This is a genomic window from Enterococcus sp. CWB-B31 (genome assembly GCF_020567645.1).
In the GTDB taxonomy this organism is placed as follows: domain Bacteria; phylum Bacillota; class Bacilli; order Lactobacillales; family Enterococcaceae; genus Enterococcus_L.
In genome coordinates, this window is the sequence record NZ_JAJDJW010000002.1 from 200434 (window position 1) to 258104 (window position 57671).

The 57671-nt window shown below is 38.3% G+C and carries 55 protein-coding genes and 1 other RNA gene (1 of these 56 running past the window's edge); 16 read left to right on the plus strand and 40 right to left on the minus strand.

Annotation, left to right across the window (positions count from 1 at the left end; genetic code table 11):
- Window positions 1-136: 136 nt before the first annotated feature.
- The 9 genes from LI954_RS03630 to LI954_RS03670 all read right to left on the minus strand — a co-directional run bounded on the left by LI954_RS03630 (window position 137) and on the right by LI954_RS03670 (window position 12869).
- Complete coding sequence (locus tag LI954_RS03630) at window positions 137-1621, minus strand: response regulator transcription factor (RefSeq protein WP_229441807.1); 1485 nt, start codon at window positions 1619-1621, stop codon at window positions 137-139.
- Window positions 1622-1639: 18 nt separating this feature from the next.
- A complete protein-coding gene (locus tag LI954_RS03635; RefSeq protein ID WP_229443657.1) occupies window positions 1640-3358 on the minus strand; it encodes a sensor histidine kinase in 1719 nt (572 codons plus the stop codon).
- Complete coding sequence (locus LI954_RS03640; protein ID WP_229441749.1) at window positions 3348-3962, minus strand: YesL family protein; 615 nt, start codon at window positions 3960-3962, stop codon at window positions 3348-3350. Before LI954_RS03640 ends, LI954_RS03635 begins: the two co-directional genes overlap by 11 nt.
- Before the next feature lie 152 nt (window positions 3963-4114).
- The gene (locus LI954_RS03645; RefSeq protein ID WP_229443659.1) at window positions 4115-5575 is read right to left on the minus strand and encodes an ABC transporter substrate-binding protein; all 1461 of its coding nucleotides are present in this window, start codon (window positions 5573-5575) and stop codon (window positions 4115-4117) included.
- Window positions 5576-5596: 21 nt separating this feature from the next.
- Window positions 5597-6520, minus strand: coding sequence for a carbohydrate ABC transporter permease (locus LI954_RS03650; protein ID WP_202064753.1), 924 nt, complete (start codon window positions 6518-6520; stop codon window positions 5597-5599).
- Window positions 6521-6533: 13 nt separating this feature from the next.
- Entirely contained in the window at window positions 6534-7493 is a 960-nt protein-coding gene (locus LI954_RS03655) for an ABC transporter permease (protein WP_229443661.1), read from the minus strand.
- Between the two features lie 519 nt (window positions 7494-8012).
- On the minus strand, window positions 8013-8870 hold the full coding sequence (locus LI954_RS03660; protein WP_229441752.1) for an ROK family protein: 858 nt from the start codon (window positions 8868-8870) through the stop codon (window positions 8013-8015).
- Complete coding sequence (locus tag LI954_RS03665; RefSeq protein ID WP_229441753.1) at window positions 8870-11551, minus strand: alpha-mannosidase; 2682 nt, start codon at window positions 11549-11551, stop codon at window positions 8870-8872. The genes LI954_RS03660 and LI954_RS03665 overlap by 1 nt, the downstream gene beginning before the upstream one ends.
- Before the next feature lie 28 nt (window positions 11552-11579).
- Window positions 11580-12869, minus strand: a complete 1290-nt coding sequence (locus LI954_RS03670; protein WP_229443662.1) for a glycoside hydrolase family 125 protein — start codon at window positions 12867-12869, stop codon at window positions 11580-11582.
- 162 nt (window positions 12870-13031) lie between these two features.
- On the opposite strand from LI954_RS03670, the gene LI954_RS03675 reads away from it, so the two are divergent.
- The 4 genes from LI954_RS03675 to LI954_RS03690 all read left to right on the plus strand — a co-directional run bounded on the left by LI954_RS03675 (window position 13032) and on the right by LI954_RS03690 (window position 17225).
- A complete protein-coding gene (locus LI954_RS03675) occupies window positions 13032-14060 on the plus strand; it encodes a LacI family DNA-binding transcriptional regulator (RefSeq protein WP_202064766.1) in 1029 nt (342 codons plus the stop codon).
- Window positions 14061-14075: 15 nt separating this feature from the next.
- The gene (locus tag LI954_RS03680) at window positions 14076-16214 is read left to right on the plus strand and encodes a GH92 family glycosyl hydrolase (protein WP_229443664.1); all 2139 of its coding nucleotides are present in this window, start codon (window positions 14076-14078) and stop codon (window positions 16212-16214) included.
- Window positions 16215-16592: 378 nt separating this feature from the next.
- On the plus strand, window positions 16593-16766 hold the full coding sequence (locus LI954_RS03685) for a type II toxin-antitoxin system HicA family toxin (RefSeq protein WP_202064777.1): 174 nt from the start codon (window positions 16593-16595) through the stop codon (window positions 16764-16766).
- Window positions 16767-16823: 57 nt separating this feature from the next.
- On the plus strand, window positions 16824-17225 hold the full coding sequence (locus LI954_RS03690; protein WP_202064778.1) for a type II toxin-antitoxin system HicB family antitoxin: 402 nt from the start codon (window positions 16824-16826) through the stop codon (window positions 17223-17225).
- A gap of 471 nt (window positions 17226-17696) precedes the next feature.
- Here LI954_RS03690 and LI954_RS03695 read toward each other — a convergent pair whose 3' ends face one another.
- From LI954_RS03695 to groES, 3 genes are all read right to left on the minus strand, one after another.
- A complete protein-coding gene (locus LI954_RS03695; RefSeq protein ID WP_229443666.1) occupies window positions 17697-18557 on the minus strand; it encodes a hypothetical protein in 861 nt (286 codons plus the stop codon).
- A 370-nt stretch (window positions 18558-18927) separates the two neighbouring features.
- Complete coding sequence (gene groL, locus LI954_RS03700) at window positions 18928-20556, minus strand: chaperonin GroEL (RefSeq protein ID WP_202064780.1); 1629 nt, start codon at window positions 20554-20556, stop codon at window positions 18928-18930.
- Between the two features lie 50 nt (window positions 20557-20606).
- Window positions 20607-20891, minus strand: coding sequence for a co-chaperone GroES (gene groES, locus LI954_RS03705; protein ID WP_202064781.1), 285 nt, complete (start codon window positions 20889-20891; stop codon window positions 20607-20609).
- 240 nt (window positions 20892-21131) lie between these two features.
- On the opposite strand from groES, the gene LI954_RS03710 reads away from it, so the two are divergent.
- Window positions 21132-21308: a hypothetical protein gene (locus tag LI954_RS03710; protein ID WP_202064783.1), complete on the plus strand. Its 177-nt coding sequence runs from the start codon at window positions 21132-21134 to the stop codon at window positions 21306-21308.
- A 71-nt stretch (window positions 21309-21379) separates the two neighbouring features.
- Window positions 21380-22045 (plus strand): CPBP family intramembrane glutamic endopeptidase, encoded by a 666-nt coding sequence (locus LI954_RS03715; RefSeq protein ID WP_202064785.1) that lies wholly within the window; start codon window positions 21380-21382, stop codon window positions 22043-22045.
- Between the two features lie 126 nt (window positions 22046-22171).
- On the opposite strand, the gene LI954_RS03720 is transcribed toward LI954_RS03715, so the two are convergent.
- Window positions 22172-22828: a redox-sensing transcriptional repressor Rex gene (locus LI954_RS03720; RefSeq protein WP_202064787.1), complete on the minus strand. Its 657-nt coding sequence runs from the start codon at window positions 22826-22828 to the stop codon at window positions 22172-22174.
- 199 nt (window positions 22829-23027) lie between these two features.
- Between LI954_RS03720 and LI954_RS03725 the strand changes: the two genes are divergently transcribed.
- Window positions 23028-24962, plus strand: a complete 1935-nt coding sequence (locus LI954_RS03725) for an ABC-F family ATP-binding cassette domain-containing protein (RefSeq protein ID WP_229443668.1) — start codon at window positions 23028-23030, stop codon at window positions 24960-24962.
- A gap of 106 nt (window positions 24963-25068) precedes the next feature.
- Here LI954_RS03725 and LI954_RS03730 read toward each other — a convergent pair whose 3' ends face one another.
- The 8 genes from LI954_RS03730 to LI954_RS03765 form a co-directional block, all read right to left on the minus strand.
- A complete protein-coding gene (locus tag LI954_RS03730) occupies window positions 25069-26868 on the minus strand; it encodes a choline/carnitine O-acyltransferase (RefSeq protein ID WP_229443670.1) in 1800 nt (599 codons plus the stop codon).
- A 416-nt stretch (window positions 26869-27284) separates the two neighbouring features.
- Window positions 27285-27731: a D-aminoacyl-tRNA deacylase gene (gene dtd, locus LI954_RS03735; protein WP_202064793.1), complete on the minus strand. Its 447-nt coding sequence runs from the start codon at window positions 27729-27731 to the stop codon at window positions 27285-27287.
- A gap of 11 nt (window positions 27732-27742) precedes the next feature.
- Window positions 27743-29956 (minus strand): RelA/SpoT family protein, encoded by a 2214-nt coding sequence (locus LI954_RS03740; RefSeq protein WP_229443672.1) that lies wholly within the window; start codon window positions 29954-29956, stop codon window positions 27743-27745.
- A 488-nt stretch (window positions 29957-30444) separates the two neighbouring features.
- The gene (locus tag LI954_RS03745; RefSeq protein ID WP_202064796.1) at window positions 30445-31086 is read right to left on the minus strand and encodes a deoxyribose-phosphate aldolase; all 642 of its coding nucleotides are present in this window, start codon (window positions 31084-31086) and stop codon (window positions 30445-30447) included.
- A 10-nt stretch (window positions 31087-31096) separates the two neighbouring features.
- Window positions 31097-31849 (minus strand): 16S rRNA (uracil(1498)-N(3))-methyltransferase, encoded by a 753-nt coding sequence (locus LI954_RS03750; protein ID WP_202064797.1) that lies wholly within the window; start codon window positions 31847-31849, stop codon window positions 31097-31099.
- 1 nt (window position 31850) lies between these two features.
- Window positions 31851-32798: a 50S ribosomal protein L11 methyltransferase gene (gene prmA, locus LI954_RS03755; protein WP_229443674.1), complete on the minus strand. Its 948-nt coding sequence runs from the start codon at window positions 32796-32798 to the stop codon at window positions 31851-31853.
- Window positions 32799-32810: 12 nt separating this feature from the next.
- Window positions 32811-33299 (minus strand): DUF3013 family protein, encoded by a 489-nt coding sequence (locus LI954_RS03760; RefSeq protein ID WP_229443676.1) that lies wholly within the window; start codon window positions 33297-33299, stop codon window positions 32811-32813.
- Between the two features lie 4 nt (window positions 33300-33303).
- Window positions 33304-33936: a DNA-3-methyladenine glycosylase gene (locus LI954_RS03765; protein WP_420705923.1), complete on the minus strand. Its 633-nt coding sequence runs from the start codon at window positions 33934-33936 to the stop codon at window positions 33304-33306.
- 864 nt (window positions 33937-34800) lie between these two features.
- On the opposite strand from LI954_RS03765, the gene LI954_RS03770 reads away from it, so the two are divergent.
- From LI954_RS03770 to LI954_RS03785, 4 genes are all read left to right on the plus strand, one after another.
- Complete coding sequence (locus LI954_RS03770) at window positions 34801-36078, plus strand: replication-associated recombination protein A (protein WP_229441759.1); 1278 nt, start codon at window positions 34801-34803, stop codon at window positions 36076-36078.
- Between the two features lie 54 nt (window positions 36079-36132).
- Window positions 36133-36325: non-coding RNA, 6S RNA (gene ssrS / locus LI954_RS03775), on the plus strand.
- A gap of 74 nt (window positions 36326-36399) precedes the next feature.
- Window positions 36400-36669, plus strand: coding sequence for a hypothetical protein (locus tag LI954_RS03780; protein ID WP_202064802.1), 270 nt, complete (start codon window positions 36400-36402; stop codon window positions 36667-36669).
- Window positions 36670-36764: 95 nt separating this feature from the next.
- A complete protein-coding gene (locus LI954_RS03785; RefSeq protein WP_202064803.1) occupies window positions 36765-37241 on the plus strand; it encodes a universal stress protein in 477 nt (158 codons plus the stop codon).
- A gap of 124 nt (window positions 37242-37365) precedes the next feature.
- On the opposite strand, the gene LI954_RS03790 is transcribed toward LI954_RS03785, so the two are convergent.
- The 17 genes from LI954_RS03790 to ulaG all read right to left on the minus strand — a co-directional run bounded on the left by LI954_RS03790 (window position 37366) and on the right by ulaG (window position 50167).
- Window positions 37366-38553 carry an acetate/propionate family kinase gene (locus tag LI954_RS03790; RefSeq protein WP_202064805.1) on the minus strand — a complete coding sequence of 396 codons (1188 nt, stop codon included), beginning with the start codon at window positions 38551-38553 and terminating at the stop codon, window positions 37366-37368.
- Window positions 38554-38586: 33 nt separating this feature from the next.
- On the minus strand, window positions 38587-39597 hold the full coding sequence (locus LI954_RS03795; RefSeq protein WP_229443677.1) for a class I SAM-dependent methyltransferase: 1011 nt from the start codon (window positions 39595-39597) through the stop codon (window positions 38587-38589).
- A gap of 209 nt (window positions 39598-39806) precedes the next feature.
- Entirely contained in the window at window positions 39807-40148 is a 342-nt protein-coding gene (gene comGG, locus LI954_RS03800; RefSeq protein WP_229443679.1) for a competence type IV pilus minor pilin ComGG, read from the minus strand.
- A 10-nt stretch (window positions 40149-40158) separates the two neighbouring features.
- A complete protein-coding gene (gene comGF, locus LI954_RS03805) occupies window positions 40159-40590 on the minus strand; it encodes a competence type IV pilus minor pilin ComGF (protein WP_202064808.1) in 432 nt (143 codons plus the stop codon).
- A complete protein-coding gene (locus tag LI954_RS03810) occupies window positions 40577-40900 on the minus strand; it encodes a hypothetical protein (RefSeq protein WP_229443681.1) in 324 nt (107 codons plus the stop codon). The genes comGF and LI954_RS03810 overlap by 14 nt, the downstream gene beginning before the upstream one ends.
- Window positions 40875-41327: a competence type IV pilus minor pilin ComGD gene (comGD, locus tag LI954_RS03815; protein ID WP_229443683.1), complete on the minus strand. Its 453-nt coding sequence runs from the start codon at window positions 41325-41327 to the stop codon at window positions 40875-40877. Before comGD ends, LI954_RS03810 begins: the two co-directional genes overlap by 26 nt.
- Window positions 41302-41628, minus strand: coding sequence for a competence type IV pilus major pilin ComGC (gene comGC / locus LI954_RS03820; RefSeq protein WP_229441763.1), 327 nt, complete (start codon window positions 41626-41628; stop codon window positions 41302-41304). Before comGC ends, comGD begins: the two co-directional genes overlap by 26 nt.
- Window positions 41625-42656 (minus strand): competence type IV pilus assembly protein ComGB, encoded by a 1032-nt coding sequence (comGB, locus tag LI954_RS03825; protein ID WP_229443736.1) that lies wholly within the window; start codon window positions 42654-42656, stop codon window positions 41625-41627. Before comGB ends, comGC begins: the two co-directional genes overlap by 4 nt.
- The gene (gene comGA / locus LI954_RS03830; RefSeq protein ID WP_202064977.1) at window positions 42622-43581 is read right to left on the minus strand and encodes a competence type IV pilus ATPase ComGA; all 960 of its coding nucleotides are present in this window, start codon (window positions 43579-43581) and stop codon (window positions 42622-42624) included. The genes comGB and comGA overlap by 35 nt, the downstream gene beginning before the upstream one ends.
- Before the next feature lie 638 nt (window positions 43582-44219).
- Window positions 44220-44927: an L-ribulose-5-phosphate 4-epimerase gene (locus LI954_RS03835; RefSeq protein WP_324254745.1), complete on the minus strand. Its 708-nt coding sequence runs from the start codon at window positions 44925-44927 to the stop codon at window positions 44220-44222.
- The gene (locus LI954_RS03840; RefSeq protein ID WP_202064979.1) at window positions 44917-45774 is read right to left on the minus strand and encodes an L-ribulose-5-phosphate 3-epimerase; all 858 of its coding nucleotides are present in this window, start codon (window positions 45772-45774) and stop codon (window positions 44917-44919) included. Before LI954_RS03840 ends, LI954_RS03835 begins: the two co-directional genes overlap by 11 nt.
- 4 nt (window positions 45775-45778) lie before the next feature.
- Window positions 45779-46417: a 3-keto-L-gulonate-6-phosphate decarboxylase UlaD gene (locus tag LI954_RS03845; protein ID WP_229443685.1), complete on the minus strand. Its 639-nt coding sequence runs from the start codon at window positions 46415-46417 to the stop codon at window positions 45779-45781.
- A gap of 94 nt (window positions 46418-46511) precedes the next feature.
- A complete protein-coding gene (locus LI954_RS03850) occupies window positions 46512-46667 on the minus strand; it encodes a hypothetical protein (RefSeq protein WP_202064985.1) in 156 nt (51 codons plus the stop codon).
- Between the two features lie 15 nt (window positions 46668-46682).
- The gene (locus LI954_RS03855; protein WP_202064987.1) at window positions 46683-46982 is read right to left on the minus strand and encodes a PTS sugar transporter subunit IIB; all 300 of its coding nucleotides are present in this window, start codon (window positions 46980-46982) and stop codon (window positions 46683-46685) included.
- 40 nt (window positions 46983-47022) lie between these two features.
- Window positions 47023-48492 (minus strand): PTS ascorbate transporter subunit IIC, encoded by a 1470-nt coding sequence (locus tag LI954_RS03860; protein WP_202064989.1) that lies wholly within the window; start codon window positions 48490-48492, stop codon window positions 47023-47025.
- A gap of 16 nt (window positions 48493-48508) precedes the next feature.
- Entirely contained in the window at window positions 48509-48967 is a 459-nt protein-coding gene (locus LI954_RS03865; protein ID WP_202064992.1) for a PTS sugar transporter subunit IIA, read from the minus strand.
- Window positions 48968-49102: 135 nt separating this feature from the next.
- Window positions 49103-50167: an L-ascorbate 6-phosphate lactonase gene (gene ulaG, locus LI954_RS03870; protein ID WP_229443687.1), complete on the minus strand. Its 1065-nt coding sequence runs from the start codon at window positions 50165-50167 to the stop codon at window positions 49103-49105.
- Window positions 50168-50365: 198 nt separating this feature from the next.
- On the opposite strand from ulaG, the gene LI954_RS03875 reads away from it, so the two are divergent.
- The 3 genes from LI954_RS03875 (at window position 50366) to LI954_RS03885 (ending at window position 53091) form a co-directional block, all read left to right on the plus strand.
- Entirely contained in the window at window positions 50366-51127 is a 762-nt protein-coding gene (locus LI954_RS03875) for a hypothetical protein (protein ID WP_229443689.1), read from the plus strand.
- Window positions 51128-51145: 18 nt separating this feature from the next.
- Window positions 51146-51913 (plus strand): DeoR/GlpR family DNA-binding transcription regulator, encoded by a 768-nt coding sequence (locus LI954_RS03880; protein ID WP_229443691.1) that lies wholly within the window; start codon window positions 51146-51148, stop codon window positions 51911-51913.
- Window positions 51914-52503: 590 nt separating this feature from the next.
- A complete protein-coding gene (locus LI954_RS03885) occupies window positions 52504-53091 on the plus strand; it encodes a DJ-1/PfpI family protein (protein WP_202065001.1) in 588 nt (195 codons plus the stop codon).
- Window positions 53092-53199: 108 nt separating this feature from the next.
- Here the strand turns inward: LI954_RS03885 and rlmN are convergent, their stop codons facing one another.
- Window positions 53200-54276 (minus strand): 23S rRNA (adenine(2503)-C(2))-methyltransferase RlmN, encoded by a 1077-nt coding sequence (rlmN, locus tag LI954_RS03890; RefSeq protein ID WP_202065003.1) that lies wholly within the window; start codon window positions 54274-54276, stop codon window positions 53200-53202.
- 553 nt (window positions 54277-54829) lie between these two features.
- Here rlmN and LI954_RS03895 point away from each other — a divergent pair.
- Window positions 54830-55507: a CHAP domain-containing protein gene (locus LI954_RS03895; protein WP_229441767.1), complete on the plus strand. Its 678-nt coding sequence runs from the start codon at window positions 54830-54832 to the stop codon at window positions 55505-55507.
- 52 nt (window positions 55508-55559) lie between these two features.
- Complete coding sequence (locus LI954_RS03900; RefSeq protein ID WP_202065007.1) at window positions 55560-56237, plus strand: lysozyme; 678 nt, start codon at window positions 55560-55562, stop codon at window positions 56235-56237.
- A 498-nt stretch (window positions 56238-56735) separates the two neighbouring features.
- Here the strand turns inward: LI954_RS03900 and LI954_RS03905 are convergent, their stop codons facing one another.
- Window positions 56736-57671: the 3' portion of an FtsX-like permease family protein gene (locus tag LI954_RS03905; RefSeq protein ID WP_229443693.1), read on the minus strand. It continues 894 nt past the right edge of the window; 936 of the gene's 1830 nt are visible here — the last part of the coding sequence; its start codon lies off the right edge, out of view; the stop codon is at window positions 56736-56738.

Here is a 57671-nt window from a genome sequence, read left to right on the forward strand (position 1 = left end):
GTAATCGCAGGAGCAAATAAGTAGCACGATCTAGTTTTGTCCCTCAAGGTTAACTTGGAGAAGAACCTCAATAAGCGATCGACCTACAAGCTCTTCTGTCCTCTTTAATTTGACAAATCAGATAATCAAAATAAACTTATAAAGAATCATACTCTTCTCTGTACTTATCCCGAAATTCTTTGGGCGTAAGTCCATTCAGTTTTTTGAACAATTTTGAAAAATAATTCGTATTATTGTAGCCGATGGATTCAGAAATTTCATTAATCGTCTGCTGCGTGTGGAGCAACAAGTGTTGAGCTCTTTTAATACGAACCAAATTCAAATACTGGTTAAAGCTCAGCTCCGTTTCCTTTTTGAACAGCTGACCTAAATAAACTACACTTAGATGGAGGGTCTCTGCAGCAGATTTCAATGAGAGCTCCTTTGTATACAACTCATTAATGATCTCAATCGCGTGTTGAACTGTTTCTGAGTAGCGTTTACGGCTTTTTTGATCTCTTGTTTTAATTAAAATCGTATCAAAAAGCTGGCGCAGATCCATTATCGTATTACCTGCTCTAATTTCAGCAATTACCTGTTCGTAGTCATCGGATGAGAGAGCCGGCGATTGTCGATAAATATCTGTAAACAGCAGAAAAGAAATGTACTTTACCTGCTCCGGATCTGCTTGAGCCGACAACAGCTGCTCAAAAATCTTATCCAGCTCCTGGTGTATCGTTTTACGATCTCCAATCGTCAATGCTTCATTAAATGAAAGAAAAGGCAGCTCTGCTTCTTTATTTAATGTATCCGCTTTTAAAACTTTTTTATGTGGAAGAAGGTCAGGATAAAATGCCTGCAGAGATTGAATCTGTTTAATTTTTTCAAAGCTTTTATACAGGTTTTCCCAAGCTTCGATTGTTTCACTGATAATCATCTGCCAATTTGCTCCAGTAAATTGCTGTTCAATCATTCGAACACTCAACAGCAGCTTTTGACGACTTCCATTGTAGATTACAATTAGCTGATCCTCGTTAAATCTGCCATAAATGGTCATTGGCTGCCCAATATCCATAAAGTAGTCAGCCACTGCTTTGAGTACATCTGCCGGACCATTAAACAAGAGTATTGTATAAGGCGGTTCAACAGTACTTGGGAACTGCCTAAGCAATCCTTGAAATTCCCCCTCATTTAATTCATCATTCAGCCAAAGAATTAACCCTGTTTCCCGGTACAGCTCCTTTTGTTCCTTCTGCAGTTGTCGGTTCTCCAATTCTGAACGAATCTCAAGAACACTCTTCTTCAACTCTTCTTTATTTACAGGTTTCACCAGATAATTCTTTACCCCAAGCTGCATCCCTTTTTTAACAAAATCAAATTCCTCATATCCGGATAAAATAATTGTAAAAAAATCCTTTGTTTTTAGCTGTGTTTGTTTGACAAGTTCAATGCCGCTCATATCCGGCATATTGATATCTGTAATCAGCAGATCAATTTCGTGATCTTTTAAATAATTCAATGCTTCATCAGAGCTTTTAGCGGTCTTAACTACTTCAAATCCAAGTTCCGACCAATTGAGAATCATCTTTAGCCCTTCAAGAATCATATATTCATCATCCACAAACATCAGCTTATACTTCATCACGTTTCCAATACCTCCCTATTCTAACACAATACTTATTTTAACCCCTTCCCAAGGTACGGAATCAATCTGTATCTGATACTTTTCACCATAGAAACCTCTCAATCGCTCATGAACATTCTTCAACCCAATAGAATTTTGAAGATCTACTTCCTGATCTGTCATTCTTTCTAAAATCATGCTCAATTCTTCATTGTCAATTCCTTTTCCATTATCAGCTATCTGTATATAAATTTTCCCCTTCATAGAAAATGCTTTAATACTGATTGCATTATCATTTCTGCTGTAATCGATGCCATGGACAAAATAATTTTCAACAAGCGGCTGAATAACAAACTTAGGAATTTTCAAAGTCTTAAGATTTTCTTCGATCGTCACAACATAAGCAATTTTATCTGGATAACGCATCTGATACAAATAAACATATTTTTCACAGAAGTCCAATTCATTCTGCAATGTTGTCGTTTTTTCTTGTGTCGTGTTGTTCCGCAGCAAGGCTGAAAACGCATAAACAACATCAGCCAGCTCCTCTTGTTGGCGACTAAGAGCATACATCCGAATATATTCCAGCGTATTATACAGAAAATGAGGATTAATTTGAGACTGTAACGCACGCATATGTGCATCCCGCTGTTTAATTTCCAATGTGTAGATATCTTCAATGTAGTCATTAATACTCACAGTCATCTGATTGATTGCTTCCGCAATTTCTTTAAGTTCCTGTTGGACTTCTGTTGTGTCAATTTGTTCTTTAAAATTCCCCTGACTGACTTTTTTCGTAGCTTCCACAATATTTCGTACTTGAGAGGAATAACGTTTAAATGTGCGGTTTAACACTAAAAGCAATAAGGCAATAATCAGAATACCAAAAAAGAAAATCATTCCAGCAAAAGCGAAAATCTCCTTCCATATTCTTTGTTTGCTTAAAAGTATTAAAATCGTCCGGTCCTCCCTGCTGCTGACTGCCTTCACATAGTAATTCTTTTTCAAAAAATTCAGCGGTACTCTCCTGCCCTGCTGCATCTGCTCGTCGAGTGCAGTCAGCTGCTGTTCATTCATTTGTGTATTATTCTCGTATAGACGCTGCCCGCTGCTTGAATAGATGAAGCTGCTGATTCCTCTCTGTCGATTCTCCTCACTCTGACTGCCCAGAACCATCGAATCATCGAATGCAATAAACAGCTGACCAACAACCTGAGTCAGATTGCCGGGATTATAAATGGATCGAATCAGATACAGACTTTCATCCATAATTATTTGATTCCCCTGAAATTCTGTTCCCTGAGGCCGTTCCCTGTCAGCTTTTAGATAATATTCACTTTCTTCAAGCCGAATGGCAAGCTCGCTGATTTCCCCATAAGTATTAAATATTCTGGAAAGGGTATTGGGAATATAAATATTTTCTCCTGTTGTCCGATAGATTTCATTTGTATAGTCAAAATATTCAGCTGGGGTTAAATTCAAATAGTTTCTCACTGATTCAAACTGCCGATCTGAATTCGTAAATTCACCAAGTACTTCTGTCATCAACCGACTTTTTTCCTGCGTATAGCTATCCAGCTGCAGTCCCGTATTCTCAACTGACTGCCAGCTGCTGTGGAATTGTTCAATTCCAGTATACAAGCTGAGTGTCAGCATAATAAAGATAGAAACAAGAATCAGCAAAATACTATAGAGCTGCATCAACTGATTAATCAGGAAATCCTTTTTAAAAAAATCAGCAATTTTAGTTTTCATATGTTAACTTTCCATCGATCCATTCACGATTTTTTTTACTGGCAAATGACAGCCATAGAATAATAAGACTAAAACTCCCAAATAATATAAGTCCTTTCATACTCAATGTAAACAGAATAATCCCTGTAAGCCCGACAATAATTTTTAAAAAGACAGTGAAATTTAAAAAAATACTGATAAAAGACAGCTTGAAAAGATTGATAAAACTCAGCTCATAGGTTGACTCATTCATTAATACATATAGATAACCTACAGTCAGCAAAAGAACTGCAAACAGCAAAATAAAGTCAATTATCATCCAAATCAGTCCTTGCAGGCTGCTGGAGAGATAAAGGTTATAAAAAATAACTATCTGTATACTGAAAAACAAGTAAAAATATAGATTACCTTTGATAAAATTCACTTTCCAGCGCTCAAATGCAAGTTTCCAGGTTGTCTCCCTATAGCCCAGTTCATTTATCTGAACCAAATCACTGATTGTTTGAAAAGCAGGACCAATACCTAAAAAAAGCCCGCCAAGAAGTGTAAATGTAATAAAAATAAAATTAAGTTTCACAATAGCCCAAATCATTGAAAAGCCTTTTTCCAGTCCTGAACTGACCATGTAATTCCGCCCTTTCCTCGTTTCCCTTTGTTATTATAACGATACTGAAGCAAGGAACATTGCTCCTGTTTATGTAAGTGAACACAGGATAAATCACTCATACCTCATAGATTTATCCTGCGTTCGATATTCATTTAAAAAAATAGATGGAGCTATTTTTTTGTTTTACGAAATTCATCAAATTGCTGCTGCATTTCTTCACAAACTTTGTCCCAGCCAGCTGTTTTCAAGTCCTCTAAAAGCTTTGGTATATTCACTTCCGGATCAATTGTACCAGTCGCCAAGCTGGATTTGTAGCGATTCATTACATTGGCAATATTTGTAATTTCTGTTTTCACAGCATCTGTCTTGAAATTGAAGCCCAGAATTGGTGAAGATTCTGAAGCAGCTATATTTTCATCGCGCTCTTTGATCATTTCATCTGTAATAGTATCCTGTGTATAAAGAATCAGGTTATTTCCAGTGTTCCAGGCTGCCATATGGTTATTGGGCTGATAGCCGTCCAGCAGTTTGATTTTGTTGTCTTCTCCTTCAATTTTCTCCCAAGCTTCTCCCTCAACTCCGTAAACCAGTCCATTTAAAAGTTCTGGATCGCTATTTAACAGCCCAAGAAATTCCATTGCTTTTTCTTTATTTTTAGAGACATTGGAAATGACAAAATTCGCCATTTGAGCCTGTGCTGTTGATTTTAACGGAATTGTAATTGGTCGTGAAACCAACTCCTGTCCTGCTGCATTCGTTAATATTGTATCACCGTAATCCATCGGTCCTTGTGTTTCCTCACGCATAAACCATGTATTTCCTTCCAAAGGAAAGCCGGTTGTATTAGTCGCCGCATCTGCAGGGATCAACCCATCTGTGTACCATTGATGCATCAATTTAAAGTTTTCCATCTGTTCCTTATCTGCGTACTGATTAACAATTTTCGTTGTATCGCCATCAAGTTTTACTGCAAATGGATATTCTTTTCCAATAATATAATCGAAGTTTCCAGATAGTTCAAATGTTTGACCAATCGCAAAGGCAGGAATTCCCGGTTCATTTTTATGGAAGATTTTCAATACTTCCTCAGCATCTGCATACGAATGAACGGAGCTGATATCAATGTCGTATTTATCCAAATATTGTTTGTTAAATGTCAGCATTTGCTGTGCATAGATGTTCCCGTTAACTGGAAAAGCATACAATTTTCCATCTATTGAATTTCCTTTAATATAGGCTTCATCCAATTGTTCATAAGCTTCTTTTGCATATTCAGGCGCCAATTCTGTTAAATCAGTATACGCACCTTTTTGAGCGTTAGCTACATAATCAGAGGCAAAAGAAAGATCATAATTTTCACCTGAAGCGATAATTGTACTCATTTTCTGATTCCAATCTCCCCAGCTGATATATTGCAAATCAATCTTCGCACTAATTTTCTCCTCGATACGCTTATTTGCAATCTCCATCAGCTGATCATAGTTATCAGGCTTATCCCCCACCTGATACATCAGCAGAGTTGTCACACCATCTGCTTCTCCTGAAGCGTTATCATTTGAACCACAAGCTGCCAGCCCTACTGTTAAAGCTGTTGCTCCTGCAATTACAGCTGCTTTTTTCCACTTATTCATTTCTATTCCTCCTATATATTTTTATTCCTTCACACCGCCGATTGTTAAGCCGCCGACAAAATATCGCTGAAAGAACGGATAGGTAACTGCAATCGGTAATGTTGAAACAACAACAATGGCCATCCTGGCCGATTCACTTGGCAGAGCTGCCAGCCCTCCCTGAACCTGAGCAGCCATTCCTGTGCTTTTTGCCAGATAATCAAGATTATTTTGAATGCGCATTAACAACGCCTGTAAAGGAATCAGAGAATCCTTTTGAACATACAGCAAAGCATTAAACCAGTCATTCCAATAGCCCAAGGCAGCAAACAAACTAATCGTTGCAATACCAGGTACAGCTAGCGGCAAAACAATAGAAACAAAAATTTTTATTTCACTTGCGCCATCAATCCTTGCCGATTCAATAATACTGTCCGGTACTGTTTTTTTAAAGAAGGTCCTCATTACAAGAATATTAAAAGGACCTAAAGCCAGCGGCAGAATCAGTGCCCATATCGTATCCTTCAATTGCAGAAGATTTGTCATAACCAAATAATTCGCTACCATTCCCGGTGAAAACAACATCGTAATTAATGCAACCAATGTGAAAAAACGTCGAAATGGAAAATTTGACCTTGAAATGGCATAGGCATACAACGAAGTCATTGTTGCATTAACGAATGTTCCAAAAACTGTTACGAAAACGGTTACACCGAAAGCCTGAAAGATCTTACTGCTCATCTGCCCACTGAACAGGTAAGTATAGGCTGCTGTAGAAAATTCTCCTGGCCAGAAGCGGTATCCATTTTCTGCCAATGAAGTTTCACTTGTCAACGAAATAACAATAACAAAGAAAAACGGCAGAATACAGGAAATTGCAAAAAGCGCAATGACTATGCTGAAAATCAAGTTGACCGTTGAATTAAAGGAACGAACTTCAACTTGTTGTACTTTTTTCTTCTTCATATTAAAGTCCCCCTTAAAATAAGGCTGAATCCGGTTCAAGTTTTCGAACAACAAAATTCGCTGCCAGCAACAGACAGGCACCTACCACAGATTGATATAAACCAGCAGCAGCAGTCATCCCAAGGTCCCCTGTAGCAGTCAGTCCGTTAAAGATGTACGTATCTAAAACAGCAGTCACCTGATACAAAGCACCGGAGTTTTTCGGTACTTGAAAGAACAGACCAAAATCTGCTCGAAAGATTCCTCCAATATTCATAATCAGCAGAACTGACATCATTGGAATTAGTTGAGGGATCGTCACATTTTTAATTTGCTGCCATTTGCTGGCACCGTCCACCATTGCTGCTTCATAATAGGTCGGATCAATTCCCATGACAGAAGCGTAGTAAATAATACTGTTATATCCAAGACTTTTCCAGACATTCAGTACGACGAAAATCAGCGGCCACCACTTTGGATCAGCATACCAGTTAATTCCTTCTCCACCTGCATTTGTAATCCATTGATTTAAAATTCCTTTATCAGGACTCAAAAATGCATAGACAAAGTATGAAATGACAACCCAAGAGAGAAAGTACGGCAATAAAGACATAGTATGATAGACTTTCACTGCTTTCTTATTTCGGAGTTCACTCATAATAATCGCAAATGCAATCGCAAAAAACAGATTGAATGCCAAAAACACAATATTGTAAAGCAGTGTATTCCTTGTAATCAGCCAGGCATCACTGGATGCAAATAAGAATTTGAAATTTTCAAATCCAACCCACGGACTATTTCTCAAACTTGCAAGAAAACCATCCGGCGAAATATGGAAATCTTTAAATGCTACAATATTTGCGAGCGCTGGTATGTAGAAAAAGAATATAAACCAGATGAAACCCGGCAAAGCCATTAAAATAAGTGCTTTAAATTGCCAGATTTGCTGCCAGATGCTCTTTTTTCTTTTATTCATTTCTTTCGCTCCTTTCATTAATAAGGATAACGCTTTCAACAAAAGAACTTAAGAAACAAACTATAGGTCTTTCGAAACAAATTAAAGATGTTGTTCAAACTTATCTGCCGAACTATTTAGTAGTATAAGTCATCTAGTAAGAGAGTACGTGAAGCTCTGATGGGATAAATTGTTAGAATTTATTCCATATACAAAGAGACAACTGAGAATAGGACAGAAATAAAGCTCTGAACTCTCCTCGTATCCCCCCAATAAACGGCGGGACAAAAGGAGCTCCTTCGGAATTAAGCCAAAGTGTATTCATTCACAGCTATTCATTCTATGAATAGTGTTCCTTAACAATTTTCGGATACTCCTTCTTAATTCTCGGAGCTGATCGCTTTTGTCACAACCTCAACTAAATACAGAGGCATACAAATTCCGGACCATCGTTTATTCAGTTTTAGGGAATAAGACTTACTAATATCACACTCCCAGCCATCTTCTAAAAATACAAGTAAAAAAGCTTTATATATATTTCTGCTGCCTGCCTATTTTCTAAACTGCTTCCTTTGCCAGAAGCAGACAGCCGATAATCCCACTCTCGTTAGCAAGCTGCCAGCGAACAATATATTCATTTACTTCAGGAGTATCCATATATCCTGCCATCTGTTCAATGAACTGTCTACGTATCTTGTGAAGCAAATGCCCTTGATTCATGACGCCTCCGCCTAAAATGATTTTCTCTGGCGCCAGTGTTAACGTGTAATTCATCAATGCCTGTGCAATATAGTAGGCCTGAAGTTCCCATGCCGGATGTGCTTCCGGCAGATTTTCGCCTTTCATCCCTGTTCTGGTTTCAAGAGAAGGGCCTGCCGCCAATCCCTCCAAACAATCCCGATGGTACGGACAAGTGCCTTCATAACGGTCTGAGTCAGCACGCCGGATTCTGATATGCCCCATTTCCGGATGTCCAAGCCCTTGAAAGATCGTTTCGTCAATCACAACACCGGCTCCAATACCTGTTCCTACAGTCAGATAGATACAGCTCTTTTTACCTTTGGCTGCTCCTCTTTTCATTTCCCCGTAAGCAGCAGCATTCACATCTGTTGTCCAGGCAAAAGGAATGGAATAGCGACTCTTTAAATTCCCTAAAAGATCAAAGGCTGTCCAACCTTTTTTTGGAGTTGCCAGAATATAACCATAATTATCTTTATCCGGATTAATACCGATTGGACCAAATGAGCCTACTCCCATAGAGCACAATGAATACTGATCAAAAAAGGCATAAATCCGTTCCAACGTTTCTTCCGGAAGGGTCGTAGGAATCTCCAAGCGGTCAATAATCGTCAATGCTTCATCTCCAACGGCACAAACCATTTTAGTTCCTCCGGCTTCAATTGCTCCATAATACATTAGTCAGCCTCCCCAAAGCCAATCGTACGAATTTCACAGGGCTTCAATTGATTAGAATATTTCTGTTTCTGGTCTTCTTCCAGCAGATTCAACAGAAAAAGCTGTTCTTTATCTTTTTTGATTGTCAAATCAGCATGTTTATCAGATAGATTATACCCTCGAAGAACTAGCCGATTCTTTTCTTTACTGCGTTTTAAAGCTGTTACTGCAAACGTATCTCCTTCAACTATCAGATATTGATTGCAGCCAGGCAAGCTTCCTATTTGTCTGGGAAGCTGTTTTGTACTGAAAGGAATCTGCAGACTGTGAGCATGTCGATAGGTCTGGTAACGCTGATCAGGTCTTCCATGAAATTCAATTGCATAAGTAAATGTATGCTGCCCTATACACTGTGCTTCCGGAGTTGGAAACCAGCCCCAGTCGCCCAGCTCTCCTGTACATCGAAGCAGTGTCAGCGCAATAGTATCTTCAATAATTTCATATTCATTCAAACCGATATTGGATACGGTTACACCAAAATATGAATCGTGAAGGTTTACAAATGCATGCTGATGCTGAGGGTTCGCAGGGTTTTCCCAATGGCTGGATACCTTGTTGGGTCGTACAACTGCTTCATAAATACTGTCAGCTTCATGTGTTTCAGCTTTTATCCCTGTCGGAAAAAGAACACGCAGACGATGATCTTTCGCTTGATTGTCAATCGTTGTTTCGAATCCTACATGCTTATTTACACGATCAATTGTAATCAGCGTCTCAATAGTAAATGGCACCATCTCCTTTGAACGTTGTGCCTTTCGGTATCGAAAATCAACAACAGCTTTCTGTTCCTCTTCCAATAATTCATCTGCTGATTTGGGAATTCTCAATGTTTGAGTCAGACAAATTTTTCCGCAGATATCAGAATTTTCCATTATTTTAATGTTATGAGTAAAATTTGTTGAAAGAATTGCCTGATCTCCTTCAGGCTGCTTAAAAATATACTCATTGGCAATATCTCCCACATCTTCAAAGACCAGCAGGTTTTCCACTGTTTTTCCTGTTCCTCTATCAGTGATTGCTATACTGCCGTCTGCAGCAACTTCAACTTTTACCTGTTCGTTTTCCAATATCCTGCCATTTGCATGAACCAGTTTTACTTTTTCATTTTCTTTTTTTCCTTCTACAAGTGCCAATGTTTCCCATGAAAATTCTGCCATCTCAGAGGTCTCGACACTCACTGTCACAAAACGTTTCATAAAAGGAATACGAAACGCATCTTTTGGAAGTTCATAATCAAATAGAACTTCTTCAGTGGTAATGGAGGCATTCACTGTGTCGCCAAATTGATTTATCACATAGTAGTCTCTGGAAGGCTGATTTTTTAACATGCTGTATAACTGTACCGGCAAACCTTCTTTAAATGTTTTTCGCTCCAGCTCAATTTCCACCACCGCAATCCCTGCTCTTTTCTGACCAGATGTATTGAAAATAACAAAGGGTCTGCTGTTTTCCGGAAATCCAGAGGTATCCATTGCTTCTACCAAACTGGCTGCTGCTTCCTCTGCGAGATACTTTCCAACCTCATTCGCTTTTTGAAATCTCATCATCATTTCACGGTGCACCTCATCAAGAGAACAGCCGCAGATACTATCATGAGGATGATTCTGCATTAGTGTCTTCCAAGCATAATCCAAAGTATCATGATCGTATTTCCCGGTCAGCTCATATGCCATAGCAGCTAAAGGCTCACTAATATTTTCGAGTTGTCTTGATACTTGTGTATTCCATTGCTTGAGATAAACTCTGGAAGAAGCTGTATTCGCCAACGTAAACCAGCCATCTGTCTCCTGACTTGTCAATTCCCCAGTGACAGTTCCCAAGTCTTCTGGCAACTCTTTTTGTACTTCTTTCAAATATTCTGTAAAACCAGCATGAATAAATTCATAATCCGGAAAAAGTCTGTTCGCTGTGTGAATTGCTTTTGTAATATCCTTTTGAACAGGCTGATGATCAACTCCATTCATCATAAGATAATGTCTGGTTGAGCCGAATCTTTCAACTTCTGCCAGCTTTTGCTCCCAAAAAATTTTTGCTTCTTCTTCATTCACTGGTATTTCATTACCGTTTGAATACCAGTTGGCAAATAATAAACCAAAGATTCTGCTTCCATCCGGTCCTTCCCAAAACATTTCAGAGTACTGAGATGTAAAATGATCATCTGACAAAACCTCATTATCAAACCCGATTGGCTTTACGCCTCGACCAAAAGCCGCACTTTTTAGCCCAGCCTGAAGCATCATCTGCGGCGTCTGTCCCATATTTCCAAAAGTGTCTGGAAAATAGCCCAAAGCAACTGGTGTACCCCACTTTTTACTTTCTTCCATGCCAATCAGCATATTTCTGGTATTCGATTCAGAACTAATTAAAAAGTCATCCTGAAGAATATAAAAAGGACCAATCTGTAGTTTTCCTTCAGCAATTGCCCGCTGAACGGCTGCCCTTTTTTCCGGACGTACCTGCAGATAATCATCCAAAATAATTGTTTGACCATCCAAATGAAAACTTTTAAACTCAGGATCTGTTTCAAACAGCTCCAGCAAATCATCCATCAGCTCAATTAAACGCATGTGGTGCTGTTCGTATGGCAGATACCATTCCCGGTCCCAGTGACTGTGTGATACAATATATACTTTTTTCTTCATTCCCATCTTTCCTTCCAAAGGTTATCCATTATTTTTCAACTCGGATATCAAAATAATCCATCACTAACTCACAAAACATCATATTTGCCCAAGAAAACCATTCTCTTGTATACTGATTCGGATCATTCACATCAAAGCCTTCATGCATGAGGTGCGTTCCGGCATCGGTTGCTGTCAACAAATTAAGGATACGCTCCTTTTCCTTTTTATCCGAAACAGTCATACCTTCCATTGCCAGCGCAATAGGCCAGACATAATTTTCCGGTGTATGAGAGCTGCCAATTCCTTTGGCAAAAGCTCCTTCATAGTAATAAGGATTTTCTTTACTTAACAATGTTCGACGAGTCGCCTGGTAAACCTCATCTTCCTCAGAAAGATACCCCAAATAAGGAGCAGCAATCAGATTAGGAACATTACTGTCATCCATAACTGTCGCATTTCCTTTTCCATCCACCTCATAGGCAAAAACCTTTTCTCCTGCCTGATTCCTTGTGATTCCGTAAATAGTAATTCCCCGCTGAATCTCCTCTTTCAATATTTTTGCCTGTTCAACAACTTTTTTATCCTTCCGTACCGAGCTGAATAGTTCTTCCAGATACCCCAAAATAACCACTGCAAACATATTGGAAGGTACCAGATAGCCGTACTTGCAAGCATCATCACTTGGTCTGAAACCGGACCAGGTCATACCTGTTGGAAAAATCTCTGCACCTCTGCCGCTATTGATCAGCGTATCTTCAGTTCTTGACGTGTCACGTGTAAAGCGATAAGGGGAATTTGCATGATTTTGTTCGGTACGAAATACATGCAGGATTTTTTTAATTCCTTCGACAAATTCTTGATTAAATTGATCTGTACGTCCGGTATTTTTAAAAAGCAGGTATGCCAGCTGAACCGGATAGCAAAGTGAATCAATTTCATATTTACGCTCCCATACCCAGTCATTCATCTCCGTATGGTCAGTTTGATGGCCGGCACCATCTGCACTTTCATTAAAAGCATTTGCATAAGGATCAATATTGATACATTGAAACTGTTTTTTTACTAAACCACTAATCATATCTGCTAACTCTTCATCTTCTTTCGCAATCACTAGATAAGGTCTTACTTGTGCAGTAGAATCACGCAGCCACATCGCCGGAATATCTCCTGTTAATAAAAAGGTCGTACCATCTTCATGTCTCTTTACGGTAGTTAAAAGTGTATTGGCAAATGCAGCATTAAAATTTTCTGACCAATCCTTATGCTCTTCTCCGCATTTTTCTGTAATCTCCTTCATGAATTTCTCCACCGAACTTGGTATGCTTTTATATACCATTTACTGCTCACTCCTCGTTTATTGATATACCATTTAGATGTACTCAGTATAGCCGTATTTTCTATGTATGTCTATCTTTTTTTTAATTAAAAAGGTTTTCAATTATCCAGTGATATGTTATCATCAAAATATGATATATCAAATCAAGAGGTGTAATCGATTATGAAACAACCCTTATACAAACTTATTTATGGAGATCTCCGAAAATTGATTGAAACCGGAAGCCTGGCTCCGGAAAGTAAGGTTCCTACCGAAATGGAACTTTCTGAAAAATATCAGGTAAGCCGTATTACATCAAAACGAGCGTTAACAGAGCTTGAAAACGAAGGATACATTTATCGGGAGCAAGGACGAGGCAGCTTTGTAAAAAATCGGAAAAGTAAAACAGAACAAACAGGAAAAATTCTTTTTATTTTGCCTTTTGCCAACGATCTGTCTTTAGGTAATTTCAATGAAGGCATTTATCCAGTTATCCAAAAGCATGGCTTCGAATTACTGATGACGCCTTCTGATTATTTGGAACAACACACTGCGCAAATGATTATTAAGGAATTTGACGGACTGATTTACTACGCAGTCAATACTGAAACACAGCTCGACCTCCTTTTTGAGCTGTCTGTACTAGAGTTTCCAGTTGTCACATTAGACAAGAAACTATACGACTTTTCATTCCCAGCGGTACTGTCAGATAATTTTCAAGGTGGGCAATTGGCTGCTGGTCATTTAATCGAAAGTGGTCATCAAAGAATTGGCTATATTTTTGGAGAAATACATCATCCTCAAACTGTCCGACAACGCTATTTAGGTTATGTTGATGCATTAAACAAAAAGGATCTGACTTTTCGAACAAAGTTAAATGACACTGAAGCGGCGATCTCAACTGCGGTAGAGTACATTCGTTCCAATCAGCTGACTGCAGCTGTCTGTGAAAATGATTTAATCGCTATTGAACTCATGAGGCAGCTTAAGCAGGCGGACTATCAAATTCCGGCAGATTTTTCTGTTATTGGCTTTGATGATATTCAGGCAGCTTCTCTAGTTGAACCGCCGCTAACAACTGTGGCACAGGATTTCGCTGAATTGGGTCAGCTGGCCGGTTCTAAAATTGTTGCTCTTATACAGAATCAAACAACTCCTGATGAGAAGGTTCCAGTAAAGCTTATTTTACGGCAATCCACTATTAACGAATAAGGAGCTTAGTACAGCATGAAAATTTCAACAATCGATACAAGGCATGGAACAGACAATCAATACAGCTTTTCTCACGGTAATTGCCTGCCCTATACAGGTGTTCCTTTTGGTATGAATTTTTTCGCACCACAGACAACTGACCAAAAAGGGAGCTGGTGGTTTCATCCAGATGACCGTACTTTTCAAGGATTCCGTATTACCCATCAGCCCAGTCCCTGGATGGGCGATTTCAGCCATCTGATTCTGCTCCCTATAAGTGGTGAGCTTAGTGAAAATAATCTATTCCATGCTCAAAGCTCTTATCGTCCGGAAGACAGCACATTCAATCCTGCTTGTTTGGAAATCACAAGCAGCCGTTATCAGATTCATTCTCAGCTGATTCCCAGCATGTATGGCGCATTGCTCTCTTTATCCGGCATCCAAGAGCATGGCGGACTAGCTCTTTCTCTGCCTGGCCGTTATAAAATAAAAAAAATAGATAAAACGACTGTTTCCGGAGAAATCATTAATTTTTCCGGATGTGAAGATAAGAATTTCACTTTTTACTTTATCCTCCGCTTTGAAGATGACCTGACGATAATTGAAGGTCCGACTGAGGGTAAAGACGGCTTCGTTATTCTTAGATTTGGTGATGCCGCTGAGCAAGCAATCCAACTCGCCGCCTCTTTTATTTCTGCGGAGCAGGCTCAACTGAATTTATCACGAGAAGAAGACTTGTCAAAAGTAGATTTCCTTTCCCGGGCCCAATCCGCATGGGAAGATTACTTAAATAGGATAGAAATTACTCATCATGACCAGAAACAGGTATCTGCTTTTTATCATGCGCTGTATCGAACATTTCTATTCCCCCAAACCTTTTATGAATTAAATGAAAAAGAACTGCCTGTCCACTATGACACATTTAATCAAACCATTCGAGAAGGTGTCTTTTATACAAATAATGGATTTTGGGATACGTTTCGAACCGTGTATCCTTTATATTCCTTAATTGCTTCAGACAAGTACGGCGAAATGCTGGAAGGTTTTTTAAACAGCTATAAAGAAACAGGTTTTCTGCCTAAATGGCTTTCTCCTGATGAGCGCGGAATGATGCCGGGCACACTGATTGATGCAGTCATTGCTGATGCAGCGGTTAAAGGAATTCGTCCGGATTTGATGCCTGCCTTTTTTCAGGCAATGAAAAAAGCAGCGACAGATCAAAGTAATCACGAAAACTATGGCCGTCGCGGGACAAACGACTATTTATCCTATGGCTATGTTCCAAGCACGTATCACGAATCTGTCAATCACACACTGGATTATTGCTACAGTGATTTTTGTATACATCAAGTGGCCTCCCTACTTGAAGATCCAGATGCTGCAGATTATAGAAAACAGGCAAAAAATTATACTCATTTATTTGATAGTGAAACTGGATTTATGCGTGCAAAAGATGCAGACGGTCAATTTCGTGAAGCTTTTGACTCTCATTGTTGGGGAACAGACTACGCTGAAGGGAGTGCCTGGCAAAATAGCTTTGCTGTTTATCATGATTTTGCGGGTTTAATCGATAAATATGGCGGTAAAGAACACTTTGAGAAGAAGCTGATTGCGCTTTGTAATCAAAAGCCTTTGTATAAAACAGGAGGCTACGGCTTCGAAATTCATGAAATGAGTGAGATGGCGGCAATAGAGTTCGGACAGGTAGCACTATCAAATCAGCCAAGCTTCCACCTTCCTTATTTATTCAATTACCTGGGCAAGCCTGAAATGGCACAGCCTATGATCAAACAACTAATGAGCCAATGCTTCAGCAGCACTGCTCAGGGGTATCCAGGAGATGAGGATAATGGCAGCATGTCTTGCTGGTTCATCTTCAGTTCTCTAGGCTTCTATCCTGTTACTGCCGGCAGTGGAGAATATGTCATCGGTATCCCTTTATTTGATAAAGCTGAAATCCAACTATCAAGCGGCAATACACTTACTATTACAAGTACTCCTAATCAGATTCAGCAGCAGTTTGTTCATGAAGTGAAACGAAATAATGTCAGCCACCCTTCACTGTTCTTTGTACACAGTGATTTAGAAAAGGGCGGTTCTATCGATTATCATTTGGGTATCGTGCCTAATCCAAAAAAATATACAGAAGAACAATTACCTTTTAGCCTTGGATAAATACAGAAACAGCTGGGAAAGAAAAGTTTCCCAGCTGTTTCTGTATTTCAATTTATGATTCTAAAAAAGACTACGGACAAGCCACCCTTCCAGGTCCCAGTCCGTAATCTTCCACTCATGCTGCATTGTATTTTCTATTTCAGCCTATTACATCATGCCGCTCATCAGTCCGAGCTTAATATGACAGGGGTCACTAGCTTAAAAGACCATGAAATAAGGGATTCTAGCTATTAAATTTCATTTTAAGAATCCCGCTGGTAGGGACTAGCAGAAAAGTTTTGCCCTATAAATGATCAAAATAAGTTCAAGATGATTCATAAAACCCATTGAACGACACGTGTTTATCACGTATAATAATATGTACAAAGGAGGCTTGGAATGAAAACTAGGGACCTAGTAAAGCTATTCAAGAATAACGGTTGGTGGTTCTTGAGACACGGAAGCAATCATGACATCTACACCAACGGTAAAAAAACAGAAGAAATTGTTCGACATCGTGAAACAAATGAAAGACTGGCAAAAGCATTAATCAGGAAGTACGGACTCAAATAAGCCCCTCTGCTTCATTGTAAATTATACAATAATAAACAAAAGAAAGGAAAATATATTATGACAAATAAATTTGTATATCCAGTTATATTAAACTATGAAAAAGATAAATCCGGTTATGATTATTTTGTATCTATTCCAGATTTTGAAGGGTTCACACAAGGCAAAGATGTGGCCGATGCTATTTCTATGGCACGGGACTATATCGGAAATATGTTAATCGAATTTGAAAAAGAAGGGAAACCATTCCCTGAATCAAATGCTACTAAATATGACTTAAAAGAAAACGATATGGAAACCTTAGTGGATATTGATTTGACTCGTTTCAAAGCTCAATCTAAAAACGTTGTAGTGAAAAAAACTCTTTCTATTCCAAAATATTTGAATGAATTAGGCAACGAAGCTGGAATAAATTTCTCCGCAACTCTTACTGAAGCATTGAAAGAAAAACTAGGCGTATAAAAAAAGGAAGGTCCGGCATCACGCTGGTCCTTCTTTTTATTTTTTACAACCAAGTACATACAATGCTAACACACTTTACCTTTTTCGAAAAATATGTAAATAAAAAGACCATCTCAGACAAGATGATCAAATAAAAAGAAACGTTACTCAAATAAGCAACAATGAAAAAATAAAAAGTTATTGGTTAACTTCATATATACTTGACTGCCGTTCCGGAATTGAACAGAACCTAGGAATAGTTGCAGGTTTAATTACAAATAATCTTTACATTTACTTAAAACAAAAGTTTTCATAAGTCTGGCTCTCCTTTTCCCATGCACAAATAAATAACAGCACAAAAAGCACTCCATCCACGAAATTTCCCAGACACAGCGCTAAAATATTGCTTATTCAATTTATTCCCACATACGATTTTAGTTGTCTCACTTAATATTTAGAGCCCCAAGTAGGCAATGGGCTAGTTAATTAAAATTAGTTTTCTTGCTCATTTTTACTTTTGATTTCTTTAATAATAAATCTAAGGAAATTTTTTGCATTGTTTTCAGTCTTTTGCTTTAAATACATGTTTAGAACAATCAAACCTACTATAACAGCTGTAGAAAGAACAAAAATAATAATTATTATCCCCACATTTTTTGTCTCTTCATTAACATAATAATCAATTCCATTTTTTAAAGCAGCTAAAATAGAAGCGATAAAAGTAACACTTAAAATACTCTCAATTATTTTTTCTTTGTATATTTTACTTGAGTTTTCAAATTTTATAAATCTGTCAATCGAAACTAAGTACTCTTTAGTCGCTTCGTCAAGCAAATCTACAATTTCAATCACAGAACCAAGAAAATATTTTTCAACACTAGGTACTTTAAACTTTTTGCTATCTGATCTGCTCTCTTCTATAATTATACCCCCAGTCTCTTTAAAATACTCTTTCACTTTCTCATTTTGAGATAGTGATTTTACTACCAAGGTCGCACTCCCCACATCGTTATTGCTGACCCATTTAAATAACCCTGAATACATGTTGGTTAATTTGGTAATAGAATTCTCTGCAGAAATATCTACTATTATTATAATTATAGAAATAGCTAAAAGAATTGCTGACAAAAACATAAGAATTCCAAAAACCAGGATAAATTTTGTTGCAAACATTTTTTTGTCGATATCGTAAATAAGAGCACTAAAAAATAATGCATTGAAACAAAAAAGAATTACTCCAAAAGCTAACCTAAAAGCTCTAAAGTTAAAAATCCACCTAATTAGCTTAGAAATCAACCTTATAATCTCACCTATAATAGGTATCAATAAAATTTTGTCCCATACTTGCCTCATATATTACTCCTTTATTTCTTACTTTGTATGAATGATACACCATGTCTTACCTATTATAAACAAGAAATCACTTTTAGGTTGATAGAATATTAATTTTTTGCTTTTCAATCGCTTCCTGTAAGTATCTTTTTTTGAAAATATCTATCCAGTTATCATAATATGTATTTTTCCTTTTAGATCATCTAATCGAGTAATCCCACCTTTGGCTGTTAAAGCATCCATGGTTCTTTTAGCCGATTGTTGTAATTCCGGATTGGTTAACCTTATTTCCCGCTTACATAATTTTTTTTAGAAAGTTTTGCCCTATAAGCCGTTAAAAATAACAGAAAATTAAAAAGAACCCTGATTTCTCAAGGTTCTTAGAGGTTGCTTACATCATTCCGCCCATTCCCATTGAAGGGTCCATAGCCGGTGCTGCTGCTCCGGCAGGTTCAGGCTTGTCTGCAACAACTGCTTCAGTTGTCAGCAGTAATGCTGCTACAGAAGCTGCGTTTTGCAATGCAGAACGAGTTACTTTTGTTGGATCAACGATTCCGGCTTCCACCATGTTTACCCATTCACCATTTGCTGCATTGAATCCTGTTCCCAATTCGATATTTTTCAGTTTGTCTACAATAACAGAACCTTCATAACCAGCATTTTCTGCAATTTGGCGAATTGGTTCTTCCAATGCACGAATAACGATTTTCACACCTGTTGCTATGTCACCTTCAACTTCTACTTCAGAAACTTTTCCGATCACATTCACCAGTGCAGTACCACCACCTGATACCATACCTTCTTCAACAGCTGCACGAGTTGCATTCAATGCGTCTTCGATTCGCAATTTCAATTCTTTCAATTCTGTTTCAGTAGCAGCACCGACTTTAACAACAGCTACACCACCGGCTAATTTAGCTAAACGTTCTTGTAGTTTTTCACGATCAAAATCAGAAGTAGTATCACCGATTTGGTTTTTAATCAATTGAACGCGTGCTTCAATCGCTTCTTTCCCTCCGGCACCTTCTACGATAGTTGTATTGTCTTTATCAACAACGACTTTACTTGCATTACCAAGATTTTCAATGGTTGTATCTTTTAATTCAAGTCCCAGTTCTTCTGTGATCACTGTTCCGCCAGTTAATACTGCAATATCTTCAAGCATTGCTTTACGACGATCGCCAAAGCCTGGTGCTTTTACTGCAACAACATTAAATGTTCCGCGAATTTTGTTCAATACCAATGTTGGCAATGCTTCGCCATCCACATCGTCAGCAATAATCAGCAACGGACGAGATTGCTGTAAAATTTGTTCCAGCAATGGCAGAATATCCTGAATATTGGAGATTTTCTTGTCAGTAATCAAAATGTAAGGATTTTCCAAAACAGCTTCCATCTTGTCGTTGTCAGTTACCATGTATTGAGATAAATAACCGCGATCAAACTGCATTCCTTCAACAACGTCCAGCTCTGTTTCAATTCCTTTTGATTCTTCAATTGTGATAACTCCGTCGTTGCCGACTTTTTCCATTGCATCAGCAATCAGCTGACCCACTTTTTCATCACCTGAAGAAACCGCAGCAACCTGTGCAATCGCTTCTTTTGAATCAACCACCGTTGAAATATTGTGCAGTTCTTCTACTGCAGTTTTTGTTGCCAACTCAATACCGCGGCGAATCCCTAAAGGATTAGCTCCCGCAGTTACATTTTTCAACCCTTCACGAACAATTGCCTGAGTTAATACTGTGGCAGTTGTTGTCCCGTCACCAGCAATATCATTTGTTTTAGAAGCAACCTCTGAAACCAGCTTTGCTCCCATATTTTCAAAATGATCTTCCAGCTCGATTTCCTTTGCAATCGTCACACCATCATTTGTGATCAGTGGAGAACCGAAAGATTTTTCCAAAACTACATTACGACCTTTAGGCCCTAAAGTCACTTTCACTGTATCTGCTAAAATATCAACACCGCGAAGCATTGCCGCACGGGCATCTTCTGAAAATTTAATTTCTTTTGCCATGATTTTCCCACCTTATTTTATTTTTTTAATACTATCTTCTACTTAAAAATTTACTCTACAACTGCGATAATATCTTTTCCGGAAACGATTAAATACTCTTTTCCTTCATATTTAACTTCTGTTCCAGAATACTTTTCAAACATTACGGTATCGCCTTCTTTAACTTCTGCAGGAACTTTTGTACCGTTATCAAGAATACGGCCTTCGCCAACTGCGATAACAGTTCCAGTCTGTGGCTTTTCTTTTGCAGCTGAAGCTAAAACGATGCCTCCCACTGTTTTTTCTTCTTCTTCCGCGACTTCAAGAATGACGCGATCGCCTAATGGTTTTAACACAATAAATCCCTCCATAATAATAATTTTACATACATTAGCACTCTTGATAATCGAGTGCTAACTCACACTATTTATAATACTCATTTCTCTTCTGCTTTGCAAGTCTTTTGAACAGAAAATTTTACCTTTCTTATCTAATTCCCTCTTTCGTTATCTTTCAATTAAACTTTTCAGCAGCTTCATGATAAACTAGAAGAAGAAAAGTATCCTTAATAAAATAAAGAAAAAGGAGTTTATGCTATGAGACAGCGTATAATACAAACTGCTCTTTTAACAATTATTTATCTACTCGTTGCAAATATCGGAAACATTTTCTTTAGAGTAGACAGAACCATCAATTGGACGACCACTTTATGGGAAGCTTTATTTTTTGCGATATTCATTTTTCTATTTCTTGGCTATCGTGACAAAAAATAGAAGAACCTCTTTACCAAAGATTACTTTTGTATGATATACTCTTACTAATTGTTAAATAAGGGAGGATCTTCATGGCTAAAAAGAAAACCAGTATCACTATCACTTTGCTCTATTTCGTTATTTTTCTCTCACCGCTGGCATTGGCTGGTGCTTCTCAGCAAATCGTCATTTTATGGTCGACATTTGCGTATGTTCTGGGCGCTGCTGCAATGATTTTTCTTTATTTTAGAAATCATTCAAAAATAGAAATTGAGCAGGAAGGGAAATTAACTTCACCCGTATTTATTTTACTTCTGGGAATTAGCGGAATATTTATTGCATTAATTCTTCAAGCACTCATTATGGGGATACAAATGGCAATCACAAACACTCAGCCCAGCTCGGAAAATACAGAAAGCATCATCTCTGTTATTGTAGAAAATAAACTGTTTATCCTTGCTACGGCCATTGGCGGTCCTATTATGGAAGAATTTGTCTTTCGCCGTTCATTGATTGACTTGTTTACATTTCCTAAAACAGGATTTTGGCTTGCTGCTGTGATCAGCTCTATACTGTTTTCCGTGATTCATATGGATGGAAATTATTTTGTTTATTTCTTCCTTGGTTTATTTTTTACCATCCTTTATAAAATGACCGGAAAAATTTGGACTTCCGTTATTGCACATTGCGGAATGAATACATTAGTCATTATTCTACAGCTCATTGTTCATTATGGATTGCTGGACCTCCCACAATGATTTGAGAGCTGTTTTGTTATCTAAAAAGAAAAAGCAAACACCAAAAAAGGAATCTTTTCCAGAACATTTTTCAGTTCGGGCAACGACTCCTTTTTGTTTGCTTCATATTTGCTTTTGCAACACTAATTATTCTGATTCTTCCACATCAATTAATTTCTCATCATTATGCAGGAAATAAATCAATGTCTGCAGCTCATTGGTTAAATCAACATTTTGAATCAATACGTGTGACGGAGCTGCCAGACGGGCGATAGTAAAGTTTAGTATCCCTTTGATTCCGGCTTCTGCCAGCTGATTTACTATATCCTGAGCTTTACGTGCAGGCAGTGTTAAAATTGCAACTTCAATCTGCTGCATTTTAATTTGCTCCAGCATATCTTCAATCGGGTAAACAGGTACACCATCCACAATTCTTCCGACAATATCCTCATTAATGTCAAACGCACAGCTCACTCTAATGCTGTTGCTTTGATGAAATTTATATTTCAGAAGTGCGCTACCCAAATTCCCCACACCAATCAGTGCGACATTTGTCAGTTCATCATCATTCAGTGTTTTACCAAAAAAATTCATCAAATTTTCGACATCATATCCGTAACCTCTTTTGCCCAGTTCTCCAAAATAGGAAAAATCACGACGAATGGTTGCACTGTCAACTTGGACTGCTTCACTCAGCTCAGTTGAAGAAACCTTGTTCTTTCCTGCATCATACAAAATTCTTAAGTACCGATAATATAAAGGGAGCCTGCGTGCAGTGGCTCTTGGAATCGTTTGATCTTTCACATTCATACCTCCAACTATTTAAATCTCCTCTAATAGTAATAATAGCAGTTACTCTGAACAAAAAGCAATGTTACTGCTCATAATTATTTTTTATTTCATACTATAATAAAAAAAATACGAAACAGCTGTTTCATCAAACTGAATTTTTCGTTATTTTATGCTACACTGATAGGGATTACTACGAAATGAGGACAGCATAATGATTTTATTACAAGCAAATCAGATTGCCCGCTATTTTGGTGCTGAGACTTTGTTTGAAAACATACAGATGGAAGTGGCGGACAACAGCCGAATTGCTTTAGTTGGACGGAACGGAGCCGGCAAGTCCACACTGCTGAAAATAATCGCCGGCACAGAAACTCCTGATGCCGGAACAATTTCCAAAAGCAAAACCTCAACCTTGGGATATTTGGCCCAAGATACAGGACTTGATTCTGAAAAGAGCGTTTGGGCTGAAATGCTGCTGACATTTGCAGCAATAACTGCAATGGAAAAAAGAATGCACGAGTTAGAGCAAATAATCAGTGAAACAGATCCCGAGAGTTCAGACTATCCGCCTATCCTAAAAGAATATGATCGTCTGCAGCAGGAATTTGCTGATCAAAATGGCTATGGCATAGAAAATGAAATTCGTTCTGTCCTCCATGGATTTGGATTTGACAGCAGTTTTTATGATCGCTCCATCAATTCTCTTTCTGGCGGACAGAAGACACGTCTGGCGTTGGCAAGAATGCTGCTGCAAAAACCTGATCTTCTAATTTTGGACGAACCAACCAACCATCTGGACATCGAAACCCTGTCCTGGCTGGAAAACTATCTGCCGAACTATTCCGGTGCTTTACTGATCGTTTCCCATGACCGTTATTTTCTGGATAAAGTTGTAACTGAAATTTATGAATTAAGCAGAAGAAAGATGCACCACTACAAAGGTAATTATTCAACCTATTTAAAACTGAAGGCTGAAAAGCTGGCGAGTGAGTGGAAAGCATTTGAAAAACAGCAAACTGAAATTAACAAGCTGGAAGATTTTGTTGCCCGTAATCTTGTCAGAGCCTCTACAACCAAGCGTGCACAAAGTCGACGTAAAGTCCTTGAAAAAATGGACCGTTTAGATCGACCTCAAGGTGATGAGAAATCAGCGCACTTTCTTTTTGATATCGAAAAAACTTCCGGCAATGTTGTCCTTCAATTGGAAAATGGAGCAATTGGTTATGCTGAAAAGATACTTTCTGCCCCAATTAACATGGATATTCGCAGACAGGAAGCTATTGCTTTAGTTGGACCTAACGGGATTGGCAAATCCACGCTGCTGAAATCAATTATCGGTGAGCTTCCGTTTATTAAAGGCTCTGTTTCTCTGGGAACAAATGTCTCAATCGGCTACTACGATCAGGAGCAGGCGAATCTTCATGGAAACAAAACGGTTCTTGCAGAATTATGGGATGAGCATCCGACAACACCTGAGAAAGATATCCGTAATGTACTTGGAAGCTTTCTGTTCAGCGGAAATGATGTGGATAAAACCATTCCTTTGCTCAGCGGTGGAGAAAAAGCCCGAGTCGCTCTGGCAAAACTGTCAATGAATAAAGAAAACTTTTTGATTCTTGATGAGCCGACCAACCATTTGGATATTGACAACAAGGAAGTACTCGAAAATGCACTGATTGATTATGAAGGAACCTTGCTTTTCGTTTCTCATGACCGCTATTTTATTAACCGGATTGCAACGAAGGTAATTGAACTGTCAGAAAAAGGCAGCAAGCTGTACCTTGGTGACTATGATTATTATCTGGAAAAGAAAAAAGAGGAAGAAGAGCTCGCTGCTTTGGCAGCTGTCAAAGACCAAAAAGGGGTAACCATTCCGACGAATAAATCAGATTTTTATCAAAATAAAGAGTCTCAGAAACTCTTAAGGACTCTGAAGAGAAAAATTATTCAGATTGAAGAGATGATGACTGAAGTGGATAAAACAATTCATATACTTGAAACAGAGATGAGTCAGCCTGATTCAACTGAAGATCATGTCCTTTTAATAAAACTAAATACACAGCTGGAAGAGGCACAAGCGAAACAAGAAGAGCTCCTTAATACTTGGGAAGAGTTGAGCCTTGAGCTGGAGGAAATGGAGTCTTGATTCCACTCTGAAACATACTAAAAATACTGAGGTTTAAGCAACAGCTGTCGAGCAGTTGTATCCAGAAACTTCAGTATTTTTCTATAGCTATTTTCTTTTCAGCAGATTAAAAATTAACAGCTGTATTTATTTTCTGATCAATCACCAAGTCAAGCAGCTCCGTTATTGCCTGATTGATCGCATCCAGCAGCTGTATCGCTTTTTCTGTCAGCTCTTTTCTAGATGAAATGGTCAGGGCAATACGATTTTCAAGAATACCGTAATACAAGCCAAAACCATCCTGTTCTACTGGTCCAAAACTAAACGATTCCAATAAGTCAGAAGGAATTCCTGTTGTAGAAATAAAATTTTGACTGATTTTTTGAATACCGTCAGAAGAGAAAAAATACTCCGCTTCCACCTTTGCATCAGTCATTTTCTGCAGTCCGAAAAGATGTCGTTCCACCCCCAGCCCTTCTTGGCACCTGCTGATACGCTTGGAATGAGCTTCTATACCACTCATAAACAGCTTATATAAACTCAAATTATCCTGAGCTGATTCCTTCTTCCTGTTGACAAATGCTTCAGCAAACTTCTTTTTTTCAAAACTGACAGAACGGGCACACTCGGTCCTTCCCTGATAGAATTCTCTCATAGCAACAGGCTCATATACAGATTTCAACTCACCGAATACTCTCTGCTGAGCAACTGCCAATGCCATGTGAAAAAGAGCATCCGGACTGATTTTAAATGCCTTTATTTGTTCTTTTCCAACATAGTCCAAAACTAATCGTTGAATACTGCAGGAATTATTTTCAGCTTCTGTCAATTCCTTACATTTTACCAGCTCTGCGCTGATTTCATCAGTCAAATGCCAGTTCAATCTTACTGGTATATTTTGTTCAGCGAGCTTTTGGTCAGCAGCAGCTTTACTGAAATCAATAGAATTTAACTGCTTAAATACTTGGGTCAGCAAATTCATCGCCGGAACGCCATCAACCGCTGTATGCTCCATATTAAAACCAATCCCGCCATTCTCTGTAATGATTGCCTGGATAGTTTTCGTATAAAACTGATCTTTTCCATCTAGCAGCATAGTTGAAATCCGCCCATTTTCCATCATATCATCACCAGCATTAAAAGACAGCATAAATAAAGAATGTTCAATCATTGCCAGATTCTCAGCATTTTCCGGATATTTTTTTAACAGCCGATAGACATGACCCGCCTCGTTTCTTTTAACCCCTGTAGAGTAAGCTAAATTCTTTTCGGCTTCATCTGAATAATTATCCTTAGTCAGAATGAAATGAATCATTGCTAATATTGAATCCTGAGAATGCATCTGTCCGGCATCATTAATGACCTCAAGTTGATAATAGCAGCCGTCATTTACAACTATAACATGCCTGGATGGTTTTGCTGCTTTATAGAAAGAATCACCAAATTCACCCGGAATCCGGCAGCTGCCATAAAAGTTCCCATAAAATGACATATCCAAATGCTCATTTTTACGAGTATAATCCAGCGGAAAACGCTCTTCATAGTAATCTTGACAATTTTTTACCAGAGAGCAGATGACACCGGCAGCCTTCTCAGCACGTGAAGAAAGATGCTTATGGTATTTGGGATTGATAACTAAAGCAAAATTAGATTGGGTTTGCAAATGTCCCTGCAAAGCCAAATAGTTCTCCTCCCAGAACGGAGCAAGCCAGCTGTCTGTTCCTTTGTCGCAATATTCATTCAAGCGTGCTTGAAGTACCATTCCCTCTGCTTCAGCAAACTGCCGGATAATTTGTCTAAACTCATCCATCTCTTCATCCGTCAAAAACGGAGCCGCCCATTCGACAGCTTCTTCCAGTGTATCTTCCAACGCAGGAACAGGCAGTTTCTTCAATAGAGGACGCAACTCTTCTTTATATCGTTTCATTTATTCAGCTCCTTCTTTTGTAAGTATTCATTCAACTATTTATTATACCAGTGAATCCTCTATTCATGACAGTCACAGTAAAAAAGAATCACATCAAAAGTACAAAACCGTCTGTTCTTCATTACGCAGGCTCTTGTTCATTTTTTTAAACTACAAAAAATAAACAACCTAAATATTAAAAATACTGTGTATCTGGATTGCTTCTTCCTTAAAGAAAAAATCAGCCTGCTGGGAGCCTCTTGTTATTTATCGCGTTGTTTCCACTGGATGACTCCCTTTTCACTTCATCCTTACTTGACAGGAGGAGTTTTTTTACTTTGCTTCAATTCTTTTCATTTGTATTTTTTCATGCGTTTGTCATGAAAAAGAGTCATTTCCATTTCTGAAAAATCTTCCAGAAACAGAAATGACTCTTTTTATTTTTCCCGTGTATCAATAACGATTGTGACTGGTCCGTCATTGATTAGAGAAATATCCATGTTGCCGCCAAATTCCCCGGTTTCAACAATAATACCAGCGTCTCTCAGCTGCTGATTAAATGCTTCATAGAGAGGAACAGCCTGCTCAGGTCTGGCAGCCTGAATAAAGCTCGGGCGGTTTCCTTTTTTTGTCTCTGCATACAACGTAAATTGAGAAACACTTAAAATACTTCCCCCTATTGCCTGAATATCCAGATTCATTTTTCCTTCTTCGTCCTCAAAGACACGAAGCTTGCTGATTTTACGTACCAGATACGCCACATCTTCCATAGTATCCTCTACATGAATCCCTAAAAGGATCATAAATCCATGATCAATTTTCCCGATAATAGTACCTGTCAGTTCGACATGAGCTTTTGAAACTCTTTGAATAACAGCCTTCACATTGTCTCCTCCTACCCATTGGTCCGACGAACGCTATAAACATCCGGAACATTTTTGATTTTGTCTACTATTGTTTTTAAATGAGACAGGTTCTGAATTTTCACCGTAAGATGAATCATTGCCATTTTATCCTTAGTTGGCTTCGCTTCTACGCTAACCAAATTTTTGGTCATGGAACTGATCGCTTGTAAAACATCATTCAAGAGACCGCTGCGGTTATAGCCATAGATCTCTAAATCTGCATTATATTCCTTATTCAGATTCTCAGTATCTTCCCACTCCACCTCGATCATACGTTCAGGGAGCTCCTCCTGATGCTGAACATTCGGACAGTCGGCACGGTGAATAGACACCCCACGCCCTTTGGTGATATAGCCGACAATTTTATCTCCCGGTACAGGATTACAGCAGCGGCTTAGGCGGATCAGAAGATTATCAATCCCCTGAATAACAATTCCGCCTTCGTGTCGAACTTTCATCTTATCAGACTCTTTTTTCACAGGCTGAGTCAGCAGTTCTTCTGCTTCCTGCTTCTGCCGTTCCTTTTCCTGCTCTTTTCGTTCTTTTTCAGTCAGACGATTGGAAACCACTTGCGCGCTGATTTCACCATAGCCCACAGCAGCATACAAATCATCTTCCGACTGATAATTGAATCGCTCAACTGCTTCGGAAATTTTAGCTTTGCTCATAAATTCTTTTGGTGTAAAGCCATGCTCTGTCAAGAATTTACTGATCAAGTCATGCCCTTTAATAATATTTACTTCCCGATCCTGAACCTTGAAAAATCGTTTAATTTTATTTCTGGCTTTACTGGTTTTTACCATTTTCAGCCAGTCACGACTGGGACCAAATGAATTAGGTGAAGTCAGAACCTCAATAATATCCCCGTTTTTCAGCGTATAGTCCAGTTGAACCATTTTGCCATTTACTTTGGCACCAGTTGTTTTATTCCCAATCTCAGTATGTACACTGTAGGCAAAATCAAGAGGTCCGGAACCTTTCGGCAGTTCAGTTACATCACCTGTCGGGGTGAAAACATAGACTTTGTCACTAAAAATATCGCCTTTGACACTTTCCATAAAATCAGAAGCATCATAACTTTCGTCTTGAAGCTCCAAAATTTCATGGAACCAGCTAAGTTGTTTGCTTTCTTCATCTTCTTCGACTTTATCTGTTTTTCCTTCTTTATATGCCCAGTGAGCGGCTACCCCAAATTCTGCAATCTGATGCATCTCATGCGTCCGTATTTGAACTTCTATAGGATTTCCTTTTGGACCGATAACTGTCGTATGGATAGACTGATACATATTGGCTTTTGGCATAGCAATGTAATCTTTAAAACGTCCCGGCATTGGTGTCCATTTTGTATGAATCGCTCCCAGCACAGCATAGCAGTCTTTAATGGAATCAACGATGACACGTATAGCCAGTAAATCATAAATTTCCGTAAACTGCTTCTTTTGATCTTTCATCTTCCGATAAATAGAGTAAATGTGCTTCGGTCTTCCATAAATCTCTGCGTAAATTTCTAAATCTTCTGTAGCTTTTTTAATATCTTCTACGGCCTCAGTAATATATTCTTCTCGTTCTTCTCTTTTGGTCTGCATTAAATGTACAATCCGGTAATACTGTTTGGGATTGATATAGCGCAAGGCTGTATCTTCAAGTTCCCATTTAATACGGCTCATCCCTAAACGATGAGCCAGCGGTGCATAAATCTCCAGCGTTTCCTGAGCGATTCGTCTCTGTTTGTCATCCCTCAAATGTTTCAGTGTACGCATATTATGAAGTCTGTCCGCCAGCTTAACCATAATAACCCGTAAATCCTGCGCCATAGCCAGCAACATTTTTCGGTGGTTTTCCGCCAGCTGTTCCTCATGAGACTTATACTTGATTTTACCAAGCTTTGTCACCCCGTCAACCAGCATAGCGACATCTTCGCCAAATTCATTTTTTAAATCTTCCAAAGTTACGTCAGTATCCTCAACGACATCGTGAAGGAACCCCGTTGCAACGGTATGAGGGTCCATATGTAATTCAGCAAGAATGCCCGCCACCTGTATGGGGTGAATAATATAAGGCTCTCCTGATTTTCTCACCTGTCCTTCATGCGCACTTTCAGCGTATTTGTAGGCTTTCTCAACAAAAGCAGTGTGCTGGTCTGACATATATTTTGACACAATGCTTATTACTTGCGGACCGGTTACGATTTCTTCCTTTGACATCGCCCTCACCCTTTCTCTGTATTTATTTTCAACAGACTGCTGCTGCAGTAGTCTGCACAATACAGTCATTGTCTATTGTCAGTTTATATTTTTATAGTTTAACATTAATCAGAGTAAAAAAAAGCCCGAGAAACAATAAATTTTTGATCTGAGCTGAGATTTTTAAAAGAAAGCAGATTAAAGAATGAAAAAATGAATAGACATACGCCCCTATTTTATTCATCCTTTCGCAGCACATTCAATTCCAAAATAACTTTCTATAAAAAATCGACTCAATCCATCAAGAATAGAAATTCGGAAAAACAGTTATTTCTTACAATATGAATATTTATCGTTCAAATCATTCATCTTCAAAAAAACAAACAGCAATTTATCAAAAATTTGTTGAACAATTTTCGTAAACTCCTGCCTGCTTCTCATAACTGACTACTGTCCTTGCTTCTTAAGCAGTAATCATTATACTTAAAATTCTCAATTTTGTCCGCTGCTCACTTCTTTTTCAGCAGCGGCAGAACCTCTCTGGCGTTGTTGATTCCAATCACATCTGCACCTGATTGAAGTAAAATTTCTATCTCCAGTAATGTAGGTGAATTCACATTTACCTGAACTCTCAGCTGGCGTTCCCTTGCGGTACGGAAAATACCCAGATGAAATAATGCATCTTCAACAGATATGCCTGTTCCCAGCAAAATTTCCTTAACATTGACACGTCCAATCTGAAAAGCGATTCTGCTGCGATCCTCCTCTGGCATCTCATCGATATCAATGAAAAATCCTAACTGTCCTTTTCCAAAAGAAAGCGGCTCAAGCATTTGAAAAGTTTGCTTGCTTATCGGCAGATTTTCCAGTGTTGCTGTAATATAGACTTCAGCTGCGCCGTTTCTGTATATTTCACCCGTTTCAAACGCTTGTTTACCCAAGGTTCCAGCGCCCAATGGATAATCTGCAATACTCCCGACCTGTATTGTTGTTCCTTCCAAAAGCTGCTTTGTTCTGGTTATCTGACAGGGCAGCACGATAACAGCTTTGATGCCAAACTCCCTGATAAACAAAATATCTTCCTTCAACTGCTGATCAGTCATAGATGAATCCAACAGCAGTACAGATAATTGTTTTAAATCAATGCCCATAACAACCCCCCTACACCAGTAATTCAAATTGATAGCTGACAGCACTCAGTGCATAAAGCGGTGCAGTTTCAGCTCTTAAAATCCGAGGACCTAATCCGCAGAGAACCCCTCCATTTTGTTCAAATAGATTGATTTCCTCCGGTGAAAAGCCGCCTTCCGGACCAAAAACAATTAAAAGTTTTTCTCCTGGTTTCATTTTTGTCAATGTTTGTGCCAGCGTGCTTCGTTCTCCTTGCTTCGCTGACTCTTCATAGGCAACCAATACTTTCTCATAGATAGAAAATTGATCAATCAATTCTTGTTCTTTTTCAACTAAAGTGATCTCGGGAATCCACTGTCGGTGAGACTGCTCTGCTGCTTCCTGTGCAATTTTTTCCAGTCGTTTTGCTTTATTGCCTTTTTTCTTATGGTCCCATTTTACAATAGAATTTTTAGCTGGAAATCCGATAAAATGATACGCCCCAAGCTCAGTCCCTTTTTGAACAATCCACTCAAGCTTGTCGCCTTTAGGAAATCCGCAGGCGATCGTTACTTTTATTGGAAGCTCCTTAACCGCTTCTTCTTTGGAAATTTCGCTGATCTGGACTTCCGAATCACTGATCTCTGTTATTTCTCCCAGAATGACAATACCGTCTTCAAAAACAAGAAAAAGTTGATCTTCCGGCTTCATGCGCATCACTCGAACAATGTGATGATAATTTTCTCCGTTAACTGAAAACAAGTTTTTCTCTTCATAGGTCTCGTTTATAAAATAACGCTGCATATTATTCTTCCTCTGATTTTTTCAAAATAATCGCATACCAGTCGCCCTGTTGAAATATCTGGTCCGCAATAAACCCTGCTTCACTCATCTGTTCTAGTACCATAGCCTTTTTCTCGTGGATAATTCCTGAAACAATAAACGTTCCGTTTGGCTGCAGCAGACGATATGCATCCTTAATCATCAATACAATGATATCCGCCAAAATATTGGCAACTATTACATCCGCTTCAACACTGATATCCGTCAGTAAATTATTCGCCGAAACATGAACATTTTCTGCAATTGGATTCAACCCCATATTTTCTTTTGCAGAAGTAACCGCCACATCATCTAAATCATATGCATACACAGATTCTGCCCCCAGATATCTGGAAGCAATACTCAGCACCCCTGATCCTGTTCCCACATCTAAAAGGGTTTCTCCTCCTCGAAGAACAGTTTCCAGCGCCTGAAGAGTGAGTCTGGTTGTCGGATGCGTTCCGGTTCCAAATGCCATCCCTGGATCTAAAGTGATGATTTTCTCGCTGTCATCTTTGGGCTCGTATTTCTCCCAGCTTGGAACAATTGTTAAATAGCGGGTAACACGAACAGGATGATAATACTTTTTCCAGGCAGTTGCCCAATCACTTTCAGCTACTTCACTGACAGTTAGTTCATTTTTCCCAATTGCCAACCCAAAATTGGGCAGACGCATGATATTTTCTTTGATAAACGGAACAACTTCAGGTAAAAAAGTAGTTTCCGGAAAATAAGCCATCACCAGAGCACCTTCTTTAATATGAGTAAAGTGTTTTTTATCCAATATTTCACCAAACAAATCACTCTCAAAGTTTTCCACATCAAGCGCATCCTCAATCGCTACTCCGCTGGCTCCTGCTTCCATCATAATATTTGAGACTGCTTCAACCGCTTCACTGGCAGTTTCAACTTTTACTTCTGTCCATTTCATCGCTGCCCCTCCTTAATAGCTTGGATAAGGCAGATAGATTTCCAAATCGGTTCCTGCCTGTTTCAAAATATTCTTATATTCTTCTTCATCCCAGATCAGTTCAAAGAATTCTTTATCCGGATTATTTAAAAACTCAAGCAAATCATCCAGACCATCTGTCAATACATCATTTAAATAGACCAATACACTGTCTATTACTGCTTTGCTGATCCCTTTCTTTCCATCAAATGGGATAACCGCTAAGAAATCTTCAGGGTTTGGCTCCTGCTTCCCTTTTTCAGTATTAAAAAACAATATCCCATCTTCAAACTCAATGATTTCTTCTTGTGATGAAATTCCTTCTGAATCGTCAATCGCTTCACCCGCATTATTTTCCGCAAACAGGCGTACCATCAGTTCAATGGTATGATTTCGTGTATCCCAATCAATTGCTGTGTCAAATTCACTGAGCTGCTTATCTATCTGTTTATCCAGATAATCCAACATCGTTTCTTTTTTCATCTGTCTATTCTTCCTTCCAACCTAATGTCGTTAAATCAACTGCATCTTTTCTCTGTAATGAAATATAGGGGTTTCCTGCCACTGCAAAACGTAATGGGCTGTCTGTCCAGATTCCTTTGTTCGGAATACCAATACGTGGTAAAGCAAGAATTTTTTTCGGATGCTTTCTTTTTTCCGGAACCAGATGGAGAGAACTGTTAAAAATGGATTGACCATATAAGTCTCTTTTAATATCCAATGCCTTTACCAGTTTTCCGGGACCATTCGTCAACTCGACCCCTGTTCTGCCGCCGCGGAGTCTTTCCATTTCCTCCAATCCCTGTGCAGGCTGAATTGCCCGAATCATCACTCCCTGAGGATGACCCTTGTCTCCGGTTACCATATTCAGAATTAAGTGTGTATGCATCGTATACAAATAAATCGTTCCAGGATGATCATACATTGCCTTCAGCCTTGGCGTGTTTCGCATCCCAAAGCTGTGTGCCGCCTCATCTTCAGGGCCCAGATACGCTTCGGCATCCACAATATATCCAGCCAAAAGACCATTTTCTGTCTGATGTTCCAAGTACATTCCTAAAAGATATTGTGCGATCTGTTCTGTTTTATGCGTTTTAAAATAATTCATCGTTTCATTCATAGTTACACCACTTTCCATCATACACAATCCTTGATAAATAAGCTATGAAAACAGCTGCCCAATAGGAGTAAGCCTCCGTTTCTGAAGAGCATTCAACTTTTCATCTGCTTCAAAAGATTTCAAAATTTTAAATCCTTTCAGTTATTCCTCTCTAAAGAATAAGCAATTTTTCTAAAAGATTGTTCATACTCACAACAGTTATTTTATCAAATTTTCTTTAACATTGTATCACAACAAAAATACGAATGTACGTTCTTTACAAAAAACATGATATACTAGGATATGTCTAAAAACTCTAAAGACGAATGTTTTCAAAAAAATAGATCTAGACGAATTCCGTGACAATTTTCGGAGAATACTTCTTATTATCATAAATCACTGCGATTGATTTATCAAAGCAAGTCTTTTCGTGCTTTGAGCAACCACAGGAGCACTTACATGACCTTCTCTGCGACGAGTAATCGCAGGAGCATTTATACGTTCTTAACTGCGACGAGTAATCGCAGGAGCATTTGTACGTTCTTAACTGCGACGAGTAATCGCAGGAGCAGATGATACCCTTGTGACAAGCATTCGAAGAAGCATAGGAGTAATCTCTTAATTTCAATTCAATGCATTGATTTTATTTCTTAAAATCAGTCCTATTCTCAGTGCGCCTACCATTCTGCTAAATGCACCTGCATCAGTAGAACTGGCAATTCTGATACCCCGATAGTTTTCAGACACGCCTTAAATATGAATAGAGTAATAATGTCCCGAAAATTTTAAAATGAACAACATACCCGGAATCATCACAATGATCCAGATGCATTTATACTAAAAATAGATTTGATAAACTCAGAGCTAAGGAAAGGAAGATGACTCATGCAAAAGCCTCTTGCCTATCGTATGCGTCCCAGAAATACAGCCGAAGTAGTTGGACAGACCCACCTAGTAGGAGAAGGAAAAATTATTCGCCGAATGGTTGAAGCCCGAATGCTTTCATCCATGATTCTTTATGGCCCTCCAGGTACAGGGAAAACTAGTATTGCCAGTGCAATTGCCGGTTCAACAAACTATGCATTCCGCATGCTGAATGCCGCAACAGACACTAAAAAAGATCTGCAGATTGTGGCTGAAGAAGCAAAAATGAGCGGAACTGTCATTCTCCTGCTGGACGAGATCCATCGCTTGGATAAAACGAAGCAGGATTTTCTCCTGCCACATCTGGAAAGCGGACGAATTATTATGATTGGAGCAACAACAGAAAATCCATATATCACCATCAACCCTGCGATTCGAAGCAGAACACAAATTTTTGAAGTAAAACCACTAAATGAAGATGATATAAAAACAGCGATAGAAGCTGCACTAAAAGATAAAGAGCGGGGGCTGGGCGACTATCCTGTGGAGATTACACCGGAAGCTCTGCAGCATCTTTCCAGAGCTACCAATGGAGATTTGAGAAGTGCATTAAATGGACTGGAGCTGGCTGTTCGATCAACGAAAGAAACAAAGAATAAAATTGTTATTACGCTGGCAATTATTGAAGAATGTGTCCAAAGAAAAGCATTAACACATGACAAAAACGGCGATGCACATTATGATGTAATCTCAGCATTTCAAAAATCTATTCGAGGCAGTGATGTAGATGCTGCTCTCCACTATCTCGGCAGACTGGTGGTAGCAGGAGACCTGCCGATTATTTGCCGCAGACTGATGGTTGTTGCCTATGAAGATATCGGGTTAGGCAACCCGGCAGCAGCAGCAAGAGCTGTTACAGCTGTTCAAGCCGCTGAAAAATTAGGCTTTCCTGAAGCAGTCATGCCGCTTTCAACAGCAATTGTTGACCTTTGTCTTTCACCAAAATCAAACTCAGCCAATGCTGCGCTTGGAAAAGCAATAGCAGATATTGAAGCAGGACTGGCAGGAGAGGTTCCTGATCACTTAAGAGACAGCCATTATTCAGGTGCAAAGGAATTAAAACGCGGAATCGGCTACCAGTATCCTCATGCTTTTGAAAATGCATGGGTGGATCAGCAGTATCTTCCTGATAAAATTAAGAATGCTCACTATTATGAGCCTATTGATACTGGAAAATACGAACAAGCACTCCATCAGCAGTACAATAAAATCCAAAGAATGAAAGAAAAAAATTCCTGATTTCAATAGGCAATCTCATTGCCGTATAGATAAAGCTATGCTATTATAAAGATGGTAAATCTGTGATGTGCGCGTTGTCTCTTTTGTGTGTTGACCGAACATTTTTATTGATATCTTGGGATCCGACTAGTATCTAGATGGGTAGCATGCCTTTTCATTTGGTAGCTCAAAATCGCAGATCGTGGAACCCACCTGCTAATTGCGGGCTCAATACTATAAGACAAGTAACGGCATCGACGGATTTTCCTTTTTTTAAACAATTGAGGATGCAGCATTTATCTGAGGATTGATGTTGTATCTTTTTTATTTACGGAGGTAATTATGCTCATTCAAATTCTAATTATTGCTGTTGCTCTTATTTCCATTTTCATTGGGATCTATATCAAAAAAAGCTCTGCTGTTCTTTCATCACTTTCACAAAAAGACATCCCCGCTGATTTTTTTCAGCGATACAGTCAGCTTTTTTTTATTTTAGGTGGTGCCGGGATTGTTATTGCTCTGTTTAATAAATTTTATTTTTCTCTTGGTTATATCGTTATCCTGCTGACAGTGTCAGCCGTATTTGGGTTAGCTCTCTCAAAAAAAATCTGAGGGGCTGCCCTTTTTTATTTAATTTTTCTTTGTTTTGTTCTACAATGAAATTGTAAGGATCAAGAATACTATTCAGGATAAAGGGAGTGGTTAACTTGTTACAAAATTATAATAAGATTATGGTTGCTGTTGATGGATCAGCAGAAGCAGAATTGGCTTTTAAAAAAGCAGTCAATGTTGCAGTAAGAAATAAAGCAGAATTGCTGTTGGCTCATGTCATTGATACTCGTGCATTCCAGTCGGTCTCTGCCTTTGACGGAATGCTCGCCGAACAAGCCACTGAAATGGCTAAACAAACATTGGAAGATTATAAGAAACAGGCCGAGCTTCACGGCTGTAAAAAAGTGTCCACTGTCATTGAATACGGATCGCCCAAAGCTATTATTGCAAAACAACTGCCTGAGGACAACGATATTGAATTGGTACTGATTGGTGCAACTGGTCTAAACGCTGTTGAACGATTATTCATCGGCTCCGTTTCAGAGTATGTTATCCGAAATGCTCCTTGTGATGTACTGGTTGTGCGAACAGATTTGGACAATAACATTCCTCAAGAAGAAGAAGCTAAATAGCTAAGGCTTTAAAAGACTGGCTTTACTGGGGACGTTACCAGTAAAATCAGCTTTTTCAAAAGAAAGACATGAAAGCATTTAAAATCAGCTTTCATGTCTTTTTGAAACTTCTGTTAAATTTAAATTAGCCGCGCAAACGTTCCACGTCACGAGCAATCATCAGTTCTTCATCTGTAGGAATCAGCAGTACTTTCACTTTAGAATCCTCTGTTGAAATCACAGCTTCTTTCCCGCGAACATTGTTCTTCTCCGCATCAATTTCACAGCCGAACCAAGTCATTCCCTTAATTACTTCACTGCGGACATGGGAATCATTTTCGCCAATACCCGCTGTAAAGACAATTGCATCGACACCATTCATCACGGTTACATAGCTTCCGATATATTTACGGATACGATCAGTGAATACTGCATAGGCAGTTTGAACTGCTTCTTTATCCAAATTAGCTTCCAAATCACGCATGTCGCTTGAGATACCTGATAAGCCTAGAAGTCCGGATTCTTTATTCAAAATATTGATCATTTCCTTGATATCAGTCAAACCAAGTTTATCCATCAGATAAGGCAGTAAAGACGGGTCAATATCACCTGAGCGGGTTCCCATTGTTACACCTGCAAGTGGAGTGAAGCCCATTGAAGTATCCACAGATACTCCGCCGTCTACAGCAGTAATGGATGCTCCGTTTCCTAAATGACAAGTAATAATCTTCAATTCTTGAATTGGTTTACCCAACACTTCGGCTGCACGCTGAGAAACGTATTTATGGCTTGTTCCATGCGCACCATATTTACGTGCTGCATATTTTTCATAATATTCAGTAGAAATACTGTAAAGGTAATTGTGTTTAGGCATTGTTGTATGGAAAGCTGTATCAAATACCGCTACACTGATAATATCAGGCAGAATTTTTTTGAATGCTCTGATACCCATTGCATTTGCAGGATTATGCAGAGGAGCAAGATCAGCTAATGCTTCAATTTTTGCCAGTGCTTCATCATCAATAACAGCTGAGTCTTTAAAATCTTCACCGCCGGCAACAACACGGTGTCCAACTCCGGTGATCTCATTGTAGTCAGATAAAATATTTAATTCGATCAGTTTATCCAACAACATTTTCACTGCTACATCATGATCGTTGATATCAACGATTTCTTCATATTTTTGGTCTTCACCATACTTGATAGTAAAGATAGAATCATTTAAACCAATACGTTCAACAATTCCTTTGGCGATTACTTCTTCACTGGGCATAACATACAGCTGCCATTTCAAACTTGAACTTCCGGCATTAATTGCAATTGTTTTAGACATGATATTCTCCTCTTTAAAATTAGTTAGATATTATTATAAATATAAATTTGAAGATTTCCAGGCTTCAAATTGTTGAAAAAATTGAGTGATTTTTTGAGAATCTTTTAGCGAAGCCAGCTTAACAAGCAGCACTTCTTTCGCCTGCCTGCTGTTTTCACCTTTATTCTGCACCATGAGAATACTCTTTCTTGACTGCTCAGACTGGAACATTCCATCAGGAAGTTGAATAAATCCCTGCAGATAAACCTGCTCCTGAATCCACTTCTTAAGATGATCACTCTGTTCAGATTCAAACAAATTTGAAGGAACTAAAAAGAGTCCGAAGCCGCCTGGTTTTACATATTTCATTACCTGTTCCATCAGTAAATGATGCGCATAGCTGTGTCCCTCAGAAGCAGAAACTGAAAAGTCCTTTACTTTGTCATCATTTGGATAATAGCCAATCGGTAAATCACTGACAGCCGTATCCACCGGTTCAAGCAGCAAATCCTGAATGCCATCCTGATGAAATAATTGTACCTCTGCGCCTGTAAGACCACTATTTACAGAAGCAACTGAAAGCAGTGTATCGTCAATATCTACACCATATCCAATAGCCTGAGCATTTTCGACTTTCAGATTTAATAAAATTGTTAACAATAGATTCCCCATACCTGATGCAATATCCAAAATCTGCAGCGACTCTCTGTCAGGATACAGTTGTTCTACGAGATAAACAAATAAAAAACCGATACTGTCAGGCGTTAATTGATGATTCGCCTGTATTGGTTCCTCTTTATTTCCCTTCAGCAGCAATAGTTGGCTTAGGCGCCGCAATTCCTCAGGTTCTAATTCAATTTTTTCCAGCTCTTTGTAAATTTTTTCCAGCTTGAGAACCGTTTCTTTTTCAGGTTTTCCATCAAGAATACGTACCTGAAAATTATCCAGAATATTGTCTCCGTTTTCTATATAGGCATCCAAAAAAGAAACATCTAAAGACCCTTTTAATAGCTGAATTGCCTGTTCCATTTGCTCGAAAGCTTTTTCCATCTTCTCAGAAAACAAAAAAACACCTCAACTTTATAAAATATAACAACTTTTGTATCTGTTTCATTTTATCGAAAAAACGCATAATAATCAATCAATTTCACAATAATATTTGGAAATTCGCTTTTATCAGCAAAAACACTGTTAACTTATGACAAATAACCGATTATTTCACTATTCTTTTAAATACTGTATCAGTCATTTTAAGCACCTGTTTGATACACATTTCACAAATCGAGTTCATTGTCTGCTTTATGATAAAACATATAATTTATTCCAGAAACATTCACCGTTATTTCTATCATACCGCTACTGTACTGATAATTAAGATTCCCAGCTGAATAATGAATCGTTTCATCAGTCTTCAAGGTATGGTTATCGCGCACCTCTGCCAAAAACATGCTCGCCATAATTTTTGCTTCGTAAAAACTTTCAGTATGCTGAGAGAAGCTCTTTGTCAGTTGATAATCCTCTATCATTAAAAAGAACAGCAAGCTGAACAAATTCAAAAAGAGCAGCACGGTTATGAAGGTACTTCCTTTATAATATTCTTTTCGGGATTTTTCCATTTCCTCCTCCTCAAATAATGAAACAACCGACTTTATTTTTTCCATTTTCAAACAATATTTCAAGTTCTATCTTTCCCTCCTGCTGTCGGAATTCTGCTTTTTCTATTTTCATCAATAAAGGCTGATAGCCTCCATTTGCTGCCTTAATTATTTTGTTCTGTTTAAATTCAACGATAACTGGATAATCCGCTTCTTGATGATGAAAATATATCTGCTCCTTCGTTACAGAAATCAGTTCAAGGTTGCTCATTTCATTTTCCAATTGGATTAAAAAGATATGCCATTCCTTTTCCGAGGTATTATTTATTCTGTCCGTCAGTACCTGAGCATTTTTCAAATAGCCTGAACTTACCAGACAGATAAATGAAAAGAAAAAGAGTGCCAAAAGACACTCAAATAGCGTAAAGCCTGCATACTGTTCCCAATTTCTACTGTCTTTCAATAGTAAAAACATCCTTTCCATTTTCCACTGTTGCAGCTTTTATTTCTCCGTCCTGCTCAATAATTGTTACGGAGTATTCCTTTTTCTCCCTTAACACTTTTCGAACAGCGGAACCTCCATAATGCTCGTATTCTTTCATTTCTTCATACAAAACTCGTTTCATTGCCAAGCGTTCTTCATAAGGTTTCGCTTTACTGAACAGAACAGTGTGAACAGATAGATACCCGCCGATAACTACGGTAAGGATCGTTAATGATACCAAACTTTCAATGAAAAAGTACCCACTAAAATTCAGAAATTTTTTTAACATATTTTCCACTACCCATCTGAAACTGAAATTCAATCAGCTGATTCTTTCTGCCATATTTAAAACTGTATTTTGAAAGGTTGCCATTATTTCCCGTTCCTTTTTTAAATATAATTTTCGCAGGACCTGTTGCTGCCAGTGCCTCCGGCAATAAAAGGGCTTCTTCTTTACTTCCGGTAACAAAACGAAACTGCTGTTCTTCCAATGAAAAGTACACCTCTGTGTCGACAGCGCCCACCACCGCCATTTGTTGTGTATACAAAAGCTGCTTTTCAAAGCTGGAAAAAAATTGAGCTGTAGAAAAGTTGCTTATATTCTTTTCTACCAATAGACTGGACAGGCTGATCAAGGAGACAGCAACAACAAATACCAGCAGTGTTTCTATTAATGTAAACCCCGAGCAGTTATTTATTCGCCTTGTATCTGTCATACTGCTCCTGTGTAATATACCCTTCTGATAACAATGCTTCTACTGTCGGAGACTGATCATTTTCCAGCCGGTAAACATCCATTTGAGTCTCGACAACTTTTACAATTGCAGCATTGCCTTTCTTGTCGATACTGTCTTTTTGCTTTGAAAGATTGGGTGCAAAAAGAAGAATCAGCACAGAAATAATTAATAGAACAATGAGCATTTCTAAAAGTGTAAAGCCCTTCAATTGCCTCTGTCTGCATTTGGATATCTGCTGGTTGCGCAAGTTAACAGCTATTGCTTTATTTCTCTTTTTCATAAATTTTCTATCCCTCCGTAAATTGGCAGCAGCATCGCCGCGTATATGCTGACTACTGCCAGTGCAATGATTAAAAATATAATCGGCTGAATCCACTGAATAAGCTTCTCTATTCTGATAAAGAAATTTTTGCGACAAATACTGCTGTAAATCATTAATTCTTTTCCCAGATTTCCTTTTACCTCACCTTGTCTGATGATCATTGACAACTCTTTAGCTAAAAAGGGGAAGCCATCCAACTGATCATAAACAGGCAGCCCTTCAATCAGCCGGTTCTCAATAACTACAGAAAGCTCCTTCATAAGAGAGACTGTCATAAGTTCTTTCATTACACTGATAATTTGCTTAATCTCCATCCCTTGAGAAAAAAGCTTCCCCCATTCCAAGGCGAAAAAAGCTGAAGTATACTGGATATAATAGGAGCGAATCACAGGGATCCGTGCAAACAACTCGGAACGTTCAACCATTGTTTTCCTCCGTAAATAAAGAATCAGACATATCACAGAAAAAAAGCTGAGCAGCAGAAATCCGCTGATATAGTAAGGACTCTCCCGTACAAAGCGAATACCCGGATTATCAGCTGTAGCCAAACCGCTCATTTCAAGCTGCGGCAGTAAAAATTGACGCATCCCTAACAAAGCAGAAAAGAGAAAAAACAATAGAATTAACGGATATATTAAGATTTTTGATAGACTTTCCCGTTGTTTTTGCAGAATATTCATATGCTCTTCAATCCCCTGCAAGGTTGTTGAAAGGTCGCCATGCTTTTGAGCGAATTCTATTTGAGTGATATTTTCAGCTGGAATACCCAAGCGAAACAATGCAGCTGCCAATTCTTCCCCATTTTCAAGTTCTCCGATCAGATAGGTCAGCAGTTTTTCCGGAAAGACCTTTGCTTTCTTCATAAAAACAAAGCTTTCATTAATCGAAAAGCCATTTTTAAGCAGTTCTGCCAGCAACTTAAAAAGTGCAGCCGACTGCTTTTTAGAAAGTTTACTTCCGCTGTTCATTCGAAAAAGTGATATCATCAATATAGCCATACGCCCATACCTTTCTCAGCATGTCATTCCATGCTGTTACATTTTTTTCCGAAAAATAATATTCCATCAGTAACGCTGAAACTTTTTTCTCTCTTATTTTTGCAGGCAGCAGTCTCTGATAAATGACACTTTGCAGACATTCCGCCAGTTCTCTTTCCTTTACACCTAATTCGATCAGACGCTCTGTCACGCCTGCTATTCCTCTGCTGTGAATTGTTGCAAAAACAGTATGTCCGGTTAGCGAAGCTCTGATGGCAGCTTTTGCAGTCAATGAATCTCTAATCTCACCAATAATCAAAATATCAGGTCTATGCCTCAAACAAGCCTTGATTAACGCATCATAAGTTAAATCAATTTTTATATTCGTCTGCAGCTGAAGAAAACGCTCTTCCTCAATCTCTACAGGGTCCTCAATACAGATAACTTGATGACTCCCGCGCTTTTCTTTAGCCAATTTATACATCAAGGTTGTCTTTCCAGAACCGACAGGACCGCAAAATAAATGAAGTCCTGATGATTTTACAGCTGTTCGAATTTTTGAAAGCTGCCACGGCAGTAAATAGTGTTCTTTGCTGTCACCAAAATAGTGAAGAAAACGAATAACCAGACTTTCCCGCTGCTTAAAATCTCCAACTGTCGATAACCTCAACCTCCTTTCCTGATTATCAACCAAGTAAGATACGGCACCCACCTGAGCCTTTCTTTTCTCACCTACATCCATCTGACCAATAAATTTAAAATGAAAAATCAGTTTTTCTCCATACTCTTTTGAAAGCTGCTTATATCTCATATTAGACTGAGCTGTTCGAAATAAAATATTGTAACGATCTCTTTCAGGGAGAATATAAAGATCCTGAGCTCTGTTACGTATCCCCCATGTAATGAGTTCTTTTGAAAAATCCTTAATATCCATCGCATCCTCCTCACAACTAAAATACGAAAAAAAAACTGAAAAGTTTTCCACTTTCCAGCTTTTTTCTTTTAATCTGTATAAAATGTCCAAGAGTTTCTACAACGAAAGATTTGAAATACTATATAGCATCTATATATAACTTAAAGAATTTCATAAAAAAATAGTTTTAGTTACTTATGTACTAATTCATCAGAAAAAAAATAATAGAGCAGATATCATTTCAATGATATCTGCTCTATTATTAAGAGTTTTAATGCACTATCTTCCCCAAAATAGTTTATTGCTTTTGATACAATTCATTATACTAAAAAAATCATCTTTGTGACTTTCAAAAATTATTAGTTTTTTTAAAATTTTTGAGAAAAAGAGGTATTTATCCGAAAGGGTCAGATAAATACCTCAGTTTTATACTAAGATAAAACACTAGATCTCTTTCAGTTTAACAAATAGTTGATTGAATATCCTCTCACTTTTTTTATGAAATATACCTTTTTTTGATAAAAGAAAAAATAAAATTCAACTATTTAAGAGACAAGCTGCATACACTTATTGACCGTTTACTGTATTTCAGACGTCCGAGACTCTTCCATTCTTTTTCACAAATAAGTTAAAATAACTAATTAAATCCTGCATGGTTGTTATTGTCCATAATATGCATTTTTTCCATGCTTTCTGAAATAGTGCTTATCCAGCAAATACTGAGGGATCGCTTTGATCTCTGGGTTATTGTTCTCCGTTAGAGTGCCCATCTCTGCAATTTCATCCAAAACGATACTGATTTCGACTGCTTTTTGTGGTGATACTCCCCAAGTGAAAGGTCCATGACCATATACAAGAACGCCCGGTACAGCCAAAGGATCAATCTGTTGAGTAGTAAAGGTTTCAATAATTACGTTGCCGGTTTCAGTCTCATAATTATTTTTCACTTCTTCTTTTGTAAGCTGTCGAGTACAAGGGACAGCTCCATAAAAGGTATCAGCATGTGTTGTTCCATAAGCAGGAAGTTCACGTCCCGACTGAGCCCAGGTTACAGCATTCTTTGAGTGAGTATGGACTACCGCGCTTATTTCTTCAAATTCTTTATATAGAACCACATGTGTAGCCAAATCTGAGGAAGGCTTCATTCCCTGTTGAACAACTTGCCCTTCCAAATCTGTTACAACCATATTCTCAGGAGTCATTTTGCTGTATGGAACACCGCTTGGTTTAATAACGATTACGCCAAGCTCACGATCAATCTCACTGACATTTCCCCAAGTCAGCTTTACCAGTCCGGCTTTAGGTAGCGCCAAATTTGCTTCAAAAACTCGTTCCTGTATTTTCTTGATTCTTTCATTACACAAGATATCCAGCCTCCTTCAAATAAGGTAAAAGAAACTCTTTTGCCTGCTGTATTTCTTTTTCAGGATTGGGGCTTGTCTCACTCCACATTTCAATTAAAAAAGGACCATTATAATCCAATCGTCTCAGCGTTTTCAGACAACCACTAAAATCGACACAGCCTTCTCCAAATGGAACCTCTTTAAATTTACCGCCAAACCCCTCTGTGACTGCCAGCGTATCTTTTAAATGAACTGCAGAAATTTGGCTGATGCCTGCTTCCAGTTCATAGCCGACATCGTTCTCAGGCCATGCTGAAAGATTGCCTAAATCAGGATAAACCTGAAGATAAGGGGATGGAATCTGCTTTTTGATTTTAAGAAATTTCGAAATAGAGTTAATAAATGGATCATCCATAATTTCAATAGACAGGACAACTTCTTTGGCTGCTGCCATGCTAACTGCCTTTTTCAAGTTTTCAATGAAATAGTTTCGGGAAGACAATGCTTTTTCCTCATAGTAAACATCATACCCGGCCAGTTGAATAGTTCGAACGCCTAAATCAGAAGCCAAATCTATTGCTTTTTTCATAATCATCAATGATTCTTCACGTATCTCCTCTTTTTTTGATCCAAAAGGAAAACGCCGATGTCCGCTTAAACAAATGGATAAAATTTTGGTTCCCGTTTCATGAATTGCATCAATAACTTGTTTTCTTTCTTCTTTTGACCAGTCAAGTCTGGCTAAGCGTTCATCCGTCTCATCAATGGACATTTCAATAAAATCAAAGCCCAGTTTTTTTGTCAGCGACAGTCGTTCTGCCCAGCTGATATCCTTTGGCAAGGCTTTTTCATAAATGCCTAGCGATGTCATCTTTTCACCCCCAAATGCATTTTATTTCATCTTTAAATGCCTGTGCTGCAACCTGGGGATCATAGGCCGAAGTAATTCCTCGTCCGGTAATAAATGTATAAACATCTACTCCTTTAAACAACTCAAGTGTCTCAACATCCAACCCGCCGGTTACAGAAACCCTAAATCCCATATCAATTAACGTTTTTACTTTTGACAGATCTTTTTCTCCCCATGTTTCTCCTGCAAGCAGGGCATCTCGACTTTGATGATAAATTGCCTGAGAAATTCCGGCATCCAGCCATTTTTGTGCCTGCTCATAGGTCCAGTCCCCATATAGCTCTACCTGGACCTCCTTAACTTCAGCTGCTGCTGCTTTCATCGTAGGAATTGTTGCACAGCAAATCACCGTCATCCAGTCCGCTCCTGCATCCGCACAGTTTTTAGCGACTGTTCCTCCTGCATCCGCGCATTTGGTATCTGCTACAACCAGCTTTTCCGGATACAAAGCACGAATGCAGCGAATGGCTTCTTCACCTGCCTGCAAGCATAAAATCGTTCCGACCTCCACAATATCCACTATTTCTCCGACTTTCACTATGTCTGCCAATGCACTGGCTAAATTAGAATGATCCAGTGCTATTTGTAAATTGGGTAAACTCATTAATTTGCTTCCTCCTTATTTTCCTATTAGTATGATAATTTGAACTTTATAGATTTGAAACATAAAAAAGGAGGCAGTCTAAGATACTTCATTTCTATACTGCACTTTTTTTCTGACTTCCTTCTTTAATCTTTTCAGCAGTAAAGCAGCTGATTGCCGGCAGCATTGTAGTATACTTGACTCCTTCATATCTGTTCAAAGTACTTTCATATAGACCAGCACCAGCTGCTTTCAACTTCTGTTCAGCCATATTTCCTATAAGTTTTTACAGGAATCGTTCTCCCAAGTCCGTTTCCTTCACTTTTTCCTGTACTTCTTTTGCTGACATCACATTTTTAATTCCAATGACAGTGATACCTTTTTCTTTTGCATTATCAAACATATTCAAAAAGTTCATTGGTGTAAATACAACATCATATTGAGCAGCAGAGCTTTTCCCTTCTGCAATCGAACAATGGTGAATTTTCGTTATTTCAAATCCCAGATCCTTCAGACCTTTTTCCACACTCTTTTTCATCATTAAGCTTGTTCCTGATCCGTTTGCACATGATACTAATACTCTCATAATAAAATCCTCCTAAATTATTTTTTTCTACTGAGCTTAATTAAACAGCCATTTTTTTTACATATTCATCATAATCTTCTGTAATCAGGAAATAGCCTTCCGGATTCGCACGATACTGGAATTGAGGAATTGCCAGAAGAATCAGTACAACAATACCAATACCAGCATATCCCAGGAATTTCATGATGACAGTGAATGCAGGCCAGACTGTTGCCCAGTCAAACATTCCAAGATAACCTCCATATTGTGCAAGTCCTACAAAAGAAGCAATCAGTGCTGATCCAATTACCTGAATAATTCCTGACAGGAACGGGAAAATGCACGCCGCTTTTACTCCGCCTCGATGATTTGCAAAAAGTGCGATTGCTGCATTGTCAAAGAACAATGGAATAAACCCGGCAATAACAATAACCGGCGACTTGAATAAAATCATTAATCCGATTGTTAGAAATTGTCCCAGTGCTCCAAAAAGAAAACCAATCGTTACCGCATTTGAAGAACCAAAAGCCAGAGATGCCGATACGTCAATTCCCGGAACAGCTCCCGGCAGAAGTGTGTTGGAAATCCCCTGGAATGATTCTGTCAGTTCATCCACAAAGGTACGAACTCCCAACTGCAGAATAGCCAGATAAACAGCAAAGTACAGAGAGGTTTGCAGAATGTAGAAGAAAAAGCTTTGACCTTCAACCATAAATTCTGCTTGAATCAGATAATCCTTGCCAAGTACCAGCATAATAATTCCAAAAAAGAATAGCATCAAAATGGAAGTGGAGACCATATTTTCATTAAAGATAGAAAGAAAGCCGGGGAATTTCATATCCTCAATCCGTTTATTCTTTTTCCCTTTTTTCATTTTCTCAGCCAGTCTGGCAAAGATATAAATTCCAAACATCTGCTGATGGGCGATCGCAAATCCGGCACCCTCCGTTAATTCCTGTGTAATTCCAACGGTTAGATTAGAACCGACTGCCCAGTAGCAACCAAGAACCAATCCCATAACCAGAAGCATTTCCACACGTCCCAAATCAGGGAAACAGAATAGCAGCAGCCAGAATGCGGTTGCAGCCTGTTGAATCTGAACGTTGCCTGTTGTAAATACTGCCCGCAGCTTCGTATATTTTTTAAAGCGTACCAGCAAAATATTCATGACAAAGGCAATCAGCAACAAGATCATCGTATCACTGAAAGTCCGTCCAAATGTCTCTTCAATCCCTGCTGTCACTGCATTTTGACCGAAATAAGGGTCAATAACCATTGCATCCAGATTAAATCGTTCTTTTAAACCAACTAGAATAGGGCGGAAATTATTAACTAGCCCGCCGGAGCCTACGGTTAATATCAAATATCCAACTGTTGCTTTTAAAAAACCGGCAACACTTTCATAAAATGGTTTTTTCAATAACATGTAACCCAATAACACTATAAATCCAATAAGAAATGCTGGCTGTGTCAGGATGTTTGCAGCAAAATAATCCCAAATCCCTAATAAAAAATCTAAAACCTGTTCCATTCTATCCTCTTCTTTCTTATAATTGATATTTCTCCATCACATCTTTATAATCCGACATTGTTTCAATTGCAGATAAATCATCAATCAAGCCGTCCACCATCAGCATTTCCGATAATTTTGAAATATTTTGAACATGTTCCTCGCTGTTTTTTGCTGCCAGAGTAAAAAACAGGCTCGCATTTTTTTCAGCATTTCCCTCTTCAAAAACAATCTCCTTCGGCATTTTTGTAAAAGAGATTGCCGTACCAAATACTCCTTCACTTTTTTCTGATGAATGAGGCATTGCGACACCCGGAACAATGACAATATAGGGACCAAATTCTTTTACACAATCAATGATTTCGTCTATATACGTCTGATTAATGATTTCTTTTTCCAGAAGATTTTCGCAGCTGATTTTAACAGCTTCTTCCCAATTCTCAGGTACTTTTTCACTCAATCGAATCAAATCATTTTCATAAAAATAACCAAGCATGTTGAATCCCCTTTCATTTTTGATAAATCATTTATTAACCTTTTTAGTTCTGATTACTTACACTCCAGTTGACTCCGTGGATATCGGAATCAACTGCAGCTTATCCTGCTAAATTTCCAGCGACTTTTCTGACGATTAGAGGAACGATGGAAACGGTGTATCATTTTCCACTGTAAATACATCATCAAATCCACGATAGAAATTGAACTCAAGCTTGTCCTTATCATTCGGATAAGTGAATTTTCCGCCAACCTGCCAGATAAACGGCTTAAACTGATAATTCAAACGATCTTTTTTAAATTTCCAGATTTCAGTAATTTCTTTGGGATCAGCCATGAAATTTGCCCAAATATCATAATGCACCGGAATCACTACTTTGGCATTCAATGATTCTGCCATTCTCAGCATATCAACTGACGTAACTTTATCTGTTATTCCTCTTGGGTTTTCTCCGTATGCGCCCAGACAGACATCAATTTTATGCTCGTTCCCGTGTTTGGCAAACATATTGGAATAATGGGAATCTCCTGCATGGTAGATATTTCCTCCGGATGTTTCAAATAAGTAGTTTACTGCAATTTCATCCATATCCTGAGGCATTTTTCCTTTCAGAGTCACTTCAGGATTTTCGCATGTCACTAATGCTGTACGATCGAAGGCTTCCAAAGCAACCACCTCAATATCTTTGACTGTCACACGATCACCCGGTCTTACCACAGTCGTTTTTTCTTCAGGAATGCCCCAATTCAGCCAGGTATTAACAACCTCCTGGGGACCGATAAAACGAGCTTCCGGACAATTTTGATGAACAGCAGCAGCTGTGTTAATATCCAAATGATCAGAATGAATATGTGTAACAATCAGTGCATCTACATTTTTTACCGCAAAGGGATCAATGACAAACGGCTGTGTTCTTAAGTTTGGCTGCATATTTTCACAACCGCTCATTCGCATCATTTGATGCCCTTTTTTCATTTTTCCATCTCCATGGCTTCGTTTACCTGTCCCGCACCACAGATCACAAAGAATATTTGTTCCTTCATGCGACTTAAGCCAAATACCTGTACAACCCAACCACCACATCGCCACAGTTCCTGCCTTAACTGCTTCATTTTCTATTTCCTCGTTTAAGTAAGTTCCCCATTCCGGAAATGTGCTTAAAATCCAACTCTCTTTTGTCACATCATTAATTGTTGCCATATGCTACCTCCATTTTGCTTTTTCTGTTTCGTTTACATTTTCATTCTACAATAAATTTAACCGTTTTCAATCCATTTATACGATCATTAAACATTTTTAGGATCATTTATATTGATATACAATTATTTTTAGATCGTTTAAGCATTTTAATGTTGATTTAAGAACGTTTTGTGATATTATTGCGATGAGGTGATGGAAATGAAGAAAATATTTTGGTCTTTTTTTTATACTAGTAAGAAGATTTTACTTTGGATTATTTATTTGATTTTCACGGTATATATCATATATTTAGTCAGCAATACAGATGGACTAGGTGCGAAGATTATTTTTGGTTTGATCGGCAGTATCGTTTTGACAGTGGTCCTTCTTTTTGAGTATTTAAAAAGAAAATATGAACAGATGATTTATGCTCTAACGATTGATTGTGATATTCCTCGGGCTGAGAACTTGAAAATGGTGCTGGAAATAAAAGATATTTTTAACGGTTTCAAGCGTTCTATGTATATTTTTGATGCATTACTTCTTCTTGATAAGGGAGAATACAGAAATTGCCTGGAACACTTAGCAAAACATGAAAGGTTTTTCCGTTCAACCTATGACTATCTTTTCATTTACTATCATACACAGCTTCATTGCTATTATTTTTTAGAAGATTATGAGAATGCAGAGCATATTTTGAATTCAATAGTAAAACTTAAATCATTGAAAAAGAAGCAGCTCAGCGGACTCTATTCATGGCATGAAATTGAAGGAATCAAGTTCTATTTACAGGGAAGAAACAAGAAGAGCCTTGAAGCCTTTAGCCAAGTAGATACAAGTCGCCTGAACAATCGGGAACTCGCTTACCTGTTTTATATGCAGGGATGCAGTCTTATTAAAAGCGGAGATACATCAGAAGGCAATCACTTCATTAACAAGTCACGGTCTGTATGCAAAACACTGTGCATAAATATAGTTTAATGCGGGGAGAGAATAGACATGAAAAGTTCGTATAAAACAATTCAGAACAGACGAGATCAGATTTTTGAGATAGTAAAGGAAAAAGAAATAGTTACTGTCAGAGAAATCAGTGATATGTTAGCTGTATCAGAAATTACTATTCGTCGAGATTTGAATGCTATGGAAAAAATGGGCTTGATTTTAAGAGAGCACGGAAAAGCAAGGATTCTTCAGAAAGAGAACGGACAGGTGTTTAACAAGGAACTGGAAAGTCTAAAATGCTGTATTGCCCAAAAAGCCGCAGAGTTCATCAAAGATGGAGATACTCTTTTTATTAATACTAGCTCCACTGCTTTGGCTGCCATAAAAAAACTGGAAGAAAAGCGCGTGACAATCGTTACAAATAATGTGAAAGTTGCCAACATTGATCATAATCCCAATTCAACAGTCATTCTTTCGGGAGGAGAAATTCGATTTCCAAAAGAAGCACTGGTTGGCGATATTGCCATTGAATCTTTTTCAAAAATGTCCTCCGATATTTCCATTATCGGCTGCTCCGGATTGAGTCTTGAAAATGGCATCACTACGCCTGTTCTGCATGAAGCAAAAATCAATTCTCTGATTATAGAAAGAACAAGAGGACCAGTAATTGTAGTAGCAGATTATCGAAAAATTGGAGTTTCTTCTAATTTTACCAGCGGGAACATAAAAGATATTGATTATTTAATTACAGATTCTTTTGCCTCACCTGAATCTCTGAATACCATTGAAAAAATGGGAGTTCGGGTGATACAGATTGAGATATAAAGCAAAGAGGTTGTGACAGCTCTTTGCTTTTCTGAGGAGGAATGCAAGTACTTGCTTCTTCGATTGCTCATCGCATGTCTGAGGGGGCTCCTTGCAAGGCAGGCCAATACTTTTTCAAGTAGGTGCACATTTGTATTGAGAATCGAACAATGTGAGACTCGTAGAGACAGAAGTACCCAGTTTTAAGAACTAGGTAAGTACTGTTTAACGCTAGTATGAACTAAACTACGATGAGTGTTCTGTAAGAAAGCCTCGGGCAAGCCCGAGGCTTTCTTACAGAATAGTGATTCTCAACAATTTCTAAATGGCTTTGCCATTTAGAATTGAAGGCTCTCGCTCCAATCCTCAAAGTATATACAGACTGGAACACCGTTTATTCGGTTGCAAATATCCAAGACAGACTACTGTCACAAATCCTCTTTTTGATTCTAAAGTCAGCCAAACTTCCCCCATTCATTTCTTTTTTTGCAGGTCGTCTGTTTTTCTCTTTTCTTCAAAAGAACATCCATTATCAGCCCATTTCTTCACGCTCTCTACTACTATATCCTGCCAAAATCTTGTATACTAAAAAAAAATAAGGAGGGACGCTTGTGAGTGAAAAAATTGTTTTACTGCTTTTAACCGATGAATGGGCAGATTGGGAAGCCAGCTATGCAATTTCCAACATCAATCATACTGCTCCATACAAAGTTAAAACCCTTTCTATAGATTCCGATCCCAAAGCTTCAATCGGCGGCCTTAGAGCAATGATTGACCTGACAATAGACAGCTTCGAAGATTTTGAAAAGACTGCACTTCTGATTATTCCCGGCGGTCTTTACTGGAAAGAGTCTGTGGCGGAGCATAAACAAATCAGCACATTCATTGAAAAAATCAGAACACATGAAATACCCATTGCTGCTATTTGCGGGGCAACCATTTTTCTAGCCAGACATGGTTTTCTGGATTCCGTTGATCATACCGGAGATGAATTTGCTTACTTCAAAGATGAGAAACCGGCTTATCAGGGAGCTGATCATTTTAAAGAAGCTCAGGTCGTCGTCGACCAAGGATTTATCACAGCTAATGAAACCGCAGCAGTAGATTTTGCCCACGCCATTTATACATTACTTAAAATTGACACGACAGAAGAAATTGAAGCTTGGCGGGATAATTTCAAGTTTGGATTGGTTCGTTAACAAAAAAATAATTGGACACCAAAAAAAGACTCCTTCTGCAACAAACTCAAAAAGTTAGATTTTCGGTCTAACTTTTTGAGTTTGTTTTATTCCAAAGTCTTCTTTTTTCTATTTTGCTGTTACTTTCTTTTCTTTTTGGATTTGCTTGCTTCTCAGCTGTCCGCAGGCTGCATCAATATCGGTGCCATGCTCCTTGCGAATCACGCAGTTTACTCCGTTTTTCTTCAGAACATCATAGAACGCCAATACATCTGCTTTATCACTGCGGCTGTATTGGTCATGTTCGCTGACTGGATTATAAGGAATCAGATTGACATAGGTTAATTTCTTCTTATCCTTCAGAAGCTCTGCCAACTGACGGGCATGCTCCGGGCGATCATTTACATGGTTCAGCATAATATATTCAAATGTAATTCGTCGATTTGTTTTTTCAAGATAATTGTCTACTGCTGCCATCAGCTTCTCTATTGGGAAGCTTCGGTTAATTCTCATAATGGACGTTCTAACGTCATTATTCGGTGCATGAAGTGAGATAGCCAAATTTACCTGCAGACCATTTTCTGCAAACTCATTAATTTTAGGTACAAGACCGCTAGTTGAAACTGTAATATGGCGTGCACCAATTGCCAGTCCTTTTGCATCATTAATGACATGCAGAAAATCCATTAAGTTATCATAATTGTCAAATGGTTCGCCAATACCCATGACAACTACATGACTGACACGTTCTTCTTTCTGGCGTTCATCAAAATAATGCTGAACTTCCATAATCTGCGCCACTATTTCCCCGGCAGTCAGATCTCGTTGTTTCGTCAGAAGTCCGCTGGCACAAAACGTACAGCCGATGTTACAGCCCACCTGAGTTGTTACGCAAACAGACAAGCCGTATTCCTGACGCATCAGGACCGTTTCAATCATATTTTTATCAGGAAGCTCAAAAAGATATTTAACTGTCCCATCTTGAGACTCCTGAATAATCACCTGACGCAGCGGATTAATGATAAATGCTTCTTCAAGAACTTCAATCAGCTGTTTGGATAGATTCGTCATTTCACCAAATGTTCGAACCCGTTTTATGTATAGCCATTCCCAGACCTGAGTTGCCCGAAATTTTTTCTCACCATGTTCTATAAACCAGTTGATCAGTTCGTCTTTTGTTAATCCATAAATGGAGATCTTTTCCACCTGTTTTCCTCATTTCTTCTTAACTTCGTTTCATTACTATAACTCATTCTTACAGTCATTGCAACAGAAGCTGCTATGCTTTTCACAAAGTTCTAATATTAATAAAGTCAAATTGGCTGCCTACGCACTAATACTATAGAAAGCTGATTGAGCGATGCTCGTTGCCATTATATATTGATCTATATGGGTTGATACCGGACAGGATAAAGAAGGGATATCTCTTCCTTATCCTATTCATGAAATATGTTGGTTTATGGGTCCATGAAAGGTCACAACAAGCTATAGCTCTACTTATTCCATCATGACTTAGACTTCAAAGTTATCGTATTTCCCCATTCAAACTAATATTTTGCGTAATTTATGCATCAAAAACCGAAACAGTTACAAGTATAGCTTCTTTTATTCCAATTGCCAGAAGATAAGCGTCTCTCATATTTAACTTTGAAAGTAAAATGACAGTGATTTGAAAGTTTTAGTAAGCTAATTAGTATTATGATAGGTATATAGAAATAACAGCGCTGAATTTCTAAATAAAATGAAAGGAGAAATCAGTATGACGACACAAGCTCAGGGTCTTCAGTGGATAAATAATTCCATTGGAAAAACCTATGATTTTGATGGTTTTGCTGGGGCACAGTGTTTTGATCTAATTAATTCTTATGCCTTTGAACTCTTCTCAACAAGTTTTCCAGGAGCTGGAGCAATTGATTTATTAAGTACTGGTAACAGGGCTGGTTTTAAAGTGATAAATCAGACAGTCAATAGTTATCCGAAGCCAGGTGATATTTTCATTATGGAGATATACGGTAGTCAATGGGGACATACAGGTCTCATATTATCTGCTGACACGGCAGGTATGTGGGTTGTTGATCAAAATTTCAAAGGTACAGCACCAACAATCAATTATCCGGCAGAAAAACGATATATTAAATATTTAGAATCCTACGGAAAATTAGCAGGTTGGATTCATCCACCATTTAGCAGTTCACTAGAGGAAGAAGATGGGACAAAAAAGAACACCAAAATGCAATGCTTTTTTAGAGTTACAAATGAGTCGTTAGTCCACTATTTTGATGGAAAAAGATTGACTCCAATCGGGAATCCCGATGAAATCAACATTTTAAACGATATTTACAAAGCCAACAATGGAAAAGCAATGCCAAGCTTTGTGCTAGATAAACCTTGGTTTGTTCGGTTATCAGATGTTGCAAAACGCAATGTGCTCATATAGAGACACAATCAGAAAACTTTCAATAAGTTTTTTGCATGAAAGGATAAAAAAGATGGCAAATGAAAACATGAAACCGTCCTCAAAAGGAAGGGATTTGATTAAGAAGTGGGAAGCTCTAAGGCTGAATGCTTATCAGGACTCTGTTGGAGTTTGGACAATAGGTTATGGGCATACCAAAGGAGTCTATGCTGGATTGGTCATTACAGAAGCACAAGCTAACGTATTTCTGGATGAAGATATGCAAAACCATGCTGTAGGTATCTTTAACTACGTAACCGTTCAATTGACACAGAATCAATTTGATGCCTTAGTCAGCTTTCACTTCAATCTAGGAGTAAATATTCTTAGTGGTTCTCAACTGTTGGTTTATTTGAATCAAAAGCAATGGCAGTCTGCAGCTGCTGAAATGAAAAAATATGTTTATGCAGGGGGCCAAATCCTAGAAGGTTTGGTCAACCGAAGAAAAGATGAGGTTGATCTGTTTTTAAAAGAAGAACCTGAAACTACGAAAGGAGAGATTACAATGCAATGTTTTTTTAGAGTTACAAATGAGTCGTTAGTTTACTATTTTGATGGAAAAGGATTGACTCCAATTGGGAATCCTGATGAAATTAATATTTTAAACGATATTTACAAAGCCAATAATGGAAAAGCAATGCCAAGCTTTGTGCTAGATAAACCTTGGTTTGTTCGGTTATCAGATGTTGCAAAACGTGCAGTATATAAATAATAACTCATAGTTATATACTAAAAATAACATTAAATCAGTAGAGTAGAAAACTGATTTCAAACACCGAGCCTCGGCTCGGTGTTTTACTTTCAGCTCCCCCTCATCAAACCGTACGTGAAGTTTTCCTTCATACGACTTTCCAACATTCTTTGCCTTGTGCATTACAGTTTTACTCAATTGCTAGTTTCTTTAATTTCCCCTCTAGTGGATTAACCACTACATGTCATTTTCTATATTTTTTTTTCGTTTTGTGTTGTAATGAATGATTAATAACTCCCTGATGTACCTATCAATCTTCGCCAACCATTTCTGGGCTTTCGTGATAAAAGATATACCCTAAAGGTCTGACACATATTCTTCATGGCTTTCTTGTTAAGAACATGTTCCAGTATATAAAATACTTTTCCATTTTTCCCCCTTTTAGGAAACTTCCGATGATGAGACCTAAAAAAAAACAGAATAGACGAAAAAGAAATTCTTCCGTCTGCTCTGCCATTTTTAAGACTGCACCAGTTTATATACTTTATTAAAATAGAAAATTCTTGCAATCATATAGTAGACAATCTGTATGAGAACAAAAGCACCCAATACCTGCCAGCCTGCCAGCTGCATACTCTGACCAAAGATATGGAACATTGCAGTCAGTGCTACTGCTCCATGTATCACGGAAACAATAATTGGCGTAAAAAACAAAATGCCTACTTGCTGATTAATCATCTTCTTCAGCTCTTTTTTCGCCAGTCCCATTTTATAAATCATTTTAAATTTCTCTACATCGACATCCATGTCACTGTATAAGCGGAAATACAAAAAGCTGCCTGCAGATACAAAGAAAACAATTCCGATAAAAATCCCGACAAACAAAATAGGTTTATAACCGTCTATTATTGATTGTGTCATAGAGGTTTTCGCAGTAAAAAGATAGTTGCCTTCCTGCGTTTTCCCTAATGCAATCAAGTCCTCTCTGGAAGCATCTTTTGGCTGCCAGACAACACTTTTAGTATAGGTCATTTTAGCAAAATTCACTGTATCAGGAACCACTACCGTTGCATTAAAAGCTGGTAAAATTTCCTCTTTTTCACTTTTAGACACAGGCAGGATCTGCTGTCCTGCTATCTCCACCTGTGTCAGCTTTGTTGCCTGATTCCCTGTATTAAACTCACTTTTAAATTCCAATTGAACGGCCTGTCCATTTGTCTGGATTTGAGGTTTGTCTGCAACTTTAGCCAGCTGATTGTAGTCGCTCTCTGTAATATAGTTAATCTGATTCTGATCTGTGTAAAGCCTATACTCTGCCTGATCAACCTGGATTCCTTTTTCTTCCAGAAGTGCTGTAAATTCATTGCTGGTCGGTATAATTTTAATTTCTTCTCCAGAAATTTGAAATTCATAAGGAACATTAGCTGCAGACTCCAGAATCATTTGCTGAAAGCT

Excerpts from the sequence above, each read along its gene's own strand:
- LI954_RS03685 (WP_202064777.1), top strand. The coding sequence starts at position 16,593 with ATGAAAACTAGGGACCTAGTAAAGCTATTCAAGAATAACGGTTGGTGG.
- LI954_RS03895 (WP_229441767.1), top strand. The coding sequence starts at position 54,830 with ATGACGACACAAGCTCAGGGTCTTCAGTGGATAAATAATTCCATTGGA.
- LI954_RS03860 (WP_202064989.1), bottom strand. The coding sequence starts at position 48,492 with ATGGAACAGGTTTTAGATTTTTTATTAGGGATTTGGGATTATTTTGCT.
- LI954_RS03780 (WP_202064802.1), top strand. The coding sequence starts at position 36,400 with ATGCTCATTCAAATTCTAATTATTGCTGTTGCTCTTATTTCCATTTTC.
- comGC (WP_229441763.1), bottom strand. The coding sequence starts at position 41,628 with ATGAAAAAGAGAAATAAAGCAATAGCTGTTAACTTGCGCAACCAGCAG.
- LI954_RS03710 (WP_202064783.1), top strand. The coding sequence starts at position 21,132 with ATGAGACAGCGTATAATACAAACTGCTCTTTTAACAATTATTTATCTA.
- LI954_RS03740 (WP_229443672.1), bottom strand. The coding sequence starts at position 29,956 with ATGTCAAAGGAAGAAATCGTAACCGGTCCGCAAGTAATAAGCATTGTG.
- comGG (WP_229443679.1), bottom strand. The coding sequence starts at position 40,148 with ATGGAAAAATCCCGAAAAGAATATTATAAAGGAAGTACCTTCATAACC.
- LI954_RS03665 (WP_229441753.1), bottom strand. The coding sequence starts at position 11,551 with ATGAAGAAAAAAGTATATATTGTATCACACAGTCACTGGGACCGGGAA.
- LI954_RS03745 (WP_202064796.1), bottom strand. The coding sequence starts at position 31,086 with ATGGGCATTGATTTAAAACAATTATCTGTACTGCTGTTGGATTCATCT.
- comGD (WP_229443683.1), bottom strand. The coding sequence starts at position 41,327 with ATGACAGATACAAGGCGAATAAATAACTGCTCGGGGTTTACATTAATA.
- LI954_RS03850 (WP_202064985.1), bottom strand. The coding sequence starts at position 46,667 with ATGGCTGAACAGAAGTTGAAAGCAGCTGGTGCTGGTCTATATGAAAGT.
- LI954_RS03730 (WP_229443670.1), bottom strand. The coding sequence starts at position 26,868 with ATGAAACGATATAAAGAAGAGTTGCGTCCTCTATTGAAGAAACTGCCT.
- LI954_RS03840 (WP_202064979.1), bottom strand. The coding sequence starts at position 45,774 with ATGACATCGCTAGGCATTTATGAAAAAGCCTTGCCAAAGGATATCAGC.
- LI954_RS03630 (WP_229441807.1), bottom strand. The coding sequence starts at position 1,621 with ATGAAGTATAAGCTGATGTTTGTGGATGATGAATATATGATTCTTGAA.
- comGA (WP_202064977.1), bottom strand. The coding sequence starts at position 43,581 with ATGGATATTAAGGATTTTTCAAAAGAACTCATTACATGGGGGATACGT.
- prmA (WP_229443674.1), bottom strand. The coding sequence starts at position 32,798 with ATGAAATGGACAGAAGTAAAAGTTGAAACTGCCAGTGAAGCGGTTGAA.
- LI954_RS03715 (WP_202064785.1), top strand. The coding sequence starts at position 21,380 with ATGGCTAAAAAGAAAACCAGTATCACTATCACTTTGCTCTATTTCGTT.
- LI954_RS03660 (WP_229441752.1), bottom strand. The coding sequence starts at position 8,870 with ATGTATTATGGAGCAATTGAAGCCGGAGGAACTAAAATGGTTTGTGCC.
- LI954_RS03635 (WP_229443657.1), bottom strand. The coding sequence starts at position 3,358 with ATGAAAACTAAAATTGCTGATTTTTTTAAAAAGGATTTCCTGATTAAT.
- LI954_RS03865 (WP_202064992.1), bottom strand. The coding sequence starts at position 48,967 with ATGCTTGGTTATTTTTATGAAAATGATTTGATTCGATTGAGTGAAAAA.
- LI954_RS03675 (WP_202064766.1), top strand. The coding sequence starts at position 13,032 with ATGAAACAACCCTTATACAAACTTATTTATGGAGATCTCCGAAAATTG.
- LI954_RS03670 (WP_229443662.1), bottom strand. The coding sequence starts at position 12,869 with ATGGTATATAAAAGCATACCAAGTTCGGTGGAGAAATTCATGAAGGAG.
- comGB (WP_229443736.1), bottom strand. The coding sequence starts at position 42,656 with ATGATATCACTTTTTCGAATGAACAGCGGAAGTAAACTTTCTAAAAAG.
- LI954_RS03760 (WP_229443676.1), bottom strand. The coding sequence starts at position 33,299 with ATGAAAAAAGAAACGATGTTGGATTATCTGGATAAACAGATAGATAAG.
- LI954_RS03880 (WP_229443691.1), top strand. The coding sequence starts at position 51,146 with ATGAAAAGTTCGTATAAAACAATTCAGAACAGACGAGATCAGATTTTT.
- LI954_RS03695 (WP_229443666.1), bottom strand. The coding sequence starts at position 18,557 with ATGAGGCAAGTATGGGACAAAATTTTATTGATACCTATTATAGGTGAG.
- LI954_RS03765 (WP_420705923.1), bottom strand. The coding sequence starts at position 33,936 with ATGAATGAAACGATGAATTATTTTAAAACGCATAAAACAGAACAGATC.
- LI954_RS03845 (WP_229443685.1), bottom strand. The coding sequence starts at position 46,417 with ATGAGTTTACCCAATTTACAAATAGCACTGGATCATTCTAATTTAGCC.
- LI954_RS03655 (WP_229443661.1), bottom strand. The coding sequence starts at position 7,493 with ATGAAAGGAGCGAAAGAAATGAATAAAAGAAAAAAGAGCATCTGGCAG.
- groL (WP_202064780.1), bottom strand. The coding sequence starts at position 20,556 with ATGGCAAAAGAAATTAAATTTTCAGAAGATGCCCGTGCGGCAATGCTT.
- ulaG (WP_229443687.1), bottom strand. The coding sequence starts at position 50,167 with ATGGCAACAATTAATGATGTGACAAAAGAGAGTTGGATTTTAAGCACA.
- LI954_RS03900 (WP_202065007.1), top strand. The coding sequence starts at position 55,560 with ATGGCAAATGAAAACATGAAACCGTCCTCAAAAGGAAGGGATTTGATT.
- LI954_RS03750 (WP_202064797.1), bottom strand. The coding sequence starts at position 31,849 with ATGCAGCGTTATTTTATAAACGAGACCTATGAAGAGAAAAACTTGTTT.
- LI954_RS03810 (WP_229443681.1), bottom strand. The coding sequence starts at position 40,900 with ATGTTAAAAAAATTTCTGAATTTTAGTGGGTACTTTTTCATTGAAAGT.
- LI954_RS03680 (WP_229443664.1), top strand. The coding sequence starts at position 14,076 with ATGAAAATTTCAACAATCGATACAAGGCATGGAACAGACAATCAATAC.
- LI954_RS03650 (WP_202064753.1), bottom strand. The coding sequence starts at position 6,520 with ATGAAGAAGAAAAAAGTACAACAAGTTGAAGTTCGTTCCTTTAATTCA.
- LI954_RS03645 (WP_229443659.1), bottom strand. The coding sequence starts at position 5,575 with ATGAATAAGTGGAAAAAAGCAGCTGTAATTGCAGGAGCAACAGCTTTA.
- LI954_RS03690 (WP_202064778.1), top strand. The coding sequence starts at position 16,824 with ATGACAAATAAATTTGTATATCCAGTTATATTAAACTATGAAAAAGAT.
- LI954_RS03855 (WP_202064987.1), bottom strand. The coding sequence starts at position 46,982 with ATGAGAGTATTAGTATCATGTGCAAACGGATCAGGAACAAGCTTAATG.
- LI954_RS03770 (WP_229441759.1), top strand. The coding sequence starts at position 34,801 with ATGCAAAAGCCTCTTGCCTATCGTATGCGTCCCAGAAATACAGCCGAA.
- LI954_RS03875 (WP_229443689.1), top strand. The coding sequence starts at position 50,366 with ATGAAGAAAATATTTTGGTCTTTTTTTTATACTAGTAAGAAGATTTTA.
- LI954_RS03790 (WP_202064805.1), bottom strand. The coding sequence starts at position 38,553 with ATGTCTAAAACAATTGCAATTAATGCCGGAAGTTCAAGTTTGAAATGG.
- LI954_RS03640 (WP_229441749.1), bottom strand. The coding sequence starts at position 3,962 with ATGGTCAGTTCAGGACTGGAAAAAGGCTTTTCAATGATTTGGGCTATT.
- LI954_RS03725 (WP_229443668.1), top strand. The coding sequence starts at position 23,028 with ATGATTTTATTACAAGCAAATCAGATTGCCCGCTATTTTGGTGCTGAG.